Source organism: Rhizobium mongolense subsp. loessense (genome assembly GCF_900099775.1).
Lineage (GTDB): Bacteria > Pseudomonadota > Alphaproteobacteria > Rhizobiales > Rhizobiaceae > Rhizobium > Rhizobium loessense.
This window is the reverse complement of the sequence record NZ_FMTM01000008.1, coordinates 1-56,406: the sequence shown is the minus strand read 5'-3', so window position 1 is coordinate 56,406 and position 56,406 is coordinate 1. Positions and strand designations below refer to the sequence as shown.

Annotated in this window: 52 protein-coding genes and 2 pseudogenes (1 of these 54 only partly in view); 30 read left to right on the top strand and 24 right to left on the bottom strand. The window is 60.3% G+C overall.

Translation table 11 applies throughout. The features are described from left to right. The 3 genes in view from BLP23_RS23055 to BLP23_RS23045 are tightly spaced (at most 11 nt apart) and all read left to right on the top strand, a layout consistent with a single transcriptional unit that may run on beyond the window. Window positions 1–200, top strand: the end of a protein-coding gene (locus BLP23_RS23055) for an efflux RND transporter periplasmic adaptor subunit (protein WP_092587109.1). 1,096 nt of this gene lie to the left of the window's left edge; only the last 200 of its 1,296 coding nucleotides appear in the window; its start codon lies beyond the left edge, outside the window; it ends in the stop codon at window positions 198–200. A gap of 11 nt (window positions 201–211) precedes the next feature. Further along, window positions 212–928, top strand: coding sequence for an ABC transporter ATP-binding protein (locus BLP23_RS23050; protein WP_092587108.1), 717 nt, complete (start codon window positions 212–214; stop codon window positions 926–928). After that, on the top strand, window positions 918–2,126 hold the full coding sequence (locus tag BLP23_RS23045; protein ID WP_092587107.1) for an ABC transporter permease: 1,209 nt from the start codon (window positions 918–920) through the stop codon (window positions 2,124–2,126). The genes BLP23_RS23050 and BLP23_RS23045 overlap by 11 nt, the downstream gene beginning before the upstream one ends. A 46-nt stretch (window positions 2,127–2,172) precedes the next feature. On the opposite strand, the pseudogene BLP23_RS23040 reads toward BLP23_RS23045, so the two are convergent. Continuing rightward, a pseudogene (locus tag BLP23_RS23040) lies at window positions 2,173–2,393 on the bottom strand (dihydrodipicolinate synthase family protein); the annotation flags it as partial. Window positions 2,394–2,537: 144 nt separating this feature from the next. Here BLP23_RS23040 and BLP23_RS23035 point away from each other — a divergent pair. After that, entirely contained in the window at window positions 2,538–3,152 is a 615-nt protein-coding gene (locus BLP23_RS23035) for a GntR family transcriptional regulator (protein ID WP_092587339.1), read from the top strand. 46 nt (window positions 3,153–3,198) lie between these two features. Here the strand turns inward: BLP23_RS23035 and BLP23_RS23030 are convergent, their stop codons facing one another. Beyond that, window positions 3,199–4,011, bottom strand: coding sequence for a ferredoxin--NADP reductase (locus tag BLP23_RS23030; protein ID WP_092587106.1), 813 nt, complete (start codon window positions 4,009–4,011; stop codon window positions 3,199–3,201). Between the two features lie 244 nt (window positions 4,012–4,255). On the opposite strand from BLP23_RS23030, the gene pcsA reads away from it, so the two are divergent. The 14 genes from pcsA to BLP23_RS22960 all read left to right on the top strand — a co-directional run bounded on the left by pcsA (window position 4,256) and on the right by BLP23_RS22960 (window position 20,414). Further along, window positions 4,256–4,984, top strand: a complete 729-nt coding sequence (gene pcsA, locus BLP23_RS23025; RefSeq protein ID WP_092587105.1) for a phosphatidylcholine synthase — start codon at window positions 4,256–4,258, stop codon at window positions 4,982–4,984. Between the two features lie 9 nt (window positions 4,985–4,993). Then, window positions 4,994–5,974: a quinone oxidoreductase family protein gene (locus BLP23_RS23020; RefSeq protein ID WP_092587104.1), complete on the top strand. Its 981-nt coding sequence runs from the start codon at window positions 4,994–4,996 to the stop codon at window positions 5,972–5,974. Window positions 5,975–6,026: 52 nt separating this feature from the next. After that, window positions 6,027–7,592 carry an ABC transporter ATP-binding protein gene (locus tag BLP23_RS23015; protein ID WP_092587103.1) on the top strand — a complete coding sequence of 522 codons (1,566 nt, stop codon included), beginning with the start codon at window positions 6,027–6,029 and terminating at the stop codon, window positions 7,590–7,592. Next, on the top strand, window positions 7,582–8,679 hold the full coding sequence (locus BLP23_RS23010) for an ABC transporter permease (protein WP_092587102.1): 1,098 nt from the start codon (window positions 7,582–7,584) through the stop codon (window positions 8,677–8,679). Before BLP23_RS23015 ends, BLP23_RS23010 begins: the two co-directional genes overlap by 11 nt. Continuing rightward, window positions 8,676–9,593 (top strand): ABC transporter permease, encoded by a 918-nt coding sequence (locus BLP23_RS23005; RefSeq protein WP_092587101.1) that lies wholly within the window; start codon window positions 8,676–8,678, stop codon window positions 9,591–9,593. The genes BLP23_RS23010 and BLP23_RS23005 overlap by 4 nt, the downstream gene beginning before the upstream one ends. A 48-nt stretch (window positions 9,594–9,641) precedes the next feature. Beyond that, window positions 9,642–10,715 (top strand): BMP family ABC transporter substrate-binding protein, encoded by a 1,074-nt coding sequence (locus tag BLP23_RS23000; RefSeq protein ID WP_092587100.1) that lies wholly within the window; start codon window positions 9,642–9,644, stop codon window positions 10,713–10,715. 145 nt (window positions 10,716–10,860) lie between these two features. Next, window positions 10,861–11,823 (top strand): galactofuranose ABC transporter, galactofuranose-binding protein YtfQ, encoded by a 963-nt coding sequence (ytfQ, locus tag BLP23_RS22995; RefSeq protein WP_092587099.1) that lies wholly within the window; start codon window positions 10,861–10,863, stop codon window positions 11,821–11,823. A 114-nt stretch (window positions 11,824–11,937) separates the two neighbouring features. Then, the gene (ytfR, locus tag BLP23_RS22990) at window positions 11,938–13,461 is read left to right on the top strand and encodes a galactofuranose ABC transporter, ATP-binding protein YtfR (protein WP_092587098.1); all 1,524 of its coding nucleotides are present in this window, start codon (window positions 11,938–11,940) and stop codon (window positions 13,459–13,461) included. Then, window positions 13,458–14,474, top strand: a complete 1,017-nt coding sequence (locus BLP23_RS22985) for an ABC transporter permease (protein WP_092587097.1) — start codon at window positions 13,458–13,460, stop codon at window positions 14,472–14,474. Before ytfR ends, BLP23_RS22985 begins: the two co-directional genes overlap by 4 nt. Further along, window positions 14,471–15,439, top strand: a complete 969-nt coding sequence (gene yjfF / locus BLP23_RS22980; RefSeq protein ID WP_092587096.1) for a galactofuranose ABC transporter, permease protein YjfF — start codon at window positions 14,471–14,473, stop codon at window positions 15,437–15,439. The genes BLP23_RS22985 and yjfF overlap by 4 nt, the downstream gene beginning before the upstream one ends. Before the next feature lie 11 nt (window positions 15,440–15,450). Then, window positions 15,451–16,203, top strand: a complete 753-nt coding sequence (locus BLP23_RS22975; protein WP_092587095.1) for a FadR/GntR family transcriptional regulator — start codon at window positions 15,451–15,453, stop codon at window positions 16,201–16,203. A 76-nt stretch (window positions 16,204–16,279) separates the two neighbouring features. Next, a complete protein-coding gene (gene glmU, locus BLP23_RS22970) occupies window positions 16,280–17,644 on the top strand; it encodes a bifunctional UDP-N-acetylglucosamine diphosphorylase/glucosamine-1-phosphate N-acetyltransferase GlmU (RefSeq protein ID WP_092587094.1) in 1,365 nt (454 codons plus the stop codon). 95 nt (window positions 17,645–17,739) lie between these two features. Then, the gene (gene glmS, locus BLP23_RS22965) at window positions 17,740–19,566 is read left to right on the top strand and encodes a glutamine--fructose-6-phosphate transaminase (isomerizing) (RefSeq protein WP_092587093.1); all 1,827 of its coding nucleotides are present in this window, start codon (window positions 17,740–17,742) and stop codon (window positions 19,564–19,566) included. 116 nt (window positions 19,567–19,682) lie between these two features. Beyond that, window positions 19,683–20,414, top strand: coding sequence for a DUF502 domain-containing protein (locus BLP23_RS22960; protein ID WP_092587092.1), 732 nt, complete (start codon window positions 19,683–19,685; stop codon window positions 20,412–20,414). Here BLP23_RS22960 and recG read toward each other — a convergent pair. Beyond that, window positions 20,370–22,475: an ATP-dependent DNA helicase RecG gene (gene recG / locus BLP23_RS22955; RefSeq protein WP_092587091.1), complete on the bottom strand. Its 2,106-nt coding sequence runs from the start codon at window positions 22,473–22,475 to the stop codon at window positions 20,370–20,372. The two genes, BLP23_RS22960 and recG, sit on opposite strands and share 45 nt — an antisense overlap. Window positions 22,476–22,566: 91 nt before the next feature. On the opposite strand from recG, the gene BLP23_RS22950 reads away from it, so the two are divergent. Both BLP23_RS22950 and mfd read left to right on the top strand, forming a co-directional pair. Then, window positions 22,567–22,884 carry an FAD assembly factor SdhE gene (locus tag BLP23_RS22950; RefSeq protein ID WP_092587338.1) on the top strand — a complete coding sequence of 106 codons (318 nt, stop codon included), beginning with the start codon at window positions 22,567–22,569 and terminating at the stop codon, window positions 22,882–22,884. Then, entirely contained in the window at window positions 22,881–26,387 is a 3,507-nt protein-coding gene (mfd, locus tag BLP23_RS22945; protein ID WP_092587090.1) for a transcription-repair coupling factor, read from the top strand. Before BLP23_RS22950 ends, mfd begins: the two co-directional genes overlap by 4 nt. 6 nt (window positions 26,388–26,393) lie before the next feature. Here the strand turns inward: mfd and BLP23_RS22940 are convergent, their stop codons facing one another. Beyond that, window positions 26,394–27,065: a DsbA family oxidoreductase gene (locus tag BLP23_RS22940; RefSeq protein ID WP_092587337.1), complete on the bottom strand. Its 672-nt coding sequence runs from the start codon at window positions 27,063–27,065 to the stop codon at window positions 26,394–26,396. 90 nt (window positions 27,066–27,155) lie between these two features. Then, entirely contained in the window at window positions 27,156–28,958 is a 1,803-nt protein-coding gene (locus tag BLP23_RS22935; protein WP_092587336.1) for an extracellular solute-binding protein, read from the bottom strand. A gap of 271 nt (window positions 28,959–29,229) precedes the next feature. Between BLP23_RS22935 and BLP23_RS22930 the strand changes: the two genes are divergently transcribed. Then, window positions 29,230–29,871, top strand: coding sequence for an invasion associated locus B family protein (locus tag BLP23_RS22930; RefSeq protein WP_039844866.1), 642 nt, complete (start codon window positions 29,230–29,232; stop codon window positions 29,869–29,871). A gap of 116 nt (window positions 29,872–29,987) precedes the next feature. Here the strand turns inward: BLP23_RS22930 and hspQ are convergent, their stop codons facing one another. The 3 genes from hspQ to BLP23_RS22915 form a co-directional block, all read right to left on the bottom strand. After that, window positions 29,988–30,317 (bottom strand): heat shock protein HspQ, encoded by a 330-nt coding sequence (gene hspQ / locus BLP23_RS22925; protein WP_022715579.1) that lies wholly within the window; start codon window positions 30,315–30,317, stop codon window positions 29,988–29,990. 150 nt (window positions 30,318–30,467) lie between these two features. Next, a complete protein-coding gene (gene glnA, locus BLP23_RS22920) occupies window positions 30,468–31,877 on the bottom strand; it encodes a type I glutamate--ammonia ligase (protein WP_022715580.1) in 1,410 nt (469 codons plus the stop codon). Between the two features lie 59 nt (window positions 31,878–31,936). Then, the gene (locus BLP23_RS22915) at window positions 31,937–32,275 is read right to left on the bottom strand and encodes a P-II family nitrogen regulator (RefSeq protein WP_003539626.1); all 339 of its coding nucleotides are present in this window, start codon (window positions 32,273–32,275) and stop codon (window positions 31,937–31,939) included. A gap of 345 nt (window positions 32,276–32,620) precedes the next feature. Between BLP23_RS22915 and BLP23_RS22910 the strand changes: the two genes are divergently transcribed. Next, complete coding sequence (locus BLP23_RS22910; protein WP_092587089.1) at window positions 32,621–34,096, top strand: NAD(P)H-hydrate dehydratase; 1,476 nt, start codon at window positions 32,621–32,623, stop codon at window positions 34,094–34,096. Window positions 34,097–34,104: 8 nt separating this feature from the next. Here the strand turns inward: BLP23_RS22910 and BLP23_RS22905 are convergent, their stop codons facing one another. Continuing rightward, window positions 34,105–34,911, bottom strand: a complete 807-nt coding sequence (locus tag BLP23_RS22905; protein WP_092587088.1) for a DUF72 domain-containing protein — start codon at window positions 34,909–34,911, stop codon at window positions 34,105–34,107. A 47-nt stretch (window positions 34,912–34,958) separates the two neighbouring features. After that, the gene (gene uvrA, locus BLP23_RS22900; RefSeq protein ID WP_092587087.1) at window positions 34,959–37,883 is read right to left on the bottom strand and encodes an excinuclease ABC subunit UvrA; all 2,925 of its coding nucleotides are present in this window, start codon (window positions 37,881–37,883) and stop codon (window positions 34,959–34,961) included. A 250-nt stretch (window positions 37,884–38,133) separates the two neighbouring features. Between uvrA and BLP23_RS22895 the strand changes: the two genes are divergently transcribed. Continuing rightward, entirely contained in the window at window positions 38,134–38,652 is a 519-nt protein-coding gene (locus tag BLP23_RS22895; RefSeq protein WP_092587086.1) for a single-stranded DNA-binding protein, read from the top strand. A 92-nt stretch (window positions 38,653–38,744) separates the two neighbouring features. Here the strand turns inward: BLP23_RS22895 and chrA are convergent, their stop codons facing one another. From chrA to BLP23_RS22880, 3 genes are all read right to left on the bottom strand, one after another. Beyond that, window positions 38,745–40,148, bottom strand: a complete 1,404-nt coding sequence (gene chrA / locus BLP23_RS22890) for a chromate efflux transporter (RefSeq protein ID WP_092587085.1) — start codon at window positions 40,146–40,148, stop codon at window positions 38,745–38,747. Between the two features lie 13 nt (window positions 40,149–40,161). Further along, window positions 40,162–40,977 (bottom strand): chromate resistance protein ChrB domain-containing protein, encoded by an 816-nt coding sequence (locus BLP23_RS22885; protein ID WP_092587084.1) that lies wholly within the window; start codon window positions 40,975–40,977, stop codon window positions 40,162–40,164. A 142-nt stretch (window positions 40,978–41,119) separates the two neighbouring features. Then, window positions 41,120–41,752: a MarC family protein gene (locus tag BLP23_RS22880; protein WP_092587083.1), complete on the bottom strand. Its 633-nt coding sequence runs from the start codon at window positions 41,750–41,752 to the stop codon at window positions 41,120–41,122. A 226-nt stretch (window positions 41,753–41,978) separates the two neighbouring features. On the opposite strand from BLP23_RS22880, the gene gyrA reads away from it, so the two are divergent. Continuing rightward, window positions 41,979–44,765: a DNA gyrase subunit A gene (gene gyrA / locus BLP23_RS22875; RefSeq protein WP_092587082.1), complete on the top strand. Its 2,787-nt coding sequence runs from the start codon at window positions 41,979–41,981 to the stop codon at window positions 44,763–44,765. A gap of 560 nt (window positions 44,766–45,325) precedes the next feature. On the opposite strand, the gene BLP23_RS33780 is transcribed toward gyrA, so the two are convergent. The 3 genes from BLP23_RS33780 to BLP23_RS34675 all read right to left on the bottom strand — a co-directional run bounded on the left by BLP23_RS33780 (window position 45,326) and on the right by BLP23_RS34675 (window position 45,960). Beyond that, window positions 45,326–45,463, bottom strand: coding sequence for a hypothetical protein (locus BLP23_RS33780; RefSeq protein WP_167363954.1), 138 nt, complete (start codon window positions 45,461–45,463; stop codon window positions 45,326–45,328). A 33-nt stretch (window positions 45,464–45,496) separates the two neighbouring features. Next, complete coding sequence (locus tag BLP23_RS33775; protein WP_167363953.1) at window positions 45,497–45,652, bottom strand: hypothetical protein; 156 nt, start codon at window positions 45,650–45,652, stop codon at window positions 45,497–45,499. Window positions 45,653–45,783: 131 nt separating this feature from the next. After that, complete coding sequence (locus BLP23_RS34675) at window positions 45,784–45,960, bottom strand: hypothetical protein (RefSeq protein ID WP_233426784.1); 177 nt, start codon at window positions 45,958–45,960, stop codon at window positions 45,784–45,786. A 182-nt stretch (window positions 45,961–46,142) separates the two neighbouring features. Here BLP23_RS34675 and coaD point away from each other — a divergent pair, with 182 nt between their 5' ends. From coaD to tgt, 5 genes are all read left to right on the top strand, one after another. Next, the gene (coaD, locus tag BLP23_RS22865) at window positions 46,143–46,637 is read left to right on the top strand and encodes a pantetheine-phosphate adenylyltransferase (RefSeq protein ID WP_022715593.1); all 495 of its coding nucleotides are present in this window, start codon (window positions 46,143–46,145) and stop codon (window positions 46,635–46,637) included. Between the two features lie 27 nt (window positions 46,638–46,664). After that, the gene (locus BLP23_RS22860) at window positions 46,665–47,231 is read left to right on the top strand and encodes a peptidylprolyl isomerase (RefSeq protein ID WP_092587081.1); all 567 of its coding nucleotides are present in this window, start codon (window positions 46,665–46,667) and stop codon (window positions 47,229–47,231) included. 24 nt (window positions 47,232–47,255) lie between these two features. Further along, window positions 47,256–47,765, top strand: a complete 510-nt coding sequence (locus BLP23_RS22855; RefSeq protein WP_022715595.1) for a peptidylprolyl isomerase — start codon at window positions 47,256–47,258, stop codon at window positions 47,763–47,765. Between the two features lie 71 nt (window positions 47,766–47,836). Beyond that, window positions 47,837–48,922 (top strand): tRNA preQ1(34) S-adenosylmethionine ribosyltransferase-isomerase QueA, encoded by a 1,086-nt coding sequence (gene queA, locus BLP23_RS22850; protein ID WP_092587080.1) that lies wholly within the window; start codon window positions 47,837–47,839, stop codon window positions 48,920–48,922. Further along, window positions 48,919–50,049 carry a tRNA guanosine(34) transglycosylase Tgt gene (gene tgt / locus BLP23_RS22845; RefSeq protein WP_092587079.1) on the top strand — a complete coding sequence of 377 codons (1,131 nt, stop codon included), beginning with the start codon at window positions 48,919–48,921 and terminating at the stop codon, window positions 50,047–50,049. The genes queA and tgt overlap by 4 nt, the downstream gene beginning before the upstream one ends. Window positions 50,050–50,260: 211 nt before the next feature. On the opposite strand, the gene BLP23_RS22840 is transcribed toward tgt, so the two are convergent. The 3 genes from BLP23_RS22840 to BLP23_RS22830 form a co-directional block, all read right to left on the bottom strand. Next, entirely contained in the window at window positions 50,261–50,689 is a 429-nt protein-coding gene (locus BLP23_RS22840) for a DUF4864 domain-containing protein (protein WP_092587078.1), read from the bottom strand. A gap of 331 nt (window positions 50,690–51,020) precedes the next feature. Further along, a complete protein-coding gene (locus BLP23_RS22835) occupies window positions 51,021–52,229 on the bottom strand; it encodes an MFS transporter (protein WP_092587077.1) in 1,209 nt (402 codons plus the stop codon). 13 nt (window positions 52,230–52,242) lie between these two features. After that, entirely contained in the window at window positions 52,243–52,458 is a 216-nt protein-coding gene (locus BLP23_RS22830) for a DUF1127 domain-containing protein (protein WP_092587335.1), read from the bottom strand. 136 nt (window positions 52,459–52,594) lie between these two features. Here BLP23_RS22830 and BLP23_RS22825 point away from each other — a divergent pair, with 136 nt between their 5' ends. Then, window positions 52,595–54,103, top strand: a complete 1,509-nt coding sequence (locus BLP23_RS22825; RefSeq protein WP_092587334.1) for a winged helix-turn-helix domain-containing tetratricopeptide repeat protein — start codon at window positions 52,595–52,597, stop codon at window positions 54,101–54,103. A 67-nt stretch (window positions 54,104–54,170) separates the two neighbouring features. Here the strand turns inward: BLP23_RS22825 and BLP23_RS22820 are convergent, their stop codons facing one another. The 5 genes and pseudogenes from BLP23_RS22820 to BLP23_RS22800 form a co-directional block, all read right to left on the bottom strand. Then, window positions 54,171–54,563, bottom strand: a complete 393-nt coding sequence (locus BLP23_RS22820) for a GFA family protein (RefSeq protein ID WP_092587076.1) — start codon at window positions 54,561–54,563, stop codon at window positions 54,171–54,173. A gap of 132 nt (window positions 54,564–54,695) precedes the next feature. Further along, window positions 54,696–55,112 carry a GFA family protein gene (locus BLP23_RS22815; protein WP_092587075.1) on the bottom strand — a complete coding sequence of 139 codons (417 nt, stop codon included), beginning with the start codon at window positions 55,110–55,112 and terminating at the stop codon, window positions 54,696–54,698. A 45-nt stretch (window positions 55,113–55,157) separates the two neighbouring features. Next, entirely contained in the window at window positions 55,158–55,622 is a 465-nt protein-coding gene (locus BLP23_RS22810; protein WP_092587074.1) for an SRPBCC family protein, read from the bottom strand. Between the two features lie 2 nt (window positions 55,623–55,624). Next, window positions 55,625–55,942 (bottom strand): ArsR/SmtB family transcription factor, encoded by a 318-nt coding sequence (locus BLP23_RS22805; RefSeq protein WP_092587073.1) that lies wholly within the window; start codon window positions 55,940–55,942, stop codon window positions 55,625–55,627. Window positions 55,943–56,214: 272 nt separating this feature from the next. After that, window positions 56,215–56,406: pseudogene (locus BLP23_RS22800) on the bottom strand (IS30 family transposase); the annotation flags it as partial.

Here is a 56,406-nt window from a genome sequence, read left to right as displayed (position 1 = left end):
GTATGGGGCCTCGCTCCGGCGGCAACGGGCGTGAAGCGCTCACGGGCGCCAAACGGCGCGTCTGGGTGTTGCGCGAGGGCCGCCAGGTGCCTCTCGTCATCCAGGTTGGTTCCTCGGACGGCCAGTTCACACAGGTCACGGCCGGTGAACTCAAGGTAGGCGATGCGCTTGTGACCGACGCGACGACACGGACGCGATAGGCGGGCGAACGATGACCAGTCCGCCGCTTCTCGAATTCAGGCAGGTATCGAAGACTTACGGTCACGGCGAGGCGGCGATCCGCGCGCTCGACCATGTCGATCTACGGATTGGCACCCATGAATTCGTCGCGATCATGGGGCCGTCGGGTTCGGGTAAGTCGACGGCAATGAATATCCTCGGCTGCCTCGATGTTCCGAGCGCCGGGGACTACGTCTTCCAGGGCATCTCCACGACCGGTTTCGATCGCAGTCAGCTGACGCTGCTGAGACGCCATATGCTAGGCTTCGTTTTCCAGGGGTTCAATCTTCTCGCGCGGACATCGGCGGTCGAGAATGTAGAGTTGCCGCTGATTTACCGCGGTGTTGCAGCGGGCGAGCGCCACCGGCGCGCCAAGGAAGCGCTTGGCTTGGTCGGACTGACGGGCCGAGAGCACCATAAGACGCAGGAGCTTTCCGGTGGCCAGCAGCAGCGCGTGGCAATCGCGCGCGCGATCGTCACCGAACCAGCTCTGCTGCTTGCCGACGAGCCGACCGGCAATCTCGACACGAAAACCAGCGCCGAGATCATGGATCTGATGACGCGGCTGAACCGGGAGCAGGGCATCACCGTCGTCATGGTCACGCATGAACCCGACATCGCGGCCTATGCAGGGCGCATCCTCCGTTTCGTCGATGGAAAGCTCGAAGCAGAGGTCGCGCATCAGGGCGAGGCGGATCATGTTTCTTGAAACGCTGAAACTCGCGCTGCGCGCCATTAGCCGCAACATCCTGCGTTCCTTCCTCACCGTGCTCGGCGTCGTTATCGGCGTTGCCGCCGTCATCGCCTTGGTGACGATCGGCAACGGCACCACCGAGCAAGTCTCCACGGAGCTCTCGCGGCTTGGAACCAACATGCTCTTCGTGCGTCCGGGCCAGTTTGGTCCGGGGCGCGCGAGCTCCGAGGCGAGACGGTTCACCGTTAAGGATGTGGATGCAATCCGCGATCAGCTAACTGGCCTACGCGCAGTCGCGCCGCTCAACCAGACGACGGCGACGGCAATCTACGGTGGCCAGAGTCATTCGACTACCGTCATGGGCACGACCAACGACTATTTTATCGCGCAGGACTGGGACATAGCCCTCGGCCGCACCTTCGAGGCGGCGGAAGAGCGGGGCCGTGCCCGCTGCATTCTCGGCGAGACGGTACGATCGCAGCTTTTCGGCGCGGCCAATCCAACAGGGCAGCAGGTTCGCGTGGGCAAGGTGTCCTGCGGCGTCATCGGCGTGCTGGCGAAGCGCGGGCAATCGGGCATGGGCACTGACCAGGACGATGTCGTGATCATGCCCGTGAAGATCTATCAGCGTCGGATCGGCGGCAGAGCCAACGCCAATGTCCAGATGATCGTCATTTCGGCCCGTGATGGCGTTTCGACCTCCAAGGTTCAGACGGAGACCGAGAACCTGCTGCGCGAGCGCCGCAAGATCATTCCGGGCCGCGAAGACGATTTCAACGTCAACGATATGACGCAGATCGCCGAGGCCATGACGGGCACGACGACATTGCTCACGGGATTGCTTGGCGCTGTCGCCGCAATCAGCCTTCTGGTCGGCGGGATCGGCATCATGAACATCATGCTAGTGTCGGTCACTGAACGCACGCGGGAGATCGGCATCCGGCTCGCGATCGGGGCATTGGAGACGCAGGTACTGTTGCAGTTCCTGGTCGAGGCGGTTGCGCTGTCGCTCTTCGGCGGCATAACGGGCATCGTATTCGGATTAGGCATCGGCTTTACAGCCGTGACGCTCTTGAAGGTTCCCTTCGTCGTCAGCCCGCTGATGATCGCCGTCGCCTTCGTCTTCTCGGCCGCAATCGGCATGATTTTCGGCTATTTCCCGGCGCGAAGGGCAGCGCAGCTGAATCCGATCGAAGCCTTACGGCACGAATGAACAAGGCCGGTGATGCCCGCCCTTTGAACACTCCGTTGCCGATTGCTCAGAACTTCGGCAGGTCCGGGCGGTTCGCCAGTGCCTTTTCAATTACGTCAATGACGCGCTGGCGCTGTTCGCCGGAAAGCGGCAGGCGAGGACGCGGACGCGGTCGTTCGACTGGATGGCTTAGACTTCCGCAAGCTTGATGTTCTGGACGAGGAAGGTCGACACATCGAGTTCGAGCAGCGGCCGGAACCAGGGGTAGATGGCGCGCGCTTCATCAAGATCTAGCTCGCCGTTCTCAGTGAAATTCGTCGTTACTGCAGGAAATACGCCGCGCCACATTGACTCTGATATATCACGCTAGCTTGCCATCTGATTTGCGCCGTGTCAGTATCTGATATATCAGAATAGAATATGGACTATCGAATGCAGAGTTCACAGAGCCATCTGGCCTATCTCGCACTTGAACACGCGATTGTGACGCTGGTGTTGAAGCCGGGCGCGCTGGTGACCGAAAAGCAGCTGATCGATATTGCCGGTCACGGCCGTACGCCGGTGCGCGAAGCGATCCAGAAGCTTGCCTGGCAGGGGCTCATCATCGTCAGGCCGCGGGTCGGGCTGCAGGTGGCGGAGATCAAACCGGACGATCATGCCAATGTCATGCAGGTGCGCAGGGAACTGGAGCCTATTGCTGCGTCGCTGGTCGCAAAGCATGCGACGGACGAGCAGCGGGCGGCGCTGATAGACTGCGCCCGCACAATGACCAATTGCGCGGTCGATGGCGATCTTGCCGCCTTCTTCGCTGCCGACAAGGCATTCGACGAGCTTCTCGAAGAGGCTTGCCCGAATACGTTCATCACCGCGGCGCTCGGGCCTGTACAGACACATTCACGCCGTCTTTGGTATTCTACTGCCACTCCGGATCGGATGGACCGCTCGATCGCGCTGCACGTCACGGTTATTCGCGCCATCCAGCAGGGCAAGGCCGACGAGTCGCGGCAGGCAATGGCGGCCTTGATCGATTATCTCAGCCACAAATAGAAACGGCCCCGTCTCCGGAGCCGTTCAATCAATAAATCAAAAACCGTCAGCCGACGAAGGCGCGTTCGATGACGAATTCGGCCGGCTTGCTGTTGGCGCCTTCTTCAAAGCCTGCCTTTTCGAGCAGTTCCTTAGTGTCCTTCAGCATGGCGGAAGAGCCGCAAATCATGCCGCGGTCGATTGCCGGGTCGAGCGGCGGAACGCCAAGATCGGTAAAGAGCTTACCGGAGGAGATCAGGTCGGTGATGCGACCGCGATATTCGAAATCCTCGCGGGTGACTGTCGCATAGTGACGCAGTTTGTCGCCGACGATCTCGCTTAGCAGTTCGTCGTTCCGGATCTCTTCTATCAGATCGAACCCGTATTTTAGTTCCGCGACCTCGCGCGTCGTATGGGTGAGGATCACTTCCTCGTACTTCTCGTAGGTATCCGGATCGCGGATAAGGCTTGCGAAGGGCGCGATGCCCGTTCCAGTCGAGAACATGTAAAGCCGCTTCCCTGGCGTCAACGCGTCGAGCACCAGCGTACCCGTCGGCTTCTTGCGCATCAGAACCTGATCGCCTGGCCTGATGCCCTGGAGATGCGACGTGAGCGGGCCGTCCGGCACCTTGATCGAGAAGAATTCGAGTTCTTCGGCCCAGGCTGGGCTTGCAATGGAGTAGGCACGAAAAATCGGCTTGCCATCGACCATGAGGCCGATCATCGCGAATTCACCGGAACGGAAACGGAATCCCTGCGGCCGGGTCATCGTGAAGCGGAAGAGCCGGTCCGTATAGTGCGTGACGCTCAGCACCGTTTCGGCATAGACATTTGCCGGAACGGCGGAGGCGAAATCTTCGGTCTTTGCTGGAGCGTTCATTCGGTATCGGATCCCGTATTCGTCGCATGATCGGTCTGATGCGAGGCAGATATTACAAATACGCTGGAATTTAAAGGCATTCCATTCTCTGCGACGCTATCAGTAGGAAATATGCATATCATTGTCAGGTATCAATGCCTGCGTGATCTCGTCGTTTTTGCGCTGGCGAAGCGGGGCAAAGGATGCATATTAGGCCAAAACGCTGCCGGCAGGTTTTAAGCGGTGGCAGGCGGTACGGGGAAACATGAAGATTTTCAACTACAAGCGCGTTCCTTATGCAGAGATACGCGCCTTTTCCGTCCATATTTTGACAGCGTCCGGCTCTTTCCTTGCATTTCTCGGCGTGGTCGCCGCAGCCGAGCACCGCTTCATCGATATGTTCTGGTGGTTGGGCCTTGCTTTGCTCGTCGACGGCATTGACGGTCCCATCGCCCGCAAGGTGCGGGTGAAGGAGGTGCTGCCCAACTGGTCGGGCGACACGCTCGACAATATTATCGATTATGTGACCTACGTGCTGTTGCCGGCTTTCGCACTTTACCAGAGCGGCATGATTGGTGAACCCTGGTCTTTTGCCGCGGCCGGCATGATCGTCGTGTCGAGCGCCATCTACTATGCCGATATGGGTATGAAGACCGAGGAGTATTTTTTCTCCGGTTTCCCTGTCGTCTGGAATATGATCGTCTTTACGCTCTTCGTCATCGACGCAAGCGCTGCGACCGCCCTGACGGTGGTGATCGTCTCGGTGATCCTCACATTCCTGCCAATCAATTTCCTGCATCCGGTGCGCGTCCAGCGTCTGCGGTTCATCAATCTCGGCGTTTTCTTCTTCTGGTCGGCGCTCGGCATGTATTCGCTGCTCATGCACTTCAGTATGCCGCAGTGGGCCGTCATTCTCTTCGTGATCAGCGGTGTCTATCTTTATTGCATCGGCGCAGTGCTGCAGTTCTTCCCGGCGCTGGGACGTAGCGAATAGGAGGCGGTTATGACAAAGACGCAGGCGATTGCTTTCAGCCGCAATGGTGGTCCTGAGGTTCTTGAGTATGTCGATGTCGATTTGCCGCCGCCATCCGCCGACCAGGTCCAGATCAGGCACGCTGCAATAGGCCTCAATTTCATCGACGTGTATTTCCGCGATGGAACTTATAAGGCGGCGCATCTACCCTTCATCGCCGGGAAGGAAGCGGCAGGCACGGTGACGGCGATCGGGCCTGGCGTCGACGATTTCGCAGTCGGTGACCGGGTTGCCTATGCCGGTGCCGACGGCGCCTACAGCGTCGAGCGGAATGTGGAGACCAAGCACCTCGTCAAGGTGCCCGACGCGATCAGCCTGGAAACAGCAGCCGCGATGATGCTGAAGGGCATGACCGCCGAATATCTGCTGAACCGAACATTCAAGGTCGGCCCTGAGACGGTTCTGCTTTTCCATGCCGCCGCGGGCGGCGTCGGCCTCATCGCAGGGCAATGGGCAAAGGCGCTGGGCGCAACCGTGATCGGTACCGTCGGCTCGGAAGACAAGGTGAAGCTCGCGCTCGAGCATGGCTACGATCACGTCATCAACTACAGGGCGGAAAACTTCCTTGACCGCGTTCGTGAGGTCACCGGCGGCAAGGGCGTGGACGTCGTCTATGACTCAATCGGCCGTGATACCTTCCCGCAATCGCTCGACTGTCTGAAGCCGCGCGGCATGTTTGTCTCCTTCGGTCAATCCTCTGGCGCTATTGAGAATTTCACGATGGCGATGCTGGCGCAGCGGGGGTCGCTTTATGCAACCAGGCCGACGCTATTCACCTACATCGCCGCGCGCGATGAACTGACCGCCTGTGCAAACGCTCTATTTGATATTGTGCTAAGCAGCAAAGTGCGTATCAATATCAACCAAACCTATCCGTTGCGTGAGGTGGGACGGGCTCACACGGATCTAGAAGCAAGAAGAACTACGGGAACTACTCTGCTGATCCCATAAACGATCCGAAACGGACAGGTCGGCAGAGGGAAATGAGGGGAACGTGTCGTCATTGAATGCGCTGCCGTCCGGTGCGTTATTGTCGGTCAAGAAACTGACGAAGCTCTTCGGTAGCTTTACCGCCTGCAACGAAATCGATCTCGATATCGCTCAGGGCGAAATACACGCGCTTCTCGGAGAGAACGGCGCAGGCAAGTCCACGCTGGTGAAGATGCTGTTTGGCGTTTTGGAGCCGACGGCCGGCGATATCCTTTGGGAGGGAAAGCCGGTTGCGGTTGGCGCGCCTGGAGAAGCCCGCAAGCTCGGCATCGGCATGGTCTTTCAGCATTTTTCGCTCTTCGAAGCCCTGACGGTCGCCGAAAATATCGCGCTCTCCCTCGATGACAAGATTCCGATCGGCCGTATCGCCGAAGAGGCGAGGGCATTGTCGCGCGCTTACGGACTGCCGCTCGATCCGCACGCCCATGTGGCCGATCTTTCCGTCGGGGAGCGTCAGCGCATCGAAATCGTCCGCGCTTTGCTCCAGAATCCGAAGCTGATCATCCTCGACGAGCCGACCTCAGTTCTAACGCCGCAGGAGGCCGACAAACTCTTCGAAACGCTCTTCAAGCTGAAGGCGGAGGGCCGCTCGGTGCTCTATATCAGCCATCGCCTAGAGGAGGTGCAACGCATTTGCGATCGCGCAACCGTGCTTCGCCACGGCAGGGTTACCGGCGCTTGCGATCCAAAGCGGGAGACTCCCGGGTCCCTCGCCAGAATGATGGTCGGCTCCCACGTGCCGAGCGTGAGCCATCCCGATCGCGGCAATGTGGGGGACGTTCAACTTGCAGTAACGAGCCTTTCGGTCGCTCCGCGCACGCCCTTTGCCACACCGCTCAGGGATGTGTCGCTTGCGGTCCGCTCCGGCGAAATCTTGGCGATTGCCGGTGTTGCCGGAAACGGGCAGGGCGAGCTTTTCGACGCCTTGTCCGGCGAATATCCGGTGGCGCAGCCTGACGCGATCATGATCCGAAGGAAGCCTGTCGGCACGCAGGGCATCACCGCCCGCCGCCTGCTCGGTGCAGGCTTCGTCCCGGAAGAGCGACACGGCCACGCCGCAGTTTCGGCCCTGAAGCTTTCGGACAATGTGGTGCTTGCGCGCAGCCAGTCGGACCGCAAGGCGTTCCTTGGCGGCGGCTTTCTCAAGGTCATCCGGCGCGGAGCGGTGAGGAGTGCGGCAAAACGCATTTCGGAAAGCATGGACGTCCGCAAGAGCGGTGAGGATCCCGCCGCGGCGGCGTTGTCGGGCGGCAATCTCCAGAAGTTCATCGTCGGTCGGGAGCTCGACCGCCAGCCGGTGGTCCTCGTCGTCAATCAGCCGACCTGGGGCGTCGACGCGGGGGCTGCGAGCCACATTCGTCAGGCGCTCGTCGATCTTGCACGCGCCGGCTCTGCCGTCGTCGTCATCAGTCAGGACCTCGATGAGATATTCGAAGTCGCAACCGATATCGCCGTCATTTCGGAAGGGCGTCTTTCGCCGCCGTTCCCGGCCGGTGAACTGACCCGCGAGCAGATCGGCATCCTGATGGGCGGTCTACATGAAAGCGGGCCTGCCGCGGAGACCGCCGATGCGCATTGAACTCGAAAAACGGCCGCAGGTCTCGAAACTCTTCGGGTTTATTTCGCCGCTCCTGGCACTGGTGCTGACGCTGGTTGCAGGCAGTATCATGTTCGCTCTGCTCGGCAAGGATCCGGTCGGGGCGCTGAACGCCTTCTTCGTCGAACCCTTGCTTGAAGTATGGTCGCTGCACGAACTGGCGATCAAGGCGGCGCCGCTCATCCTGATCGCAGTCGGCCTTTCGGTTTGCTACCGCTCAAACAACTGGAATATTGGTGCCGAGGGCCAGTTCACCATCGGCGCGATCGCAGGCTCGATCCTGCCGATCGTCTTCTACGATTGGCATTCGCCGCTCGTTCTACCGCTGATGCTCCTCATGGGCGCCATCGGCGGCGCGCTCTTCGCCGCCATCCCGGCACTCTTGAAGGCGCACTTCAATACCAATGAAATCCTGACTTCGCTGATGCTGGTTTATATCGCCCAGCTTTTCCTCGATTGGTTGATCCGTGGTGCCTGGCGCGATCCGAAGGGCTTCAATTTTCCCGTGTCGCGCGACTTTGCTCCAGAGGCGGTCCTTCCGGCTATCTGGGAGGAGTCGGGACGCGCGCACTGGGCCTTCATCTTCGCGATCCTCGCAGCGGTCCTTGTCTGGTTTATGATGCGTTATACGCTGAAGGGCTTCGAGATCGTTGTGCTCGGCCAGTCCGAGCGGGCAGGGCGCTTTGCGGGCTTCTCCTCGAGGCGGATGATCTGGTTCAGCTTTCTGTTGTCCGGTGCGCTTGCCGGTCTCGCCGGCATTTCCGAAGTATCCGGTTCGATCGGCCACCTGCAGCCGGCCATTTCGCCGGGTTACGGCTTCACGGCGATCATCGTCGCCTTTCTCGGACGCCTCAATCCCCTCGGCATCACCGCTTCCGGCCTCGTGCTGGCGCTTACCTATCTCGGCGGCGAGGCGGCACAGCTCTCGATCGGGGTGTCCGACAAGGTGACGCGTGTCTTCCAGGGGCTTCTGCTCTTTTTCGTCCTCTCGTGCGACACCCTGATCTTCTACAGGATCAGGATCGTCTGGTCGCGGGTGCAGGTAGTCACCGGAAAGGTGGCACAATGATCTTCGAAGCCATCTTGCTGACCGTCATCACGGCTGCCACGCCTCTCGTGATCGCTGCATTCGGCGAACTTGTGACAGAGCGCGCTGGTGTCTTGAACCTTGGCGTTGAGGGTATGATGATCATGGGCGCTGTCGGCGCCTTTGCGGCTGCCCAGGCCACCGGATCGCCTTATGTCGGCCTGCTGGCCGGTATCGCGACCGGGGCAGCGTTTTCGCTTCTCTTCGGCTTCCTGACGCTGACGCTGGTAACCAATCAGGTCGCGACCGGTCTTGCGCTTACGATCCTCGGGCTTGGGGCCTCCGGGATGCTCGGCGAGAGCTATGTCGGCATCCCCGGCATCAAGGTTCCGCAGATCTACATTCCGTATCTTTCCGAAATTCCCTTCATCGGACCGGTGCTTTTTCATCAGGATCTGGTGTTCTACCTGTCGATTGCACTCGTCATCGGGATCAACTGGTTCCTCTTCAAAAGCCGCAGAGGCCTGAAGTTGCGGGCGATCGGCGACAATCACAGTTCGGCACACGCGCTCGGGATCGATGTCATTCGTACCCGCTACCTGGCGGTCATGTTCGGCGGCGCCTGTGCAGGGCTTGCCGGCGCGCAGCTATCGCTCGTCTATACGCCGCAATGGGTGGAGAACATGGCGGCGGGGCGCGGCTGGATCGCGCTTGCGCTCGTCGTCTTTGCGTCCTGGCGGCCGTGGCGGGTGCTTGCTGGAGGCTATCTATTCGGTGCGGTCTCGATCGGCCAGCTTCACGCGCAGGCCTTTGGGATCGGCATTCCGTCGCAGTTTCTTTCGATGCTGCCTTATGCCGCGACTATTGTCGTTCTCATTGTCATTTCTCATAATCGGCGCACGACGTTGATCAATACGCCGGCATCGCTTGGCAAGGCTTTCGTGCCTGACCGGTGACGCACAACAACAGACGGGTTTTCAAACTCCCAACCAACAGGGGCTAAAATGAAGAAACTAGCACTCGCACTTGCGGCAACAGCAGCGCTTTTAATCAGCGTCGGTTCGGCCGCACAAGCCGCAGACAAGACCAAGGTCTGCTTCATCTATGTCGGTACCCGCACGGACGGCGGCTGGACGCAAGCCCATGAAAACGGCCGCCTGCAAGTTGAAAAGGAATTCGGCGACAAGGTCGAAACACCTTACCTCGAAAGCGTTCCGGAGGGCCCGGATGCCGAGCGCGCGATCGAGCGCATGGCCCGCTCTGGCTGCTCGCTGATCTTCACCACCTCATTCGGATTCATGGATGCCACCGTCAAGGTCGCCCAGAAGTTCCCGAAGGTGAAGTTTGAGCACGCAACGGGCTTCAAGGCAGCGGAAAACGTCGCGACGTACAATTCGCGCTTTTATGAGGGCCGCTACATTCAGGGCCAGATCGCCGCCAAGATGTCGAAGAAGGGCCTCGCTGGCTACATTGCTTCCTTCCCGATCCCGGAAGTGGTGATGGGGATCAACGCATTCGAACTCGGCGCGAAGTCCGTCAATCCCGACTTCAAGCTGAAGGTCGTATGGGCCAACACCTGGTTCGACCCGGGCAAGGAAGCGGACGCCGCCAAGGCACTGATCGACCAGGGTGTCGACATCTTGACACAGCACACCGACACCACGGCGCCGATGCAGGTTGCTGCCGAACGCGGCATCATGGCCTTCGGTCAGGCATCGGACATGATCAAGGCCGGTCCGAAGACCCAGTTGACGGCAATCGTCGACACATGGGGCGCCTACTATACCAAGCGCACAAAGGCCCTGCTCGACGGCACCTGGAAGTCTGAACAGATCTGGGACGGCCTGAAGGACGGCATCCTGACCATGGCGCCCTACACGAACATGCCGGACGACGTGAAGAAAATGGCCGAAGAAACCGAGGCCAAGATCAAGTCCGGCGAACTGCATCCCTTCACCGGCCCGATCAACAAGCAGGACGGTACGCCCTGGCTGAAGGATGGCGAGAAAGCCGATGATGGCACGCTGCTCGGCATGAACTTCTACATCCAAGGCGTCGACGACAAACTGCCGCAATAATCGCTGGCTTTCGCAGTCGCAAAAGGCGCTCCCTCTCGGAGCGCCTTTTTTTTGCGAGCCATCCTAAAATAGTAATTTACAAAAGTAATACTATATGATTTTTTCTCTCCTGCGCCGCGAGGAGCGGCATTTGGGAGAGACAATCATGAAATTGAAAAATGCACTTTTGAGTGCCACGGTTCTGGCTGCCTGCATGTTCGGTTCCGCATCTGCAGGTGAGCTGGTCGTGGGCTTTTCACAGATCGGCTCGGAGTCCGGCTGGCGTGCCGCTGAGACGACGGTGACGAAGCAGGAAGCTGAGAAGCGCGGCGTTGATCTGAAATTTTCGGATGCCCAGCAGAAGCAGGAGAACCAGATCAAGGCGCTTCGCTCCTTCGTTGCACAAGGCGTCAACGCGATTTTCCTCGCTCCCGTCGTCGAAACCGGCTGGGACGATGTCCTCAAGGAAGCCAAGGAAGCCGAAATCCCGGTCATCCTGCTCGACCGTACCATCAAGGCTCCGGATGATCTCTATCTGACGGCTGTGACCTCCGACCAGGTCCATGAAGGCAAAGTTGCGGGCGAGTGGCTCGTCAAGAATGCCGGCGACAAGAAGTGCAATATCGTCGAATTGCAAGGCACCACCGGCTCCTCGCCGGCGATTGCCCGCAAGAAGGGCTTCGAGGAGGCACTCGCCGGCCACGACAACTTCAAGATCGTGCGCAGCCAGACCGGCGACTTCACCCGCGCCAAGGGCAAGGAAGTCATGGAAAGCTTCCTGAAGGCTGAAAACGGCGGTAAGGACATTTGCGCGCTTTATGCCCACAACGACGATATGGCCGTCGGCGGCATTCAGGCGATCAAGGAAGCCGGCCTAAAGCCCGGCAAGGATATCCTCGTCGTCTCGATTGACGCCGTTCCGGACATCTTCCAGGCGATGGCGGCAGGCGAAGCCAACGCGACGGTCGAGCTTACGCCGAACATGGCCGGCCCGGCATTCGATGTGCTTGACGCTTACCTGAAGGACAAGAAGGAGCCGCCGAAGTGGATCCAGACGGAATCGAAGCTCTACACGCCGGCTGATGATCCTATGAAGGTCTACGAAGCCAAAAAGGGCCTCGGTTACTAATTGACACTGTGGCCGCACCGGTCCCCCAGGGACGGTGCGGCGCTGCCCGTGCGAGCGGGACTCGTGCCGGCAAGTGCAGGGGCGTGAGCGGTCATATCTGGAAAATATCGAGCCATGATTCACGATTTCGAGAACGTTCTCATCGCGTCCGGAATATCGAAATTCTTCCCCGGCGCTGTGGCGTTGGACAAGGTCGATTTCAAGCTTCGCAAGGGCGAAGTCCATGCGCTGCTCGGCGAAAACGGAGCCGGCAAATCCACACTCATCAAATGCCTGACCGGCGCCTATCGCCGCGATGAGGGAAGGCTTGCGCTCGAGGGCAGCGAGATCGACCCCTCCGATACGCTGGCGGCACAGAGGCTCGGCATCGGCACCGTCTATCAGGAGGTGAACCTCCTGCCGAATCTCAGCGTCGCCGAGAACCTTTTCCTTGGCCGTCAGCCGCGGCGTTTCGGCATGGTCGATACGCGTGCAATGAACCGGATGGCGCGCGAGCTGCTGGCGCAATATGGCTTGGAAATCGATGTCACGGCACAGCTCGAGCGCTTTTCCGTCGCCGTCCAGCAGGTGATCGCCATTGCCCGTGCAGTCGATCTTTCCGGCAAGGTTCTGATCCTCGACGAGCCGACCGCGAGCCTCGATACGCACGAAGTCGCAATGCTCTTCAATGTCATCAATGACTTGAAGAAGCGTGGATTAGGTATTGTCTTTATTACGCATTTTCTTGAACAGGTATACGAAATCAGCGACCGTATCACGGTGCTTCGCAATGGCAGACTTGTCGGCACCCGGGAAGTGGCGGAACTGCCGCGGCAGGCGTTGATCCCGATGATGCTCGGCCGCGAACTGGCGCAGACGGAAGAGGCCGCAAAGGAACGCACGGCCGCTGCGGGCAGCGTCAAATATCGCTTCGAGGGCTATGGCAAACGTGGCAAGGTAAAGCCTTTCGATCTCGACATTCGCGTGGGCGAAGTCGTTGGCATAGCCGGCCTGCTCGGTTCTGGACGTACAGAGACGGCAGAACTTTTCTTCGGTATAGAGCATGCCGACAGCGGCAGGGCGATGATCGATGGAAAGATTGTGGCGTTGTCGAGCCCGCGCGCTGCGATAAGGCACGGCTTCGGTTTCTGCCCGGAGGACCGCAAGACCGACGGGATTATCGGCGATCTGTCGATCCGCGAGAATATCGCGCTGGCGCTTCAAGCCCGCCGTGGCTGGGCAAGACCGCTGTCGCGCGGCGAACAGAACGCTCTTGCGGACCAATATATCAAGGCGCTCGATATCCGCACGACCGACCGCGAGAAACCGATCCGGCTACTTTCGGGCGGCAACCAGCAGAAAGCCATCCTCGCGCGCTGGCTTGCCACCAATCCTGATTTCCTGATCCTCGACGAGCCGACGCGCGGCATCGATGTCGGTGCCCATGCGGAGATCATCCGGCTGATCGAGGAGCTTTGTGCAAAGGGCATGTCACTGATCGTGATTTCATCTGAATTGGAAGAGCTTGTCGCCTATAGTTCACGCGTCGTCGTCCTTCGCGACCGCGAGCATATCGCCGAGCTTGCTGGAGACCGCTTGACGGCATCCCACATCATCGACGCGATCGTCGCGGCCGAACAGAAAATGGAGGATGCATGAGTTCCTCGCTGAAGGCGCTTGCCATACGTCTGGCGCCGCAATTGATTGCGCTGGCCGTCATTCTTTTGTTGAATTTCATTATGTTTCCGCAGTTTTTTAATGTCGTCGTTCAGAATGACCGCCTCTATGGCAGTCTGATCGACGTCCTGAACCGCGGCGCCCCCGTTGCCTTGCTCGCCATCGGCATGACCCTGGTGATCGCGACGAAGGGCATCGATCTTTCCGTCGGCGCCGTCATAGCGATCTGCGGGGCGGTTGCCGCATCGTCGATCGTCTCCGGCAATTCGCTGGCCTACACACTGATCATGACGCTTTGCGTCGGGCTGCTTTGCGGCGTTTGGAACGGCTTCTTGGTGGCGATCCTGAATATCCAGCCGATTATCGCCACGCTTGTGCTGATGGTCGCCGGACGCGGCATCGCCCAACTGATCACCGAAGGCGTGATCATGACGTTCAATGATCCGGGTCTGATATTCTTCGGTAGCGGCTCCTTCGCCTTTTTGCCGATGCCCGTCGTGATCTGGCTGATCGCCGGCGCGTTGGTGATCCTGCTCGTCAGACGGACCGCACTCGGCATGCTGATCGAATCGGTCGGCATAAATCGCCGTGCCAGCACGCTTTCCGGGGTTCGCACGCCCGTTCTTTTGATGGCGGTCTATATGCTGAGCGCGCTCTGTGCGGCGGTCGCGGGCGTCATCGTGGCCGCCGACATCAAGGGTGCTGATGCCAACAATGCCGGTCTCTGGCTGGAGCTCGATGCGATCCTGGCGGTCGTCGTGGGCGGTAATTCTCTCCTCGGCGGGCGCTTCAGCATTCTCGGCTCGCTGATCGGGGCGATGATCATCCAGGCAGTCAATACCGGCATCCTGCTGTCCGGTTTCCCCCCGGAATTCAACCTGATCATCAAGGCCGTGATCGTTCTGATCATTCTCATCATCCAGTCGCCTGCGCTGCAATCCGCCGCAGTCTTCTTCAGCCGCAAGCCAGAAGTCAGAGCGGAGCTGTTGAAATGAACTCGAAATACCTGCCGCTCCTGGCAACCATCGTCATCTTCGTCCTTTCCTATGCGGCCTGCGCGCTGCAGTACCCGAACATGCTCTCGACCCGCGTCGCCGGCAATCTGCTGACCGACAACGCTTTCCTGGGAATTGCCGCGGTCGGCATGACGTTCGTCATCATCTCGGGTGGTATCGACCTTTCGATCGGCTCGGTCATCGCCTTTACCGGCGTGTTCCTTGCCGTCGTGCTGCGGGACACCTCGATTCATCCGCTGGCAGCCTTTGCGTTGGTTCTCGCCATCACCACTGCCTTCGGTGGACTGATGGGCGCGGTGATCCACTATCTGAAGATGCCGGCCTTCATCGTGACGCTTGCCGGCATGTTCCTGGCGCGCGGCATGTCCTACGTGCTTTCGATCGACAGTATTCCCATCGATCACGATTACTATTCGACGCTGACCGGCATCTACTATCGCCTGCCGGGCGGCGGACGCTTGACGTTGGTCGGTGGGGTCATGCTGCTGGTTTTCATCGCCGGCATCTTCATTGCGCATCGCACCCGCTTTGGAGCAAATGTCTACGCGCTCGGCGGTGGCGTCCAGACGGCGGAGTTGATGGGTGTGCCGGTCGGCCCAACGACCATCCGGATCTACGCGCTCTCCGGCTTTTTGGCGGGCCTATCCGGAATCGTTTTTTCGCTCTATACGTCTGCCGGATATTCCCTGGCGGCGGTCGGTGTCGAACTTGACGCCATCGCGGCGGTGGTCATTGGGGGGACTCTTCTGACCGGGGGAGCAGGATTCGTAGCGGGAACCTTCATCGGTCTCCTGATACAGGGGCTTATTCAGACATACATCACCTTCGACGGGACGCTCTCGAGCTGGTGGACGAAAATCCTGATCGGCCTTTTGCTCTTTGCGTTTATCCTGATGCAAAAGGCCATCCTGTTCTTGTCCAGTTTGAACAAGAGGTACGCCTGACGGAGGACTTGTTGCGCAACCGTTTGCTTGAGACACGAAGGACCGGCCGGAAATCCCGCACGAGCCACGCGCAGGTCGTGGACGAGCTGGGCAAGGCCATCGTCGCCGGAACCTATCCAGTCGGCTCGATTTTGCCCGGTGACGTCGAGCTCGCCCAGCGCTTCAAGGTCTCCCGCACCGTCCTTCGCGAAACGATGAAGACGCTTGCAGCCAAGGGCATGGTTGTTGCCAAGGCTCGCGTGGGCACGCGTGTGACGGAGAAGAACCTCTGGAACATGTTCGACAGCGAGATCATCGCCTGGCACTTCGATCACGGCGTCACCGAAGAATTCCTCCTGCAACTCTACGACATCCGTCTTGCTGTGGAACCTTTCGCCGCGGGCCTTGTGGCAGAACGCGCAAACGAAGATGACATCGCGACGCTGCGTGCATTGGCGCTCGATATGGCTGCGCCCGGCCACACGACGGAGAGCCTTGCGCTCGCCGACCTGAGATTCCATCTCGCCGTTGCGGATGCTTCCCACAACCCATTCATGCGCACGCTCGGAAGTTTGATCGAGGCGGCCCTCGTCGGCATGTTCCGCCTGAGTACGCCGCCATCGCAGAACGGTTTTGCCAACATCGCCGACACGCATATGCGCATAGTCGATGCGATCGTCGCCGGCGACGTTGCCGGCGCCCGCAAGGCGATGGAGGATGTTATCGTTGAAGGCCGCAAACATGTGCGTGACGCCTATGCGGCGTTCTCCGAGGTTCCCGCCTGATCCAAATTCATCTTTGTCGCCGGTTCGCCTTGCTGCTATGAGGCAGAGCTGAACAAAGGATTCCCGGAGCCTGCCCATGGAACGCACCTGCCTTGCCGTCATTCTTGCCGCCGGCGACAGCACACGCATGAAATCCTCGAAATCGAAGGTGCTGCATCCGGTCGCCAACCGGCCGATGATCGCACATGTCGTGGACGCCGTGGCGAAGGCCGGCATTTCGTCGGTCGCTCTCGTCGTCGGGCGTGATGCCGACGAAGTCTCGAGGGCCGCCAGAACCGGCGGCGTCGCGGTCGAAGCACACTTGCAGAAGGAGCGCCTCGGAACCGGACATGCAGTTCTTGCGGCACGCGAAGCGATCGCTCGCGGCTACGACGATATCCTGGTGACGTATGGCGATGTCCCGTTACAGACCGAAGGGCCGCTGAAGGCGGCGCGCCAGGGACTGGCTGAGGGCAGCGACATCGTCGTCATCGGCTTCCATACGAGCAAGCCCACAGGTTACGGCCGGTTACTCGTCAAGGACGGCGAATTGATTGCGATCCGCGAGGAGAAGGACGCGACCGATGCGGAGCGCGCCGTCAAATGGTGCAATAGTGGCCTGATGGCGATCAACGGCCGCAAGGCGCTCGATCTCCTTGCGCGCATTGAAAACAGCAACGCCAAAGGCGAATACTATCTCACGGACCTCGTCGAGATTGCCCGCTCGCTCGGCGGTCGGGTAACGGCCGTCGACGCGCCGGAAGTGGAAATGACCGGCTGCAACAACAGGGCAGAACTCGCGGCGATCGAGCGTTTCTGGCAGGAGCGTCGCCGCCACGAATTGATGATCTCCGGCGTGACGATGATCGCCCCCGAAACGGTTTTCCTGTCGCACGACACCGTCATCGGCCAGGATGCGCTGATCGAGCCGAACGTCGTCTTCGGTCCGGGCGCGGTGATCGACGGCGGCGCGGTGATCCATGCTTTCTCCCATATCGAAGGCGCGCATGTGAGCGTCGGTGCGACGGTCGGTCCCTTTGCACGCCTGCGGCCGGGCGCCGATCTCGGCGAGAGATCTAAGGTCGGCAACTTTTGCGAGGTAAAGAACGGGCAGATCGGTGAGGGCGCCAAGGTCAACCACCTGACCTATATCGGCGATGCGGTCATCGGCGCCGGGGCCAATATCGGCGCGGGCACGATCACCTGCAATTATGACGGCGTGAACAAGCACGAGACTCGCATCGGCGCCAACGCCTTCATCGGCTCTAACAGTGCGCTGGTTGCTCCGGTCAGCATTGGCGACGGCGCCTATATTGCGTCGGGGAGCGTCATCACCCACAATGTCCCTGCCGAGGCGCTCGCTTTCGGCCGTGCGCGCCAGGAAATGAAACCGGAGCGCGCCAAGGCGATCCGCGAGCGCGCACAGGCAATCAAAGCCGCAAAGCAAGCCAAGACTGAGTAACGGCCGGAAATCGAAAGTGACCGGCTGACCGATTGAGAAATAACAGATAATCGGTAGGACTGGCTCGTTATTATCGAAGCGTTGGGGACATTTTCATGTGCGGTATTGTGGGGATCGTCGGCAGTCAGCCGGTCGCGGAACGTTTGGTTGATGCGCTGAAGCGGCTCGAATATCGAGGTTACGATTCGGCGGGCGTCGCGACGATCCACGAGGGCGTGATGAGCCGCCGCCGCGCCGAGGGCAAACTCTTCAATCTCGAGAAGTGCCTCGAGGTCGAGCCGCTGCCCGGTACGACCGGCATCGCCCATACGCGCTGGGCAACGCACGGCGTTCCGAACGAGACCAATGCGCACCCGCATTTCGTCGAGGGCGTGGCGGTCGTCCACAACGGCATCATCGAAAACTTCTCGGACCTGCGTGACGAGCTCAACGCAGAAGGTGCCGTCTTCGAAAGCCAGACCGACACCGAAGTCATCGCCCACTTGATGGCGAAATACCTACGCGAAGGGCTTGAGCCCCGCGCTGCCATGCTGAGGATGCTGAACCGCGTGACGGGCGCTTACGCGCTCGTCGTCATGCTTCAGAGCGATCCGGGTACGTTGCTGGCTGCGCGTTCCGGCCCGCCGCTTGCTATCGGCTTCGGCAAGGGCGAAATGTTCTTGGGCTCGGATGCAATTGCTCTTTCGCCCTTCACCAACGAAATCACCTATCTCGTTGACGGCGACTGCGCGGTCATCACCCGCGACGGTGCGACCATCGTCGATTTCTCCGGCAACCCGCTAAACCGCCCGCGGCAGATATCGCAGGCGACGGCGTATGTCGTCGACAAGGGCAATCATCGTCACTTCATGGAGAAGGAAATCTATGAGCAGCCGGAGGTCATCTCCCACGCGCTCAGCCACTACATGAATTTTGCCGAGAACATGATTGGTGCCAATGCGTCGCAGATTGATTTCAAGACAGTCAGCGGCCTCGCAATCTCGGCCTGCGGCACCGCCTATCTCGCCGGTCTGATCGGCAAATACTGGTTCGAGCGTTATGCCCGTCTGCCGGTCGAGATCGATGTCGCCTCGGAATTCCGTTATCGCGAAATGCCGCTGCAGCCGTCCCAGGCGGCACTCCTCATCTCGCAATCTGGCGAAACCGCAGACACGCTAGCCTCGCTCCGTTACTGCAAGGACAACGGCCTGAAGATCGGCGCCGTGGTCAATGTGCAGGAGTCGACGATCGCGCGCGAATCCGATGCCGTCTACCCGATCATGGCCGGTCCTGAGATCGGAGTTGCTTCGACGAAGGCCTTCACCTGCCAGCTGGCCGTCCTCGCGTCGCTGGCGATCGGTGCCGGCAAGGCGCGAGGCACCGTCAGCGCCGATGAGGAAAAGGGGCTCGTCCGGCAGCTCGCCGAAATGCCGCGAATCATGAGCCGTGTGCTTAACCTCGTCCAGCCGCAGATGGAAAGCCTCTCACGCGAACTCTCCAAGTGCCGCGACGTGCTTTATCTCGGCCGCGGCACCAGCTTCCCGCTGGCGATGGAAGGTGCGCTGAAGCTCAAGGAGATCTCCTATATCCATGCGGAAGGGTATGCGGCGGGCGAGTTGAAGCACGGGCCGATCGCGCTGATCGACGAGAACATGCCGGTCATCGTAATCGCGCCTTACGACCGGTTCTTCGAAAAGACCGTTTCGAACATGCAGGAAGTCGCAGCCCGCGGCGGCCGGATCATCTTCATCACCGACGAAGCAGGTGCTGCTGCCTCCAAGCTGCCGACAATGGCGACGATCGCGCTTCCGAACGTCCCTGAGATCATCGCGCCAATGATCTTCTCGCTGCCGATCCAACTGCTCGCCTACCACACCGCCGTCTTCATGGGCACGGATGTCGACCAGCCACGAAACCTTGCAAAATCGGTCACGGTGGAGTGAATCGGAAAGCCGCCGGAAGGCTTGTGAAAGGAGCCGAATTCTGGCAGCTTCGTTTGAGGTGCGGGGGAGCGCCTGATCACGACAGCCGGTAGATTCAAGGGAGTTCATCGCGAGCGATGACGCACAAACTACCCCGATTGCCGATAGCGACCCGCATGAGAAACAACTTCCTTGCGGGCCTTATCATCTGTGCTCCGATTGCGATCACGCTGTGGCTGACATGGTCCGTCGTCCGGTGGGCTGACAGCTGGGTGAAGCCCTACATTCCGGCGCGTTACGATCCGGACAGCTACCTGAATTTCGCCGTACCCGGCTCCGGCCTGGTGATCGCGATGATCTTCATCACCATCATCGGTTTTCTCGGCAAGAACCTCATCGGCCAGACCATCGTGCAGTTCGGCGAGTCGGTGGTGCGCCGCGTGCCGCTGGTGCGCAGCATCTACAGGAGCGTAAAGCAGATATTCGAGACGGTGCTGGAGGAACGGAGCAATTCCTTCAAGAAAGTAGGCCTCATCGAGTATCCGAGCCCCGGGCTCTGGGCGCTGGTGTTCATCGCAACCGATGCAAAGGGCGAGATCGCTTCGAAGTTCAATGCTATGGGCCAGGATATGGTGAGCGTGTTCCTGCCGCCGACGCCAATACCGACCGCGGGCTTTCTGATCTTCGTGCCGCGCGAAAAGATCGTCGTGCTCGACATGAGCGCAGAAGACGGGGCCAAGCTGCTCGTCTCCGGCGGCCTCGTGGCGCCAGACTTTCCGGCCAAGCCGTCCAAGGAGCCGGCGGTTCCGGGAAAACCGAGACTGCTAGCCCGCGCGAAGAAAGCGGATCGCTTCGTCGCGCCGGAATAGATAGAGCAGGGTACGGAACGCAGCACCGCGTTCGCTCGTAAGTTCAGGGTCGCGCTCGATCAGATAGGCGGCATCCCTTCGTGCGATCTCCAGAAGGTCGGCATGCGCTTCGAGGCTCGCGATCCGGAAGCCGGGCGTGCCGGATTGGCGGGTGCCGAGCAGTTCGCCTTCGCCGCGCAACTTCAAGTCTTCTTCGGCAATCCGGAAGCCGTCCTCCGTCTCCCGCATGATCGAAAGTCGCGCATGGCCGGTTTCGCCAAGCGGGCCTTTGTAGAGCAGAATGCAGGTCGAAGCTTCGTCGCCGCGGCCGACGCGACCGCGAAGCTGATGGAGCTGCGCGAGACCGAAGCGTTCGGCATGCTCGATCACCATTATCGTCGCATCCGGCACGTCGACGCCCACTTCGACGACGGTCGTCGCCACCAGCAGTCTGAGGTCGCTGTTCTTGAACGCCATCATCACGGCATCTTTCTCCGGTCCGCTCATGCGGCCGTGGATGAGGCCGATGCCCGGTCCGAGCGTTGAGACCAGTGTCGCATGCCGCTCTTCGGCGGACATGAGGTCGAGTTCTTCGGATTCTTCGACCAGCGGGCAGATCCAATAGGCCTTCTTGCCTTCGGCAAGCACGCTCTGCAGCCGCTCTACGATTTCCCCGGTCCGTTCACTCGGTATGGTGATCGTCTGGATCGGCTTGCGGCCGGCGGGTTTCTCGGTGAGCTTCGAGACATCCATGTCGCCGAAGGCGGCAAGCACCAGCGTGCGTGGAATGGGTGTTGCCGTCATCACCAGCATGTGCGGCGAGATGCCCTTCGCCGTCAGCCGCAGCCGCTGGTGCACGCCGAAGCGATGCTGCTCGTCGACGACTGCCAGCATTAGGTTCTTGTAATTGACGCTCTCCTGGAAGAGCGCATGCGTGCCGATGATAACTTGGGCCTCGCCGGAAGCGATGCGTCCCAGGACATCGTCGCGCTCGCGTCCCTTGGTGCGGCCCGTCAGGACCTCGATACCGAGACCGGCAGAAGCGGCGAATTTGGACATCGTCGCGTAGTGCTGACGCGCGAGAATTTCGGTTGGAGCCATCAGAACGGCCTGTCCGCCGCACTCGATCACCGCGGCCATTGCCATCAGCGCCACCAGCGTCTTGCCGGAGCCGACATCGCCCTGCAGCAGCCGCAGCATGCGATCTTCGCCAGCCATGTCCTTCAGGACGTCGGCGATTGCTTCCGTTTGGCTGCGTGTGGGCGAGAAGGGCAGCGCCTGCAGGATCTTGCCGCTGATTCTGCCGGTGGGATGGACCGGCTGCCCGGGAACCTTGCGAAGCCGCTGGCGTACCAGCGCGAGCGATAACTGTCCGGCAAGGAACTCGTCATAGGCGAGCCTTCGCCGCGCAGGGGCTTGCGGATCGACGTCCTCTGCATCGCGGGGTTCATGCAGCATATGGAAGCTGTCGGCGATCGAAGGTAGCCCCTGTGCCCGAGCCAGCGAAAGATCGATCCACTCCGGCAGTTCCGGCATACGCAACACCGCCGCCTCGATGATTTTGTGCAGCGTTTTTGGTGAGAGCCCGGCGGTGAGGGGGTAGACCGGTTCGACGAGCGGCAGGCTCTCCGTATCGCCTGCCTTTACGATGTAGTCCGGATGCACCATTGTCGCCCGGCCGTTGAACCAGTCGATCTTGCCGCTGACGGTGACCTCCTCGTCGATCGGAAGCTGCTTGTCCAGCCATGCCGCCTGTCCGCGGAAGAAGACGAGGCTGAGTTCGCCCGTCTCGTCGTGCAGGAAGACGCGGTAGGGGATATTGCTCTTGCCCCTTGGCGGGGGCTGGTGTCGGTCAACCCGCGCCGTGATCGTCACAATCGCACCTTGCGGCGCGCGCGCAATTCCCGGCTGGTTGCGCCGATCGATCAGCGAATGCGGCGCATGAAAGAGCAGGTCGATGATCCGCGTGTCGTCCGGTGTCTCGCGTCCAAGCAGCTTCACCAGCAGCTCGGCAATCTTCGGACCGACGCCCGAAAGAGCCGAAACGGGGGAAAACAACGGATCGAGGATGGTGGGACGCATGCTGCAAAATGCGATGAAGAATAGGGCATTGGCAAGGCTGACAAGCCGCTTTCGAGGGGCTATAGAGGCGCATCAACAGGAAGGTGATGCCATGACAGGTGTGACACTCTCGAGTGCCGGTCTCGACCCGCGCCGCCGACGCATATTGTTCCGCTGTTGGCATCGCGGGCTGCGCGAGATGGATCTGGTGTTCGGCCAGTTCGCCGAAGCCGAGGTGGCGACGCTGTCCGAAGCAGAGCTCGACGAGCTCGAAACCATCATGGGCGAGGAAGATAACGACCTTCTGCGCTGGGTTATGGGCACATGGCCCGTGCCGGAGCGCTTTCAAACCCCGATGTTCCAACGCCTCTCAGCCTTCAAGCCGAATTTCGAATACCCGACCGACGCCGCATCCAGGAAGCCGGAATGATCCCAGGATTTGATGCAAGCAAGCTCGCAGCCGCCGCCGAGGCGCTGACGATCGGCAATGTGCCGTCCGGCCTGGAACCGCTCCTGCTTGCCGAATTGGCACGCGCTGGCGGGCCGGTCGCCTATGTGCTTTCCGACGGGCAGCGCATGGCCGACCTGGAGCAAATGCTCGGCTTTGTCGCGCCCGACATTCCGGTCCTTACGCTGCCCGCCTGGGACTGCCTGCCCTACGACCGCGTTTCTCCCAGCGCCGATACCTCGGCCCGCCGCCTGACGGCACTGAGTGGCCTGATCGCCCATCGCAAGAAGCCACATGCGGCAATCGTGCTCGTTACCGTCAACGCAATGCTGCAGAAGGTGGCGCCGCAAGATGTGATCGAGAGCCTGGCATTCTCGGCGCGCCCCGGCAACCAGGTGCGCATGGACGACCTCGCCGGCCGTCTGGAGCGCAACGGCTTCGACCGGGTCGCGACGGTTCGCGAGGTCGGCGAATATGCGGTGCGCGGCGGCATCCTCGATGTGTTCGTTCCGGGCTCCGAAGAGCCGGTCCGCCTCGATTTCTTTGGAGATACGCTGGAGAGTATCCGCAGCTTCGATCCGGCAAGCCAGCGCACGACCGGGCAGGGGCGTTCTCTCGATCTCAACCCGATGAGCGAAGTGACGCTGACGCCAGATACAATCAGCCGCTTCCGCAAGAATTATCTCTCGGCCTTTGGCGCCGCGACCCGCGACGACGCGCTTTATCTCGCCGTTTCCGAAGGGCGCCGCTATCCCGGCATGGAGCACTGGCTGCCGCTTTTCTACGAGAAGCTGGAGACTGTCTTCGATTACCTGAAGGGTTTTCGGATGGTCACGGATCATACCGTGCGTGAGGCCGCCGACGAGCGCTCGAAGCTCGTCCTCGACTACTTCGATGCCCGCCTCAACTCAGGCCAGCAGGTCAAGGGCCAGATGGCGCAGGGAACACCCTATAAGCCTGTGACGCCCGGTCAGCTTTATCTCGACAGTGAAATCTTTGCGAAGACTCTGGATGCGTTCAATACCATACGTATTTCGCCCTTCAATGAGCACGAGGGCGAGGCAAGGCGCGTCGTCAATATTGGTGCGCGCCAAGGCGAGCGCTGGGCGCGGGCGAATGCCGAAGGCGGCGGCAATGCCGAGCGAGTCAACATCTTCGATGTTGTCGTCAAGCATATCGCCGAAAGACGGGCAGGCGGCGCTAAGGTTCTCATTACCGCCTGGACGGAAGGTTCGCTTGAACGCCTGCTGCAGGTGCTGAACGAACATGGCCTGGAACGCGTCAAGCCGGTCGAAGCGTTGAAGGCCGTCTATTCGCTGGACAGGGGCGAGGCAGCGGCAGCCGTGCTCAGCCTCGAGTCGGGCTTCGAGATGGGTGACCTCATCGTCATCGGCGAGCAGGACATTCTCGGCGACCGCATGGTTCGCCGCACGAAGCGCCGTAAGCGCGCTGCCGATTTCATTTCGGAAGTTGCGGGTCTAGACGAAGGTTCGATCGTCGTTCACGCCGAACACGGCATCGGCCGTTTCGTCGGCCTGAAGACAATCGAGGCGGCCGGCGCGCCGCATGCCTGTCTGGAGCTGCAATATGCCGATGACGCCAAGCTCTTCCTGCCGGTCGAAAACATCGATCTGCTGTCACGTTATGGCGGTGAGGGAACCGAAGCCCAGCTGGACAGGCTCGGCGGCGGCGCATGGCAGATGCGCAAGGCGAAACTCAAGAAGCGCCTGCTCGACATGGCGGACGCGTTGATCCGGATTGCCGCCGAGCGTTTGACCCGCCACGCGCCGGTGCTGGCGACACAGGAAGGGCTTTACGACGAGTTTGCGGCCCGCTTCCCCTACGATGAGACGGAAGATCAGGACAATGCCATCGAGGCGGTGCGCGGCGACCTTGCCGCCGGACGCCCGATGGATCGCCTCGTCTGCGGCGACGTCGGGTTCGGCAAGACGGAAGTTGCCCTGCGCGCCGCCTTCATCGCGGCGATGAACGGAATTCAGGTCGCCGTCGTCGTGCCGACAACGCTACTCGCGCGGCAGCATTTCAAGACCTTTATCGAGCGCTTCCGTGGCCTGCCGGTGCGTATCCAGCAGGCCTCGCGCCTTGTCGGTTCGAAGGAACTCGCGCTTACGAAGAAGGAGGTGGCCGATGGAAAGACCGATATCGTCGTCGGAACGCACGCGCTGCTCGGCGCCGGCATCAAATTCGCCAATCTCGGCCTCCTCATCATCGACGAGGAGCAGCATTTCGGTGTGAAGCACAAGGAACGATTGAAGGAGCTGAAGAGCGACGTCCACGTGCTGACACTTTCGGCAACGCCGATTCCGCGCACGCTGCAGCTGGCGATGACCGGCGTTCGCGAGCTGTCGCTGATCACAACACCGCCGGTCGACCGCATGGCGGTGCGTACCTTCATTTCGCCCTTCGACAGCCTCGTCATCCGCGAGACGCTGATGCGCGAGCATTATCGCGGCGGCCAGAGCTTCTACGTCTGTCCGCGCTTGGCGGATCTCGAGGACGTGCATGCCTTCCTGCGGTCGGATGTTCCCGAGCTGAAGGTTGCCGTCGCCCATGGTCAGATGCCGGCGGGCGAACTCGAAGACGTCATGAATGCCTTCTACGAGGGCCGCTACGACGTGCTGCTTTCGACGACCATCGTCGAATCCGGCCTCGATGTCCCGACAGCCAACACGCTAATCGTCCACCGCGCCGACATGTTCGGTCTGGCGCAACTCTATCAGCTCCGCGGCCGCGTCGGCCGCTCGAAGGTCCGCGCCTTCGCGCTCTTCACGCTGCCGGTCAACAAGGTGCTGACGGCAACCGCCGAGCGTCGCCTCAAGGTGCTGCAGTCGCTGGATACGCTCGGCGCCGGCTTCCAGCTCGCCAGCCACGACCTCGATATCCGCGGGGCGGGCAACCTTCTGGGCGAGGAGCAGTCGGGCCATATCAAGGAAGTCGGCTTCGAGCTTTACCAGCAGATGCTGGAAGAGGCGGTCGCTGAGGTGAAGGGCGTGGACGAGATTCAGGATACCGGCTGGTCGCCGCAGATTTCGGTCGGGACGCCGGTGATGATCCCGGACGGCTACGTGCCGGACCTGCATCTACGCATGGCGCTCTATCGTCGCCTCGGCGAGATCACTGAGCTCAAGGAGATCGATGCCTTCGGCGCCGAAATGATCGACCGCTTCGGTCCGATGCCGATCGAAGTGCAGCATCTTTTGAAGATCGTCTACATCAAATCGCTTTGCCGCATCGCCAATGTCGAAAAGCTGGACGCCGGCCCGAAGGGTGTGGTCGTCCAATTTCGCAACAAGGAATTCCCGAACCCGGCAAACCTGGTCGGGTATATCGCCAAGCAGGGCACGATGGCGAAGATCCGTCCGGACCACAGCGTGTTTTTGACCCGCGACCTGCCGACGCCGGAAAAGCGGCTGCAGGGCGCGGCCGTCGTCATGGCGCAGCTGGCCGAAATGGCAAAGCCGTAGGGCCGATCAGTTCAGCCCGGCGCGCGTTTCCGCCTTCGCCTTGGCGATGTCGCGAAGCGCGCCTGCCAGCACGTCCGGCGTCTGAGCGCCGCTGACAGCGTATTGCTGGTCGAAGATGAAAAAGGGGACGCCGTTGACACCCATCTTCTGGGCCGCCTCGATCTCGGCAATCACCAGGTCACGGTCGGCATCCGAAGCAAGCAGGGAGGCGATGACTGCACGGTCGAGCCCGGCTTGCTCGGCGATGTCGAGCAATACGCCGTGATCTCCGACATTGCTGCCTTCCTCGAAGTTCGCCTTGAAGAGTGCGTTGACGACGCGGTCCTGCTTCTCGCGGTCCTCGACCATCGCCCAATGGATCAGGCGGTGCGCATCGAGTGTATTCGGCCCGATCTTGATCGCTTCGAAGTCGAAGTTGATGCCGACCTCGCGGCCGAAGTCGGTCAGCATCTTGTGGGCCTGCGCGACGCGCCCGGCGCCGCCGAGCTTTTGCTCCAGCGCTTCCTTCTGATCGACGCCTTCGGGCGGATAGTCGGGATTGAGGCGGTAGGGCCTCCAGTTGATGTCGACGCCCACTTCGCCCTGCACTTCTGCGATAGCAAGCTCAAGCCGCGCCTTGCCGAGGTAGCACCAGGGGCAGACGACATCCGATACGACGTCGATGGTTATACGTTCCATGGTGGTTCCTTTCATCGGTCCGAGGCTTCCCACGCCATCTATGCCCTGACGCGTCCGACTTCAACCAGGCAGGAAAAAGGAACCAGCTCCCTATTGCACGCTCTGATCCCACCAGGCCGGAAGCTGGTATCCATAAAGCGGCACAATGTCGGGACGGCCGAGCCGCTTGTTGCGTGCGACCCATTGCTGGTCGATATGGTAGAGAGGCAGTACATAATGGCCGGAACGAAGCAATCGGTCATACGACCTGACGGCGGCAGTGAAATCCTCGTCGGAGCGCGCGGTAAGAATATGCTTGATCGACGTATCGACATTCGGGTCGGCAACGCCTGCGAAACTTGAACTGCCCTCGCGGTCGCGCGCAGCCGAGGACCAATAGGAAAGCTGCTCGTTGCCGGGCGAGAGCGACGACACATAAGATTTTAGGATAACATCATAGTCGAAGCTATTGGTCCGGCTCTGATATTGCGAATCGTCCACTGTGCGGACCGAAGCGGCAATGCCCAAGGTTTGGAGCGAACGCTGGAAGGCGATCGCAAGTTTCTCCTGATCTGCATTCTGCGTCATGATCTCGAAGACAAGCGGCTTGCCGTTTGCGTCCGCCATCTTGCCGCTCTGGATCGAATAGCCGCCTTCCTTCAGCACCTGCACTGCCTTTTTCAGCACAGTGCGGTCGCGTCCGGAAGCATCGGTCACAGGCAGTTTGTAGGTGCCGTCGAGGATGGCAGGGTCGATCTTGTCTTTGATCGGGCCCAGCATGTCGAGTTCGCGGGCGTCGGCCGGAACGCCGAAGCTCGAGAGCTTCGAATTTTGCCAGAAGCTCTGCGTACGCTTGTAGGCACCGGAATAGAGCGTCTTGTTCGCCCATTCGAAATCGAAGATCAGCGAGAGTCCCTCTCGGACCTTGATGTTTGCGAATAGCGGCCGTCGCGTGTTGAAGACAAACCCGAACATGCCGCTCGGCAGCTTCGACTGGAACGTATCCTTGATCACGGCACCAGAAGAAACCGCCGGAAAATTATAGGCCGTCGCCCAGTGGCCGGGGCTGCCGTCGGGATAGACGTCGATATCGCCCTTCTTGAAGGCCTCGAAGAGCGTCGTGTCCTGAAGAAAATACTGAACGGTGATCTGGTCGTAATTGTCCATGCCGACCTTGGAGGGGATATCCTTGCCCCAATAGTTCGGGTCGCGTTCATAGGTGACACTCTCGCCGGGCTTCACCGTCTTGATCTTGTAAGGGCCGGAGCCGAGCGGCGGCACGAGAGACGTCCGGTCGAAGGTTTCGGGATCGATGGCATGCTTAGGCAGGACTGGAAAAAGCCCAAAGATCATCGGCGTTTCGCGGTCTGCCTTGTCATTGAAGGTGAAGCGCACGCTGCGCTCTCCGACCTTCTCCATCTTGGAGACAAGATTGAGACGATTCGCGAAGGGCACGCGTCCTTTGTCGCGCAGCAACTCGAAGGAGAACATGACGTCCTCGGCCGTCACCGGCTGGCCGTCGGACCACTTGGCTTTCGGATTGAGATTGAACTGGATGAACGTGCGACCCTCGTCCCATTCGACCGTTTCCGCAAGCAACCCATAAAGAGTGAAAGGTTCGTCCCGGGAGCGCAGCAGCAACGATTCGTAGACGAGGTTGCCATAGTCCGGATCCCACATGCCGCGCGCTGTTGTCCGCATGCTTTTCAGGATGAAGGGGTTGAGATTATCGAAGGTGCCGACGACGCCGTAGGTGATCTTGCCGCCTTTTTTCACGTCCGGGTTGACGTAGGAAAAATGCTTGTAATCCGGGGGTAGGGCAGGTTCTCCGTGCATAGCGATACCATGCAGCGGGCTGGCAGCAACGGCGCCGCAGAACAGCGTAAAGGCAAGAGGGAAAACAACCCGGAGCATGCTCAAATCCTTTCCGGCAAAAGGCACGATTCGGCCAAAGACTATCATGCACGGCAGGAAATCGAACATTCACATGCCGAAATCTTTCGGCGCATCCAGAAATTGCCAAAGAAATACTGGATATCTGGATCACCTCAATGTAACAGGTGGTCCCGGGTTTTGGGGGACATGCATTTGCCTTAATGTTTTTAGAGGTGGAATGCCGAATGACCCCGGTTGGAGAGGACGGCAGATCGCGGTCCCAAATGGGTATCAGGAGACAGAATCCGTTATGATGTTCAAGTCTGATAAGAAATTGCGGGCAGCTCTGTCCGTTCTGGCAGTAGCTTTCGGCGCCGCTTCGGCCCCGGTATCTTCCTTCGCGCAGGATGCACCCGCACAGGCCGCCGGCGCGCCGCGCCTTGGCTGGTACAAGACCTGCAGCAAGCAGGAAGACAACGATATCTGCGTCGTTCAGAACCTGATCCTCGCCAACGGCGGCCAGCTCGTCACGGCTGTCGGCCTTATCAGTATCTCCGGCAAGGTCAACCGCAAGATTCTGCAGGTATCCGTACCGACCGCTCGCCTGATTCCGCCGGGCATCATGATGCAGGTCGATAACAACAAGGGCCAGAAGCTCGATTATGCCGTCTGCCTGCCGGACAAGTGCACCGCCGAAATCCCGTTGACAGATGCGATGATCGCCGGCTTGAAGAAGGGCAGCGACGTGATCTTCACGTCGATCAATTTCCGCCGCGCGCCGAATCCGATCAAGATTTCGCTCGAAGGCTTTACCGGCGCCTATGATGGCGAAGCCGTTTCGCCGAACAAGCTCGCCGAAAGCCAGAAGAGCCTGCAGGACAGCATGCAGAAGAAGGCTGAAGAAGCCCGCAAGAAGCTCGAAGACGCGCAGAACGCCGCTAAGGCGCAGTAATACTGCCAGCTCGCAAGAGAATGAACAAGGACCCGGCCGTTGCGCCGGGTTTTTGTTGTTACGGGAAACAAAAACCCCGCCGGAGCGGGGTTTGAAATCATAATCGATTGCGCGCCTTAGTGGGCGAAGCTCATCTTGGGTTTGAGCTGGCCAGACGGCGCTTGATCGAAAATCTGGTAAACCTGCTGATTGCGAAGCGGAATGCCGCTTTCGTCATTCACCAGGTTCTGCTCGGAGACGTAAGCGACATATTCGTTTTCGTCATTTTCCGCGAGCAGGTGGTAGAAGGGCTGGTCCTTGTCAGGGCGGACGTCGGGAGGGATCGAGTTCCACCATTCTTCCGTATTCGCGAACTCCGGATCGACATCGAAGATGACGCCGCGAAATGGAAAAACCTTGTGCCGGACCACTTCACCGATACTGAATTTTGCTACTCTTTCTTTCATGGTACGACTTCCTTTCATCACCTGATCTGGTGATTGGGCCCGCTCAAATCAAGATTTTTGCGGGTCTTCGTCACATGAGTGTCATGTCGCCATCAGCCTCAGTGACAAGGAAGGAAGGCTCGGGCGGAACCGGAGCCTTCCGCTGAGCGATCAAGCCGAATAGTACATATCGTATTCGACCGGATGCGGGGTCATCTCGAAGCGCATCACCTCTGCCATCTTCAGCTCGATGAAGGCGTCGATCTGGTCGTCGTCGAAGACACCGCCGGCCGTCAGGAACTTGCGGTCCTTGTCCAGGCTTTCGAGGGCCTCACGCAACGAACCGCAAACCGTCGGGATCTTCTTCAATTCCTTCGGCGGTAGATCGTACAGATCCTTGTCCATGGCCTTGCCGGGATGGATCTTGTTTTTGATGCCGTCGAGACCGGCCATCAGCATGGCGGCGAAAGCGAGATACGGGTTGGCGGTCGGATCGGGGAAGCGGACCTCGACGCGCTTAGCCTTCGGGTTGGAGCCGAACGGAATGCGGCAGGAGGCCGAGCGGTTGCGGGCCGAATAGGCAAGCAGCACCGGTGCTTCGTAGCCCGGAACGAGACGCTTGTAGGAATTGGTCGACGGATTGGTGAAGGCGTTGATCGCCTTGGCATGCTTGATGATGCCACCGATGTAATAGAGGCAGGTCTCGGAAAGGCCGGCATATTCGTCACCGGCAAAGGTCGGCTTTCCGCCCTTCCAGATCGACTGGTGCACGTGCATGCCCGAGCCGTTGTCGCCGAAGATCGGCTTCGGCATGAAGGTTGCGGTCTTGCCGTAGGCGTTGGCAACCTGGTGCACGACGTACTTGTAGATCTGCATCTTGTCGGCGTTGCGGACGAGCGTGTCGAACTTGATGCCCAGTTCATGCTGGGCAGCGGCCACTTCATGGTGGTGCTTCTCGACGACGACGCCCATTTCGGCAAGCACCGTCAGCATTTCCGAGCGCATGTCCTGCGCGCTGTCGACCGGCGGGACCGGGAAGTAACCGCCCTTGACGCGCGGACGGTGGCCGAGGTTGCCGGTCTCGTAGTCGGTGTCGTCGTTCGACGGCAATTCGCTGCTGTCGAGCTTGAAGCCGGTATTGTAGGGATCGGCCTTGTATTTCACATCGTCGAAGACAAAGAATTCCGCTTCCGGACCAACGAAGATCGTGTCGCCGATCCCGGATGCCTTGAGGTAGGCCTCAGCCTTCTTTGCCGTGCCGCGCGGATCGCGATTATAGGCTTCGCCCGAAACCGGGTCGAGAATATCGCAGACAATGACCATGGTGGACTGGGCGAAGAACGGGTCCATGTGAACCGTTTCCGTGTCCGGCATCAGGACCATGTCGGACTCGTTGATGGCCTTCCAGCCGCCGATCGAGGAACCGTCGAACATGACACCGTCTGCGAACATATCCTCATCGACGCAGGAAACGTCCATCGTGACATGCTGCAGTTTGCCCTTGGGGTCGGTAAAGCGCAGATCGACGAACTTGACGTCGTTTTCTTTGATCTGCTTCAGAATTTCGTTCGCGGTCGCCATGAAATCTCCCTTTCATTTGCAATGACGATGAATAAATTCGCCGCGTCCGGCGAGCCGCCTTATATAGCGTCGATGCCGGTCTCGCCGGTACGGATTCGAATAACTTCTTCGACGTTGGATACGAAGATCTTCCCGTCTCCGATTCGGCCGGTCTGCGCGGCCTTGCGGATCGCGTCGATGACGGCTTCCGCATTCTCGTCGGCGAGCACGACCTCGACCTTCACCTTGGGCAGAAAGTCGACGACATATTCAGCGCCGCGGTAAAGTTCCGTATGGCCTTTCTGGCGACCGAAGCCCTTTGCTTCCGTGACAGTGATACCCTGCAGACCGACTTCCTGAAGGGCTTCCTTCACCTCGTCCAGCTTGAAAGGCTTAATGATCGCTTCGATCTTTTTCATGAGAAAATGACTCTCCGCTTCTCCCGTTAAAGCGGGCAAATTGCCGCTCGCGAGACATGATGCAGGTATCGTGCCAGTTCGCAACGCCGGAGAGCGAAAAAATATGTCAATTCCCCCCGAATTCGCGGCTTCTCGGCGCTTCTTGAGGCATTTTTTCCAGTAAAACCGGTTGGGATTGCTATCGGAAATTCAAAAATCGCGCAAAATCAGCAAAAATGTCGAGTGGCTCTCAATGCAACTATCGCACCTGAGATGCCCTTAAAACAGGCAAATGACTTAATTTTAAGCTGCACAACAGATCGGAAATCAGGTTGTTTTTTAGGCGCTTTTTGAATTGAATGGCGCATGGCAGAAAAACTGGGTGACCTACTCCTTACGCCTGCAGAAATGGCTGTCGTCGATGCCGCCACGGCCGAATCGGGCATTGCCTCTTTCGGGCTGATGTGGAGCGCGGGGGCGGCCGTCGCGGGTGCCGCGCTTCGGGTGTATCCCGGCGCACTGCGCTTCGCCGTTCTCTGCGGCCCCGGCAACAATGGCGGCGACGGATATGTCGCGGCCCGTCGCCTTGCGGAAAGCGGTGCCGGGGTTGCCGTCTTCCATCTCGGCGACCCGGCCAGGCTTCATGGCGATGCCGCGCGGGCAAAGGCCGAATGCGGGCTCGCCACGCAGCCGCTCGATGTCTATATTCCGAGGCCGGGCGATGTTGTTGTCGATGCGATCTTCGGGGCGGGCCTCGGACGGGATGTGCCGCCGCGGGTGCGTTCCGTCATCGAGCAGGTGACCGTCGCTACGGTTCCCGTCATTTCCGTCGACTTGCCATCCGGGCTCGACGGCCGCAGCGGCGAGGTGCTGGGTGCGGCATTCAAGGCGGCCCACACGATCACGTTCATGACCCGCAAACCCGGCCACTTGCTGATGCCCGGCAGGGAGCTTTGCGGCAGCGTCGAGGTTGCCGACATCGGCATTCCGGCGCGCATCATCAAGGCCAATTCGTCCGGCATGATTGCCGAAAACACTCCGGCCAAATGGGCGCACCTGCTGTCGTCTGCCAAACTGGAGACGCATAAATACAAGCGCGGACACCTTGCTGTTTTCTCAGGCGGCGCGGGTAAAACAGGGGCGGCGCGGATGTCTGCGATGGCCGGGCTGAAAGCCGGGGCCGGTCTCGTAACCATCGCCGCGCCAAGGGACGCGATGGCCGAAAACAGCGCCCATTTGACGGCTGTCATGCTGCATGTTGTCGGTGACGGGGTGGCCTTGCGCGACTGGCTGGCCGACGAGCGCCTGCAGACTTTCGTCCTCGGACCGGGCTTCGGAATCGGTGCAAAAACCAGAGACTTCACCGCCGCACTCAGCGGCCGCCATCTCGTGCTCGACGCAGACGGCATTACGTCGTTCAAGGACGACCCGCGAGAGCTTTTCAACCTCTTTGCGGAAGGAGAACCGCATCTCGTGCTGACGCCGCATGAAGGCGAGTTCGCACGCCTCTTTCCGGATATCGCGGCAGACAAGGGGCTCAGCAAAGTCGACAAGGCGCAGGCGGCTGCACAGCGCGCCAATGCTGCGATCGTCTACAAGGGCGCCGATACCGTTATCGCATCGCCGGATGGTCGGGCTCTGATCAACACGAACGCACCGGTCTGGCTTGCGACGGCTGGCTCAGGCGATGTCCTTTCCGGGGTGATCGGGGGGCTTCTGGCGCAGGGTTTGCCCGCATTCGAGGCTGCTGCATGTGGCGTCTACCTCCATGGCGAAGCCGGGCAGCGCGCCGGCAAGGGCCTGACGGCGGAAGATCTCGTGGCCCATGTGCAGCCGTTCTAGGCCGGCTGCTATCTCCCGACCTCTTCCTGAAGCGCGATCGCGCCGAACGGTGCATTGACCTTGCCTTCGTGGATCATGAAGGCAAAAACGTCGCGGGGCTCGCCCTTGACCTTCCGCTCCTTGTCGATCAGCGGCAGATCATCCGGCACCTTGCCCTCAGCCCAAGTCTCTAGGCGCTTGGCCCAGGCCCTCAGGTCCTTGGGAGCGTAGCAGGTCTTGATGTCGTCCGAACCCTTCTGCAGCCGGGCATAGACGAAATCCGCCGTGACGTCGGCGATCATCGGATAGTCGAAGTGCTCGGCGCAGACCGGCGCCACGCCGTATTTCGCCAGCAGCGCGATGAATTCCGGCACCTTGAAGGAATCATGGCGCACCTCAACCACATGCCGCAAAGGCAGGCCGTCCTGCTTGTCCGGCAAGAGTTTCAGGAAGGCTTCAAAATCCTCGGCATCGAACTTCTTGGTCGGCGCGAGCTGCCAGAGGATCGGACCGAGCTTGCCGCCAAGCTCGGTCAGGCCCTGCGTCAGGAAACGCTCCATGGATTCGCCCGCCTCGCCGAGCACGCGCCGGTTCGTGACGAAGCGGCTGGCCTTTAGCGAAAAGATGAAACCTTCCGGCACGTCGGATGCCCATTTAGCGAAGGTCTCTGGCTTCTGCGAACTGTAATAGGTGCCGTTAACCTCGATAACCTTCAACTGCCGGCTGGCATAATGCAGCTCATCCTTCTGCTTGAGATCGGATGGGTAGAAGTGGTCGCGCCAGGGCTCGAAAGTCCAGCCGCCGACGCCGACGCGGATGCTGCCGGATTTGCTCATGTGTTCCTCCCGTTGTTCCGCTGTCGCCAGAGCCCTTCGCGACACGCCTATTCCGCCGCCACAAAAGTCTTCTTCACCGGCCGGCGCTGCAGCAGTTCCTTCAGGAACTGGCCGGTATAGGACCGCGGCTCCTTGACGATCGCTTCCGGCGTGCCCGCCGCAACGATCTCGCCGCCGCCGTCGCCACCTTCCGGGCCGAAATCGAGCACCCAGTCGGCCGTCTTGATGACTTCCAGATTGTGCTCGATCACCACGACGGAATTGCCCTGGTTCACCAGCTCGTGCAGCATTTCGAGCAGCTTGGCGACGTCATGGAAGTGCAGGCCGGTCGTCGGTTCGTCGAGGATGTAGAGAGTCCGCCCCGTCGAGCGCTTCGACAGTTCCTTGGCTAGCTTGACGCGCTGGGCCTCGCCACCCGAAAGCGTGTTTGCCTGCTGACCGACCTTGATGTAGCCGAGGCCGACATCAAATAGCGACTGCAGCTTGTCGCGTACCCCCGGCACGGCACTGAAGAACTCCACACCTTCCTCGACAGTCATGTCGAGCACGTCCGAAATCGACTTGCCCTTGAAGGTCACGTCCAGCGTCTCGCGATTGTAGCGCTTTCCATGGCAGACATCGCAGGTGACATATACGTCTGGGAGGAAGTGCATTTCAATCTTGATGACGCCGTCCCCCTGGCAGGCTTCGCAGCGCCCGCCTTTGACGTTGAAGGAGAACCGGCCCGGCTGGTAGCCGCGCGCTTTCGCCTCCGGCAGGCCGGCGAACCAGTCGCGGATTGGCGTAAATGCGCCGGTGTAAGTTGCCGGGTTCGAACGCGGCGTTCGGCCGATCGGCGATTGATCGATATCGATTACCTTGTCGATGTGCTCGAAGCCGTCGATGCGATCATGATCGGCCGGAATTTCGCGCGCGCCCATCACGCGACGTGCGGCCGATTTGTAGAGCGTCTCTACCAGGAAGGTGGATTTGCCGCCCCCCGAAACGCCCGTCACGGCCGTGAAGACACCGAGCGGGATGGAGGCGGTGATGTTCTTCAGATTATTGCCGCGCGCGCCGACCACTTTGATCTCGCGGCCTTTTTTCGGCTTGCGCCGTTCCTCGGGCACCGGCACGCCGAGTTCGCCGGAGAGATATTTGCCGGTCAGCGATCTTGGGTTCGCCATGATGTCCTGCGGCGTGCCGTGTGCCACGATCTGGCCGCCATGCACGCCGGCTGCCGGACCGATGTCGACCACGTCGTCGGCCGTCAGGATCGCATCCTCGTCATGCTCGACGACGATCACCGTATTGCCGATATCGCGCAGGTGTTTCAGCGTGTCGAGCAACCGCGCATTGTCGCGTTGGTGCAGGCCGATCGACGGCTCGTCGAGAACGTAGAGCACGCCCGTCAGGCCCGAGCCGATCTGCGAGGCAAGACGGATGCGCTGGCTTTCGCCGCCCGACAATGTGCCGGAATTCCGCGACAGGCTGAGATATTCGAGGCCGACGTCGTTCAGGAAGCGCAGGCGGTCGCGGATTTCCTTCAGGATGCGGACTGCGATCTCATTCTGCTTGGCGGAGAAAGTTGCCGGAAGCGCCTCGAACCAGTCGCGTGCCACACGGATCGACATATCGGTGACCTGGCCGATATGCAGCTTGTTGATCTTCACTGCCAGCGTTTCCGGCTTCAGACGAAAGCCGTTGCAGGCCGGGCAGGGGGCTGCAGACATGAAGCGTTCGATTTCTTCGCGCGCCCAGGCGGAATCGGTTTCCTTCCAGCGGCGTTCAAGATTGGTGATGATGCCTTCGAAGCTCTTATGCGTGGTGTAGGAGCGTGCGCCGTCGGCATAGTGGAACTCGATCTTCTCGTCCGTGCCGTTCAGGATGACATCCTGTGCTTTTTCGGGCAGATCGTTCCAGCGGTTTCCGAGCTTGAAGCCGTAGTGTTTGCCGAGCGCTTCCAGCGTCTGATTATAGTAAGGGGAACTCGACTTTGCCCACGGCGCGATGGCGCCGTCGCGCAGCGTTCGCTCCGGTTCGGGGATGATCAGCGCCGCGTCGATCTTCTGCTGCGCGCCAAGGCCGTCACAGGTCGGGCAGGCACCGGCCGGATTGTTGAACGAAAAGAGGCGCGGCTCGATTTCCGGAATTGTGAAGCCGGAAACGGGGCAGGCGAATTTTTCCGAGAACAGCACGCGCTCATGTGTCTCGTTGAGCGATTTGTTGGCGGACCCACCCGCAGACGTTTCTTCCGGGGGCAGCGGCTTGTCGGCAAATTCTGCGATGGCGAGCCCTTCTGCGAGCTTCAGGGAGGTCTCGAAGCTGTCGGCAAGCCTAGACGCCATGTCGGGACGCACGACGATGCGGTCCACGACGACGTCGATGTCGTGCTTGTATTTCTTGTCGAGCGCCGGAACATCGGCGATCTCATAGAACTGGCCGTCGACCTTGACGCGCTGGAAGCCCTTTTTCATGAGCTCAGCCAGTTCCTTCTTGTATTCGCCCTTACGGCCGCGGACGATCGGCGCCAGAATATAAAGACGCGTGCCTTCCTCGAATTCGAGCACACGGTCGACCATTTGGCTGACGGTCTGGCTCTCGATCGGCAGACCGGTTGCCGGCGAATAGGGAACGCCGACACGCGCAAAGAGCAGGCGCATGTAGTCATAGATTTCGGTGACCGTGCCGACCGTCGAGCGAGGATTGCGCGAGGTCGTCTTCTGCTCGATCGAGATGGCCGGCGACAGGCCGTCGATCTGGTCGACATCCGGCTTCTGCATCATTTCCAGGAACTGGCGGGCATAGGCCGAAAGGCTTTCGACATAGCGGCGCTGGCCTTCGGCATAGATCGTGTCGAAGGCGAGCGACGACTTGCCGGACCCGGAAAGGCCGGTCATGACGATGAGTTTGTTGCGCGGCAGGTCGAGGTCGATGCCCTTGAGGTTGTGCTCGCGCGCACCGCGGATGGAAATCGTCTTAAGTTCACTCATCGTAATTTTGCTTCTGTGCTGGAGTAAGCCCCTTATTTAGTGATGCCGCCGGGCGAGTCGAGGCTGAATATCCATCTGTTGCGAGGTTTTCGATTCTGTTGACAGGATCATAACCATAAACTAGAACAAATAAAGAACAAAATTCCTTGTGGATGAACCGGCGATGGACGCGCATGGCCGGGGCTCTATAGTTTAAGGTACAGCGATTGTTTCAAGCGCCGCCGGGCAGGGTGGCAGTAAGGTGAGAAGTATGGCTGGCAGCGTGAACAAGGTAATTCTGATCGGAAACGTGGGCGCAGACCCCGAAATCCGCAGGACGCAGGATGGCCGCCCGATTGCCAATCTTCGCATCGCGACGTCCGAGACGTGGCGTGACCGCAATTCCGGCGAACGCCGCGAAAAGACGGAGTGGCACACCGTCGTCGTTTTCAACGAAGGTCTCTGCAAGGTTGTCGAGCAATATGTGAAGAAGGGCGCCAAGCTCTATATCGAAGGCCAACTCCAGACCCGCAAATGGCAGGACCAGAACGGCAACGACCGCTATTCGACGGAAGTCGTGCTACAGGGGTTCAATTCGACGCTGACGATGCTCGACGGCCGCGGCGAAGGCGGCGGCGCGAGTGCTGGCGGCGGACGCGGCAGCGGCAACGATTTCGGTGGCGGCGGCAATTACGGAGACGATTATGGCGCCCCGGCGCAGCCGTCCGGTCGCAGCAGCGGCGGCGGCGGGAATTTCTCGCGCGATCTCGATGACGACATTCCGTTCTGAGAAGAAGCACCTCTTTAAGAACCGCTGCTTGTCAGCGGTTTTTTATTGGTGTTTCCCAGCAGAAGCATTCTGCGCGAACGATGTTCCGGCAGTTACGTCGCCACTGCGCCGGAACCTGTCAGAATGGTCCACGTGACGCCGATTGCAGCACAAATCGCCAATGTCGTAATCACCGAAAGCTTCAGGCGAAAGATCGCCAAGGCGGCAAGCACCGTTAGTGCCAGCGATGGCCAGATGAGCGAGGCCGGTACCGGGACATCGATTGAAACCGGTCCCCATGAGGCAGTGCGCACGTCGGAAAAAAGCACATGGACGGCGAACCAAATCGCAAGGTTCAAGATTACGCCAACGACGGCTGCCGTGATGGCTGACATCGCTCCGGTCAGCGCAGGGTCGCCGCGCAGCCTTTCGATGAACGGCGCTCCGAGGAAGATCCAGAGGAAGCTCGGAATGAAGGTCACCCATGTCGTCAGGACGGCGGCGAGTGTGGCAGCGAGCATTGGATCGAGCGGCCCGGGGTTCCTATAGGCGGCCATGAAGCCGACGAACTGGACGACGCTGATCAACGGTCCGGGGGTTGTCTCGGCCATGCCGAGGCCATCCAGCATTTCGCCCGGTTTTAGCCATCCGAAATGCTGGACCGCTTCCTGAGCGACATAGGCAAGGACCGCGTAAGCGCCGCCGAATGTCACGACAGCCATTTGGCTGAAGAACAGCCCGACCTGCGAGAAGACACTGCCGGATCCCACCGTCACCAGTAACAACGCGACTGGGAGAAGCCAGGCAGCCGCAAGGCTGCCGGACACCCGCAGCGACCAGGCGAGGTTCGGCCGGGCGTGGCGCGGTGTATCTTCGCCGAGGAGGGAATCCCGATCTTCGAGGATATCGCCCGAACCGCCTTTGTGTCCGCCGCCCACCTCGAACAAGGCCGATCCCGTGCGGCCGCCGAGGAAGCCAACGATGCCAGCTGTGATGATGATCAGCGGGAACGGGACGTGGAGGAAGAAGATTGCGATAAAGGCGGCGGAAGCGATGCCTATCATCACGTTGTTTTTAAGCGCTCTGCTTCCGATCCGGAACACCGCCTGCAGCACGACCGCCAGCACCGCCGCTTTCAGGCCGAAGAACAGACCGGCGATAAAGCTTACGTTTCCATAGGCCGCATAGACGTAGCTCAGCCCAAGGATTGAGATGAAGCCCGGAAGCACGAACAGAGCTCCGGCGATCAGGCCGCCAATCGTCCTGTTGAGCAGCCAGCCGATATAGATCGCCAACTGATGAGCCTCTGGCCCCGGAAGCAGCATGCAGTAGTTGAGCGCATGCAGGAAGCGATGTTCGCCAATCCATCGTTTTTCGTCGACGACGATGCGGTGCATGACGGCGATCTGTCCCGCCGGTCCACCAAAACTCAGCGCCGCAACCCTTGCCCACACTTTCGCCGCCTCACCAAGAGGGACAATATTGCGGCTTGCCGGGGCGTCCCGTTCCATATCCATTATTTCGGTCACATCACTGCGCCCGCTTCGGGTTGGGCCAATTATGGGTCTCGTCGGTAGCGTCGCGGCACCAGCGGTAAAACGCGTCATAGAGCGTCAATCCGGCGTCGAGTTGCTGCAGGTCATCTGTGAACATCCGCGAAAGCCCGAGCGAAGCGGCGAGCAGACCGGCGGCTTCCGGCGCAAGATCGAGCCTGGCAGTATCAGCGCCGCGAATGATGGTGGCGAGATGCAGCAATGGTTTGGAAGTGAGATTGAGTTCCTCGATCATCACGTCGAAGGTGCAGCGCTCGCCGCGATGGCTCCAGAAAACGTCTTCAATATCGAAAGGCGCCGCGGCGAAACGGTCGGCGACGGCCGGTACTTCAGATGCCGGAACGAACAGGAAGACGGCATTGGGATCGACGAAACGCTTAATCAGCCAGGGGCAGGCGATCCGGTCGATCTTGGGACGGGCGCGCGTCACCCAGACCGTACGGCCCTTCGGGTCGCGTGCCGGCAGCTTGACATAGGGCACCGCCTGGCCACCGGCCTGCAGCCACGCCTCGAATCCTCCTTCGAGAACTTCCGCGTCCGTTCCGAAATGGCGAAGATAAGCGGCCACGCCATGACTGAGCTTTTGCCCCCTCTGGCACACGATGATAGCCGTGCCGGCAAGCTCGTGGCTCCATTCGCTGACATCGGTGTGGCTGCGCCGGATCGACCCCGGGACGAGCCGTGGGTCGGCGGCAAAATCTTCGGCCGTGCGGACGTCGATAATGACGGGCACATTCGGCGTTCCGATGATGCGGTTGAGCTTGTCGGATGAAATTTCTAAAAATGACGGCATGACGCGTCCTCCGTTGTGCGGGTTATCGGACGCGATACTTCAGCTGTCGCCTCGTGGGGTGATCGCGACCCCAGACCCAATCATGTGCTGCAGGCCCGCGCGAAGTCAAGCGCTGTTGGTGTGCCTTGCAGCGGCGCACTTTTCAACTGACAGCCATCGCCGCCTTCACGCCGTCCACGACGAACTGTGCGGCAAGTGCCGCCAGGATGACGCCGAGCAGACGGGTGAGGATCGCCCGGCCGGTCACGCCGAGGAAGCGGTCGAGGCGGTCGGCGATCAGCAACGCCGCCAGCATCAAGAGAAGATTGGCGGCAATGACGATGAGAAGCTGCGCCCGCTCGACGGAGGTCGGCAGCGAGCCCGCAAGCAGGATTGTCGCCGAGATCGCGCCGGGACCGGCAATGAGAGGAAGGGCGAGCGGAAAGACCGCGATATTCTGGATGTGATCCTTGGTGATCGCCGCTTCGCTGGTCTTTTCCTTGCGGTCCTGCCGTCTCTCGAACACCATTTCGAAGGCGATCCAGAAGAGCAGTAGCCCGCCGGCGATGCGGAAGGCGCCGATGGAAATACCGAGCACCCCGAGCACGCTTGCGCCGAACAGCGCAAAGATGGCGAGTATGATGAAAGCGATGACGGAGCTGCGCAGCGCCACCTGCTTGCGCTGGCTGCGGCTCATGCCGGTTGTCAGTCCCAGAAAGATCGGCACAAGTCCGGGAGGATCGATTGTGACGAGCAGCGTCGTGAAAGCGTTGATCAATTGGTCGGCGCTTGCCATCGTCTCTCCGGAACGCCATATGAAGGCTCGATTTATTCGCGATTGTGGAGCGAGGTTTTCCATTTGGCAAATGATGGGCGGTGGGCCGGCGCTAAAAGCCGTCGAAATCGCTTGATTGCCGCCCTTCCGCCGCAAAGTCTGTTCAAAACCCCGGCTCAAATTGGCGCCGGGCAAGGCTTTCCGCTATAAATCTTTCAGTGATTCTACAAAGAGATCGTGATCTGTTTTGACTGAACAAACACCCCCAGGTGGCGGGAAGCTCCCGCCAGGCATCGAGCCCATCTCCATCATGGAGGAAATGCAGCGGTCCTATCTCGATTACGCGATGAGCGTCATCGTCAGCCGCGCGCTTCCTGACGTGCGCGACGGCCTCAAGCCTGTGCACCGGCGCATCCTATATGGGATGTCCGAGCTCGGCATCGACTGGAACAAGAAATACGTCAAATGCGCCCGCGTCACTGGTGACGTGATGGGTAAATACCATCCGCACGGCAATGCTGCGATTTACGACGCGCTCGCCCGTATGGCGCAGGATTGGTCGCTCCGCCTGCCGCTGATCGACGGCCAGGGCAACTTCGGCTCCGTCGACGGCGACCCGCCGGCGGCCGAACGTTACACGGAATGCCGTCTGCAAAGGGCGGCTCATTCTCTGCTCGACGACCTCGACAAGGAAACGGTCGACTTCCGCGACAACTACGACGGCACGCTGTCCGAACCCGTCGTGGTGCCCGCGAAATTCCCGAACCTACTGGTCAACGGGGCAGGCGGCATTGCCGTCGGGATGGCGACCAATATCCCGCCGCACAACCTCACCGAAGTCATCAACGGCTGCATCGCGCTGATCGATGATCCGGCGATCGAACTGCCGGAGCTCATGCAGATCATTCCCGGTCCGGATTTTCCGACTGGGGCGAAAATCCTTGGGCGCGCTGGCATCCGCTCGGCTTATGAAACCGGCCGTGGTTCTGTGATCATGCGTGGCGTTGCCGCCATCGAGCCGATGCGAGGCGACCGCGAGCAGATCATCATCACTGAGATACCGTATCAGGTGAACAAGGCGACGATGATCGAAAAGATGGCCGAGCTGGTGCGCGAAAAGCGCATCGAGGGCATCTCCGATCTCCGCGACGAATCCGACCGCCAGGGCTATCGCGTCGTCATCGAGCTGAAACGCGATGCCAATGCCGAAGTCATCCTGAACCAGCTTTATCGCTACACGCCGCTGCAGACCTCCTTCGGCTGCAACATGGTGGCGCTGAACGGCGGCAAGCCGGAACAGATGAACCTGCTCGACATGCTCCGCGCTTTCGTCTTTTTTCGCGAAGAGGTCGTTAGTCGGCGAACGAAATTCCTTCTTCGAAAAGCGCGCGAACGTGCGCATGTCTTGGTGGGTCTCGCGATCGCGGTCGCCAATATTGATGAAGTGATCCGCGTCATCCGCCAGGCGCCCGATCCGCAGTCTGCGCGCGAAGAGCTGATGACGCGCCGCTGGCCCGCGGAAGATGTTGAGAGCCTGATCCGCCTCATCGACGATCCGCGCCATCGTATCAACGAGGATATGACCTATAACCTCTCGGAAGAGCAGGCGCGGGCAATCCTCGAGCTCCGTCTTGCCCGCCTGACAGCGCTCGGCCGCGATGAAATCGGCGACGAACTCAACAAGATCGGCGACGAGATCAAGGATTATCTCGATATCCTGTCGTCACGCGTGCGTATCCAGACGATTGTCAAGGACGAGCTGACATCGGTTCGCGACGAATTCGGCACGCCGCGCCGCACCGAGATCGTCGACGGCGGCCTCGAAATGGACGACGAGGATCTTATTGCCCGCGAGGACATGGTCGTTACCGTTTCGCACCTAGGCTATATCAAGCGTGTGCCGCTGACGACCTATCGCGCCCAGCGCCGCGGCGGCAAAGGCCGCTCCGGCATGACGACGCGTGACGAGGACTTTGTTAGCCGGCTATTTGTGGTCAATACCCACACGCCGGTCCTCTTCTTCTCCTCGCGTGGCATCGTCTACAAGGAAAAGGTCTGGCGGCTGCCGATCGGCACCCCGACCTCTCGGGGCAAGGCGCTGATCAACATGCTGCCGCTGGCACCTGGAGAACGCATCACCACGATCCTGCCTTTGCCCGAGGACGAGGAGAGCTGGGAAAGCCTCGACGTCATGTTCTCGACGACACGCGGCACGGTTCGCCGCAACAAGCTGTCAGATTTTGTTCAGGTGAACCGTAACGGCAAGATCGCCATGAAGCTCGAGGAGGAGGGCGATGAAATCCTCTCCGTCGAGACCTGCACCGAACATGACGACGTTCTGTTGACGACGGCGCTCGGCCAGTGCATCCGCTTCCAGGTCGATGATGTTCGTGTCTTTGCGGGCCGCAATTCGATAGGCGTGCGCGGCATCAACCTCGGCAACGGCGACCGCATCATCTCGATGACCATCGTCGGCCATGTCGATGCCGAACCTTGGGAGCGTGCTGCCTACCTCAAGCGTTCCGCTGTCGAACGCCGCGCCACGGGCGTAGACGAGGAGGATATCGCCCTAGTCGGCGAGGAAGTCACCGAAGAGGGACTGCTGACAGAAGAGCGCTACGAGGAACTGAAGGCACGCGAACAATTCGTGCTGACAGTATCGCAGAAGGGCTTCGGCAAGCGGTCGTCTTCCTACGACTTCCGCATCTCCGGCCGCGGCGGGAAGGGCATTCGCGCCACCGATACCTCCAAGACGAGCGAGATCGGCGAACTCGTCGCCGCATTCCCGGTCGACGAGGGCGACCAGATCATGCTGGTCTCGGATGGCGGGCAGCTGATCCGCGTCCCGGTCGGCGGCATCCGTATCGCCAGCCGCGCCACTAAGGGCGTGACGATCTTCTCGACCGCCAAGGATGAAAAGGTCGTCTCCGTCGAGCGCATCAGCGAGCCGGAAGATGACGGCGAGGAGGTTGGCGAGATCGTCAACGAAACGCCGATCGAAAGCGGCGAGGGGCCACCTGCGACGGAAGAGTAATTTAAGCCTTTTGTTGAGAACCGGGCGGCCCCTGCCGCCCGGTTTTTTATGCGCTGATCCGATGTCCGCATCGTTTCGGAACGCTTCGCGGTATCCTCCTCGAAACGCCGTGCTACGATCGTTTCGCCCACTTTTCGGATGTCGCCAAAGCAGGAGGCACGATCCGCAAAATTGCCGGTAATGACGACGACATCGTGGCGTCACGGTGCAGCACGACGATCAGAGGCTACCGCCCGGCGATCTGATCGCGCGTTTCCCGCATACTGGGTTTGAAAGCGACCGGGTGCTCGGGTGAGAGGCGGGTCGCGCTGGCCGGAGAGCGTGAAGACCCTGTGCTGGGCACCGCATTCGTCGTCGTGACCGGCGAAAGTCCTGATTATGTGCGCAGGCGCTACGCTTGCGATGCTTTGGTGGTGCTGCGTTTCCGAAAAAGCAGCTGCCCGGCCTACCGGCCGGCCTGAAACCATCCAAAGAAAAAGCCGGACGCGGGGACGGCGTCCGGCTTTTTGAATGGCCCCGAGCGCTGGAGGGGAAGGCGCTCAAGGGCAGGGGAACTCAATTCAAAAAGTGCTGTGCTTCTTCTCGTCGAACGCCTTCACTTGTTCACTTTCGCGGCGAAGCGCGGAAACGGTTGACGCCACAGACACGATGAACATGACGCTGATGAGAGCGGTAAGAACAGTCAAGATCGTGAACATGGGCAATCCTTTCCGAAGTTGCGTTCACGTTCCTCAGTACTGGGTTATGATGGCTGTGCGGGCCGAAGCATAAGGACCATATACCTTGGACGTATCTGTCTTCTGATCATAGAGTGCGACAGTTGCGGTAAGCATTCCCGTGATCATTGCCATCCAGAATACATTGATGATGGTAATCTTGTCGGGCATCTTGTTTTCCCTTCGTGCAGCGTATCGCATCTACGCTTCGGTTAATTGAACGTATCCGTCTAAAAATGGTTCCGGCGGATGTTGGTGTGTCGTTTAGCAAGCCCGGTCTGAAGCGACCTTGAATGCCTTGTTCATCTGGCGTTCAGATTCGGGGGGCAACGCGCCCTTCCGAGCTGCCGCATGATGGCGTGATGCTCGCTGACTTCGGCGCGCACCCAGCGCATCTGATAGCGGTCCTGCAGGTAGCCATATGCCAGCTCCGCGAGTAGGGAGAGAACGACGGCAAGGGCGAGAAGCAGGATCAGCATGTCGATATCTTTCGGAAGTGTCCGATGCTGGTGGCATCGGCTGCGTTGATGTTTCCGATTATGCCCATCGCATCTGAAACCGCGTTGAACGCGGCATTCATCCACCGTTCAGCAGGGCGGCAAATGACTTGCGGGATGCGGGTATCCATGACAAAAGGCATCGAACAAAACGGCCGGGTCCTATGACGACTGCTTTTTATCCGGGGTCCTTCGACCCGCTCACCAACGGACACCTGGACGTGCTCGTCCAGGCGCTGAACATCGCTGAAAGAGTGATCGTTGCGATCGGTATCCACCCCGGCAAGGCGCCGCTGTTTTCCTTCGAGGAGAGGGCGGAGCTGATCCGAAACGCGCTTGCCGAAGCCATGCCGCAGAAAAGCGGCAGCATCTCCGTCGTCTCCTTCGACAATTTGGTCGTTGATGCTGCGCGCATGCATGGCGCGGCGCTGCTCATCCGCGGCCTTCGTGATGGCACCGACCTCGACTACGAAATGCAGATGGCGGGCATGAATCGGCAGATGGCACCGGATGTGCAGACAATCTTTCTTCCGGCAGGGACGGCCTCGCGGCCCATTACCGCCACATTGGTCCGTCAAATCGCGGCCATGGGCGGCGACGTCAGCGCCTTTGTGCCGGCGGCCGTTTTGAAGGCCCTTCGATCCAAGCGCAAATCTTGAGGCGTTTTCCGCCGCAACGGAGCTCACATGAAACTTTTCTATATTGCATTTGCCGGCGTGCTTTACCTCGCCTCCTTCGCTGGCGACGTGTTTGCCCAGGCCAATCACACGCTGACGATCCAGCTCAAGGATGGTCCCGTCGTGGTCCAGCTGATGCCGGATGTGGCTCCTAAGCACGTTGCGCAGATCGAGGCGCTGGCGAAGAAGGGGGCCTATGATAACGTGGCCTTCCACCGCGTCATTGACGGCTTCATGGCGCAGACCGGCGACGTGCAGTATGGCAATATGTCGAAGGGCTACGATGCTAGCCTTGCGGGCACCGGCGGCTCCGATCTGCCGAACATTCCGGCCGAATTCTCCAAGAACCCGTTCGTGCGCGGCACGGTGGGCATGGCGCGGGCCCAGGATCCGAATTCGGCAAACTCGCAGTTCTTCATCATGTTCGCGGACGGCTCCTTCCTGAACGGCCAGTACACGGTGGTCGGCAAGGTCGTCTCCGGCATGGAGAACGTCGACAAGATCAAGCGCGGCGCCGGCCAGAACGGCGAGGTGAGCGATCCCGACCGCATGGTCAAAGTCACCGCCGGCAAGTAATTTCGTGAAACGAGGAGAATGAAAATGGCCGAGATCAAGGATCCGGAAAACACCGTTATCCTGGAAACCACCAAGGGCAAGGTTGTCATCCAGCTGCTGCCGCAGGTGGCCCCCGAGCATGTCGCCCGGATTAAGGAGCTTTCTCGCGAGAAGGCCTATGACGGTGTCGTCTTCCACCGCGTTATCCCCGACTTCATGGCGCAGACCGGTGACGTCCAGTTCGGCAAGAAGGGCGGCGAGAGCTTCAACCCGGGCCGCGCCGGCATGGGCGGCTCGTCGAAGCCGGACCTTAAGGCCGAATTCTCAGCGACGCCGCATGTTCGCGGCACCTGCTCGATGGCGCGCTCGCAAAATCCGAACTCGGCAAACAGCCAGTTCTTCATCTGCTTCACCGATGCGCCATGGCTGAACAAGCAATACTCGGTCTGGGGCCAGGTCATCGAAGGCATGGATGTGGTCGACACGATCAAGAAGGGCGAACCGGTCAGCGATCCGGACTCCATCGTCTCGATGCGGGTTGCCGCCGACGCCTGATTGTGATTTCTGCTGAAACCCGCCCTTGCGCGAAGGCGCCGGGCGGGTTTCGCTTTGCCTGAAAGTGTCCGATGCGCGTAGATCTTTTCGATTTCGACCTTCCGGATGAACGGATCGCCTTGCGGCCCGCCGAGCCGCGCGATAGTGCGCGCCTGCTCGTCATCGATCCGCATGCCCAACCGGTTCTCGGCGACCATGCCGTCAGCGACCTACCGTCTTTCCTGCGGGCAGGTGATGCGCTTGTCTTCAACGACACCAAGGTCATTCCCGCGCAGCTCGAGGGCGTCCGCCATCGTGAAGGGGCAGGCGCCCAGCAGGTCTCCGCGACATTGCATATGCGCGTTGGCGCCAGCCGCTGGAAGGCTTTTTCCAAGCCCGGCAAACGCATTAAGATCGGCGATCGTATCGCCTTCGGTCACGACGGTGAAAGCTGCTTCCTCGGTCAGCTCGATTGCACCGTCGAGGAGAAAGGCGAGGGCGGTGAAGTTACCCTTGCCTTCGATCTTTCCGGCCCGGCGCTGGATGAGGCAATCGCCTCCGTCGGCCATATCCCGCTGCCGCCCTATATCGCCGCCAAGCGTCCGGACGACGTGCGCGACCGCACCGATTACCAGACGATCTATGCCCGCGAGGAAGGCGCCGTCGCAGCGCCCACCGCCGGCCTGCATTTCACGCCACGACTTTTTGAGGCCATCGACAAGGCTGGCGTCGAGCGCCATTTCGTGACGCTGCATGTCGGCGCCGGTACCTTCCTGCCGGTCAAAGCCGATGATACCAACGATCACAAGATGCATCTCGAAAGCGGCTATGTCAGCGCCGAGACGGCGGCAAAGCTGAATGCCGTCAAGGCGAGGGGCGGGCGCATCATTTGTGTCGGCACGACATCGCTACGGCTGATCGAAAGCGCGACCGCGGACGATGGACGCATCCGCGCCTGGGCGGGCGCCACCGGCATCTTCATCACGCCCGGCTACCGTTTCAAGACAGTCGATATCCTGATGACCAATTTCCACCTGCCGCGCTCGACACTCTTCATGCTGGTTTCGGCCTTTGCGGGGTTCGAAACCATGCAGGTGGCATACAAGCACGCCATTTCGACAGGTTACCGCTTCTATTCATACGGGGATGCGAGCCTTCTTTTCCGGAAAGACAGATGACCGAGAATTTCCAGTTCACGCTCAGAAGGACCGATGCAGGCGCCCGCCTCGGCGAGATCTCAATGCCGCGCGGCACCATCCGCACGCCGGCGTTCATGCCCGTGGGCACGGTCGGCACCGTCAAGGCCATGTATCTCGACCAGGTTCGCGAAACGGGCGCCGACATCATTCTTGGCAACACCTACCACCTGATGCTGCGCCCGACGGCAGAGCGCGTGGCGCGCCTCGGCGGCCTGCACAGCCTCATCCGCTGGGAACATCCGATCCTGACGGATTCCGGCGGCTTCCAGGTCATGTCACTTTCAGGTCTTCGCAAGCTCGACGAGCAGGGCGTCACCTTCAAGTCGCATGTCGACGGCAGCCTGCATCACATGTCGCCGGAGCGCTCGATCGAAATCCAGGGGCTGCTCGGCTCCGATATCCAGATGCAGCTTGACGAATGCGTGGCGCTTCCGGCCGAACCGCGCGAGATTGAACGCGCAATGGAGCTTTCGCTGCGCTGGGCTGAACGCTGCAAGATCGCCTTCGGCAACCAGCTGGGCAAGGCGATGTTCGGCATCGTGCAGGGTGGCGACATTCCCGCACTCCGCATTCGCTCGGCCGAAGAGCTGGCACAGCTTGATCTTAAGGGCTATGCGGTCGGCGGTCTTGCCGTTGGCGAACCGCAGGATGTCATGCTGAAGATGCTCGAGGAAACTTTGCCGGTGCTGCCCGGCGAAAAGCCGCGCTACCTCATGGGCGTCGGCACGCCCGATGATATCCTGAAATCGGTTGCTCGCGGCATCGACATGTTCGACTGCGTGATGCCAACCCGCTCCGGCCGCCATGGCCTGGCGTTTACCCGCCGCGGGAAGGTCAATATCCGCAACGCTCGCCACGCGGAGGATGTGCGTCCGCTCGACGAGGAGTCGAATTGCCCGGCCTCGCGCGATTATTCGCGCGCCTATCTGCACCATCTCGTCCGCGCCAACGAGGCGCTCGGCGGCATGCTGCTCTCGTGGCACAATCTCAGCTACTATCAGGAACTGATGCAAGGCATCCGCACGGCGATTGCCGAGGATCGCTTCGCCGATTTCATGGCGGAAACCCAGGAGGAATGGGCAAAGGGCGATCTCGAGCGCGCTTGAGGCCGATGGTATGCCGGTGGAAGGCGCGAGCCAGGGCGCGCCGCGCCTGACGATCTTCAGGCCAGGTCCAGCTCACCGTCGGAATGCTGCGTCTGTTGTCGGTGCTGTGCGGATTTCTCCTGCATCTGGCAGCTTTGCATTCGCCCGCCTTCTCGACGCCGCGCTCGCATGTTTTCCCGCATGCCTTGGAACAGGATCGGCTGAACCGCCGTCAAATGCCTTTGCTGTCGGTGTTGGGCACGATCTGCACGCCGTTGATCTTGTAGTCGCCGTCGGGCTGCCGCATCATCTGGTAGATCGCCGTCCAGTCCTTGCCGTCGCGACCGGATATCAGGACCTCGTGATAGATCATTGCGCCGTTATCGATGGAGCGGCTGCGGCCGAATGCATAGTTCCCAGGATGATAGACGGGTTCGTAGCTCTTCTTCACCATCGCAAAGAAGACGCCCTTGTCCGGATACATCGCCTTAATGCCGGGCGCTGCAAAGGAATAGGCCGTCTCCGCATCATCCTTCAGGAAGGCCGTAATTTGATCCTCGATGATATGCCGCGTCGTCTCGACCGGATCTTCTGCCCGCGCCGGTATAGATACAAAGATCAAAGCAGCACACAGCGCAGACACAGAGTATAAAGCGCGCATGGATTTCTCTCCGGCGATATAAAGCGGAGTGTAGAGTACTTTGCAGATTTGGAAAGTGGGGCAGTTGCTGCGTTCATGCAGACTGTCAGCCCGCACGGCGTCCTCCTCCGTGGCGGAAATCCTTGCGCTTTCACCTTGCACCTGTGTCGAGGAGCGAAAGCGTCATTCGTCCTCTGTCCGCAGCAGCGAGTTGGTGTGCCGCCAGCAACGGCGGTCTCGATGGAAGCAAACGCGGCCGCACGCCCTTTGAATTGGGAGATCTTCGGCAGTCATGCTGGCTCCTTGGTGAGATCCGGCATACCATCGACGCGGCGCAAGGCAATCGGCTTGATCAGCCTCGCCGTCTCTCCGCCATCAGAAACACCGCCAGTACAAAACACATGAGGCCAAGGGACGATGGCAGCCCTTGATGTCCGATCAGTTGCATCGCTAGTCCTGTCGCAGGCGAGCCCACAATGCCGCCGATACCCCACACGAACGCGAAGGCCGCGTTTCCGGCGATCAAGGCTTGACCGATGAAACGCTCGCCGAGATGGATCAGCGACATGGTGTAAATCCCGAACGAGACCCCGCCCCAGGCGAAAACGAGCGGCCAGATGAGCCATGCGTTGAAGAGCAACGGCAGCAGCAGGCAGCCGGCCAGCGAAGCCAGGGCACAGAACAACATGGTCCGCGTCGAGCCGAACCGTTCGGCCGCGCGTCCGAGCAAAATCTGCATCACGGCATTGCCTGCGGTGAAACAGGCGATGAGCGAAGCGATGCGTGCATCGGCACTGCCAAGCGCGGCACCATAAACCGTGAACAAGGAAATCACGACCTGCTCGAAGGCCGCAGCAGTGAAAACCGCGAACAACAGAAGGGGTGCCTGTGCGAAGAACCCGGCGACCGATCTTGCCTCGCCTTCATGCGGCATCTTCGGAAGGCGCGGCACGACCGCAAGCACGATCAGGCCGCAAAGTGGGAAGGCCACAATGCCAATGATGAAGGGCGGCCAGCCCTGTGTGCCGACAAGACCGAGCGACAGCGGGCCGATGGCGAAGCCCCCCGAAACGATTGATGAATAGAGGCCCATGATGCGGCCCCGGCGTGGCGCGGGCGTGATCGCGATCAGCCAGGTTTCGCTGATCACGTAAAGCGGATTGGCGAAGAAGCCGAGTAGGAAGCGCAGAGGCATCCAGGCCCAGACCTCCTGGGTCCAGGCAATCGCGATCAGGATGAGCGCGGCGAGGGTGGAACAAAGGATCGCAAGCCGCGCCGCGCCCACGCGCCGCGCCAGCGTTGGAATGAAGGGCGCGGATACAATGAAACCCAGTGGCGTCATCGCCGCCGACAAGCCGATCAGGCCGGCCGTCGTCTCCTGCCGCTCCAGGATGAAGCTGAGCAGCGGATAGGTCAGCCCCTGTGCCACGGCGAACACCGTGACGGTCGCGATGATGCCCGCCATCGCGGCCCATGAGATCCGATCCTCTCGCGGGGATGTCGTGCTGTGCAAGTGCCGAAAAACCGTTGCGGCACTCGGAAACTCGCGATCCGGTGTCATTGCAGTCTTCGCCTTATCGTTGCCAGAAGGGCTTGGCGATCTCTGCCTCGACCTGCCGTCTCGTCAGACCGATATCGTCGATCAAGTGGGGATCGTCCTTCGACTTTTGCTCAAGTTGCCAGCGAAAGCATATCCGCTCGTCCCAGGCCGCGATAACGCTTCGCAGGGCTGCCAGGCTGTAGGCCCGGCGCCACCCTTCCGCCAGCCCCACGTAGGGAATATCGTTCATAGCAACCTCCATATGTTTTGACGGCCACGGTCCCTCGACCTGAAGGAGGATGAAATTCTGTAGGATACGAACAGCGCCGTAATTAAGCTCTCCCAAATAGTTCCAAAAACTTCCAAACGGGCTATAGATGCGCCTTATGCAGGGAACGCGCTTTGCCTTTGGTCCGTTCGTGCTTGATCCGGGTGCGGGAACGCTCCTTCGGAATGATGATCCTGTTGCTCTCGGCTACCGCGGACTAAAGCTGCTTGCGGCGCTCGTCGGACGGCCCGGCGAAATCCTTGGCAAGGCCGAGTTGATGGACGCGGCGTGGCCGGGCACGGCCGTCGAGGAAGGCAACCTCACCGTCCAGATCGCGCAGCTCAGGAAGCTGCTTGGTCCGACCGCCAATGGTGGGGATTGGATCGCCACGGTTCCGCGAGTCGGCTACCGCTTCACGGGGGCCATCGAACACCTCGGTGGTGCGAACCGAAAACCTTTGCCGCTGCCCGACAAGCCATCGATAGCCGTGCTGCCCTTCGGGAATGTCAGCAACGATCCCGAGCAGGAATTCTTCGCGGATGGGTTGACCGAAGACCTGATTACCGACCTGTCCAGGATCTCCGGCCTGTTCGTCATCGCACGCAACTCTGCCTTTGCTTACAAGGGAAAGGCCATCGATATACGCGGGATCGCTGAGGACCTCGGCGTGCGTTACCTCCTGGAGGGGAGCGCAAGACGTGCTGCGGGGCGCGTACGCATCAACGCTCAGCTGGTCGACGCGGTGAGTGGAGATCATCTATGGGCGGAACGCTTCGATCGCAGCCTGGACGATATCTTTACCGTTCAGGACGAGGTCACTGGCAAGATCGTTGAGGCGCTGCTCGGCCGGCTGCGCGCACCGCCGCCGCGCAATCGACCCAAAAATCTCGAGGCCTACGATCTCTGCGTGCGGGCGCGCAAGCTGATGGATGACTCGCCGCAGGCGGCGCGGGAAGCGCATCTGATGCTGACGCGCGCGGTTTCCCTCGATCCCGAATATGCCGAGGCCTATCGCTGGCTTGCCGTGAATCACTGGATGGGATGGGTACATAGCGGCGGACCAACGGAAGCCGCCCGCAGCGACGCTTTGGAGCTGGCGCGCAAAGCTGTAGCACTCGATCCCAACGATGCTGGCTGTCGCTGGATCCTTGCTTACTTGCTTGCCTATGAGCGCAGCTTCGCCGAGGCAGACGCGGAATTCGTCAAGGCGATCGAGCTCGACCCGAATGAAGCCGACACCTGGGCCGCGTTATCCGACATTACGGTCCTGGCCGGGCGGGTTGAGGAAGGCCTTGAGCACATCCGCAAGGCGTTCCGGCTGAACCCACTTCCGGCAAGCTGGTACTATTTGACGCTCGGCCAGGCGCAATATGCGGCCGGTGAATACGAAGCCGCTGTCGACACACTGCGTCGGGAAGAGACTTATCATACAAGCTCACGCCGTTTCCTGGCGGCAAGCCTTGCCCAACTGGGCCGGCTCGACGAGGCGCGCGCAGAGGCCGAACTGTTCCTCGTTGGCAACCCGCATTTCACGACCCGCCACTGGGCCACGACGGAGCCATTCCGCGACGCTGCGACGCTCGAGCATTTCGTTGATGGCTACCGCAAGGCCGGTCTTCCGGAGTGACCCTCCCAAACGGCCAGTCGATCCGAGGGCTGCTGTAACGGCGCGCCTGCGCACCCGTTCGTGCGACCTATTCCTCAAAGCGGCTCGTGGCGTCACGATCGCGATCGTATCGTCTCGTGATCGGAAATGGCGGCAACCAGGACTCGCGACGGACGATCCAGCTTTCGTAGGTTGGCACCAGCTGGTCAGCGGCATCCAGGGATCCCAGATTCACTTCGATTTCGTCTGCGGTGCGTGCGAAAACGGGCGAGCCGCAGCGGGGACAGAAAAACCGCCCGGCGTAGTCGCGTGCTTCGCCATCGATCGTCACCGCATCCTGAGGGAAGATCGCGGAAGCGTGAAAAAGAGCCCCATGATGCTTGCGACAGTCGAGACAATGACAAAGGCCGACCCGGTATGGGAGTCCCGACGCCACAATTCGGACGTTGCCGCAGAGGCAACCGCCAGTGAATCTGTCCATGCTGCGTCTCCTCTAAGCCAAACGGTCGGAGCAGCCTCGATCTGACCGGCTGGTCCGGGTTGCAAGGCAGCTCGGGGAGGGTGCTAGCGGCCACTAACATTGCCGGCCGTTTCGTATTGCTCTCAACCGAATTTATCCGGGTGGCATTCGCTCGAATTTCTGCAAGGAGGAATCAATCGTGTCCCACCCATGGCCGCGGATGGTGTATGTGACCACCTGCGGGTTAAATTGGCCAGGGTCGTCAAGGCTGGTCGCGGGGACCGCAATCAGTTCCGGCATTGCGACGAATGTCAGATGGACCGGCGTTCCACAGGTCGGGCAGAAGGCATGGACCTTTTCGTTCCCGCTGTCGGCCGCTACCCGCCAGGTGTTCGCGTCGCCCGTAATCGTCACATCGGCTCGCTGGGGGAAGGTCAGGTATGAGCCGTGCCCCGTGCCACTTCGCCTCTGGCAATCGCGACATTGGCAGTGGTTCTCGAAGATAGGTTCGCTGCTCGTTTCATAGCGGATCGCGCCGCACGCGCATCCGCCGGTATAGGTCTTGGTCACTGTCATTCTCCCGCTGGCAGAATTGTTGATGGGCACCGCAAGGGATCAGGCCGATTTTGGCTTGGCGAAAAGGTCAATGCCGCGGCCAGTTTCCAGGAAGGATTTCAGGCTGGACAGGACGGCCGGCCAACCTTGTTTGATGCCTTTCGCCATCCCGCTGCCGGCTTCGAGCTCGTCATGGGTGACGGTCAGCCGGACCATGGTGTCGTATTCCTCGATCGCGAACGTCACCCGGCTGTAGCTTGCCGGGTCGGAGGCCTGCGAAGCATTCGCCCAGGTGATGACGAGACGGGTCGGCGGCGAGACCTCAATGACCTTGCCGACGAGTTCGACAGTCCGTTCATCGTTGGCACGGATATGTTCCCATTTCGATCCCGGCTTCCAGTCGGAGACGTTCTCGTGGCCCCAGTATCGCCGTGCGACGTCCGGTTTCGTTATGGCCTCGAACACCTTTTCCGGGGTCGAGAGAATATAGGTCACGTATACAAAGCTGGTCGTCTCTCTGGTCATTGTTACCTTCCTTCGAGTTCATTCTTGAGATCATGCAGCAGGCTGAGCCGCTGATGTTCGAATTTCCGCACCCATCGTTCGTAGACCTCGTGGAGCGGCACCGGGTTGATGAAATGCAGCTTCTCCCGACCGCGCCTAACCGTGCTCACTAGATTGGCCGCTTCCAATAGCCCGAGGTGCTGCGTGACGGATTGCCGGGCCATGTCCAGGTTGTCGCATAGCTGGCCGAGCGTCTGCCCGTTCTTCTCACAAAGAAGGTCAAGCAGCTTTCTGCGTGTCGGGTCGCCCAGCGCTTTGAAAACCTTGTCAGCGTCGTCCATCGATCTCACTTAAATGTGAAAACCATAATAGGCAGGTGTTTACCTGCTTGTCAAGCGCAGGTATTTACCTGCATCTCAAGTGGCAACGATCGAAGGTGATCGAACATCGAGCGGCATGGGGCAGGGATTGCGCTCGCTCATCGCAATCAGTCCCATCCGCAATCTCCCAGGTCATCAAAACCCGGGGAGAGTGACATTCTTACTTTGCAGGATCAGGACACTTCAACTTTGCGGTGTGAGTTCAAGCCGAATTGCGACCTGCACGTGTGACGCTAACCGACACGTCGCATTTGCGCGAGCAGTTTCTTGCGGAAGACTTCCGCGGGCGTTCGGTAGCCCAGGCACTTCCGCGGCGTCGAGTTGAGCCGGTCGCAGATGTCTCTCAGCTCGCCGTCGCTGATCGACAGGGGATCCACCTCTCGCGAAAGCCATTTGCGAACCCGGCCATTGGTGTTCTCGACCGT

What these genes read in the sequence shown, in the direction of transcription:
- BLP23_RS23050 (WP_092587108.1), top strand. Translation starts at nt 212, where the DNA reads ATGACCAGTCCGCCGCTTCTCGAATTCAGGCAGGTATCGAAGACTTAC.
- BLP23_RS23045 (WP_092587107.1), top strand. Translation starts at nt 918, where the DNA reads ATGTTTCTTGAAACGCTGAAACTCGCGCTGCGCGCCATTAGCCGCAAC.
- BLP23_RS23035 (WP_092587339.1), top strand. Translation starts at nt 2,538, where the DNA reads ATGCAGAGTTCACAGAGCCATCTGGCCTATCTCGCACTTGAACACGCG.
- BLP23_RS23030 (WP_092587106.1), bottom strand. Translation starts at nt 4,011, where the DNA reads ATGAACGCTCCAGCAAAGACCGAAGATTTCGCCTCCGCCGTTCCGGCA.
- pcsA (WP_092587105.1), top strand. Translation starts at nt 4,256, where the DNA reads ATGAAGATTTTCAACTACAAGCGCGTTCCTTATGCAGAGATACGCGCC.
- BLP23_RS23020 (WP_092587104.1), top strand. Translation starts at nt 4,994, where the DNA reads ATGACAAAGACGCAGGCGATTGCTTTCAGCCGCAATGGTGGTCCTGAG.
- BLP23_RS23010 (WP_092587102.1), top strand. Translation starts at nt 7,582, where the DNA reads ATGCGCATTGAACTCGAAAAACGGCCGCAGGTCTCGAAACTCTTCGGG.
- BLP23_RS23005 (WP_092587101.1), top strand. Translation starts at nt 8,676, where the DNA reads ATGATCTTCGAAGCCATCTTGCTGACCGTCATCACGGCTGCCACGCCT.
- BLP23_RS23000 (WP_092587100.1), top strand. Translation starts at nt 9,642, where the DNA reads ATGAAGAAACTAGCACTCGCACTTGCGGCAACAGCAGCGCTTTTAATC.
- ytfQ (WP_092587099.1), top strand. Translation starts at nt 10,861, where the DNA reads ATGAAATTGAAAAATGCACTTTTGAGTGCCACGGTTCTGGCTGCCTGC.
- ytfR (WP_092587098.1), top strand. Translation starts at nt 11,938, where the DNA reads ATGATTCACGATTTCGAGAACGTTCTCATCGCGTCCGGAATATCGAAA.
- BLP23_RS22985 (WP_092587097.1), top strand. Translation starts at nt 13,458, where the DNA reads ATGAGTTCCTCGCTGAAGGCGCTTGCCATACGTCTGGCGCCGCAATTG.
- yjfF (WP_092587096.1), top strand. Translation starts at nt 14,471, where the DNA reads ATGAACTCGAAATACCTGCCGCTCCTGGCAACCATCGTCATCTTCGTC.
- glmU (WP_092587094.1), top strand. Translation starts at nt 16,280, where the DNA reads ATGGAACGCACCTGCCTTGCCGTCATTCTTGCCGCCGGCGACAGCACA.
- glmS (WP_092587093.1), top strand. Translation starts at nt 17,740, where the DNA reads ATGTGCGGTATTGTGGGGATCGTCGGCAGTCAGCCGGTCGCGGAACGT.
- BLP23_RS22960 (WP_092587092.1), top strand. Translation starts at nt 19,683, where the DNA reads ATGACGCACAAACTACCCCGATTGCCGATAGCGACCCGCATGAGAAAC.
- recG (WP_092587091.1), bottom strand. Translation starts at nt 22,475, where the DNA reads ATGCGTCCCACCATCCTCGATCCGTTGTTTTCCCCCGTTTCGGCTCTT.
- BLP23_RS22950 (WP_092587338.1), top strand. Translation starts at nt 22,567, where the DNA reads ATGACAGGTGTGACACTCTCGAGTGCCGGTCTCGACCCGCGCCGCCGA.
- mfd (WP_092587090.1), top strand. Translation starts at nt 22,881, where the DNA reads ATGATCCCAGGATTTGATGCAAGCAAGCTCGCAGCCGCCGCCGAGGCG.
- BLP23_RS22940 (WP_092587337.1), bottom strand. Translation starts at nt 27,065, where the DNA reads ATGGAACGTATAACCATCGACGTCGTATCGGATGTCGTCTGCCCCTGG.
- BLP23_RS22935 (WP_092587336.1), bottom strand. Translation starts at nt 28,958, where the DNA reads ATGCTCCGGGTTGTTTTCCCTCTTGCCTTTACGCTGTTCTGCGGCGCC.
- BLP23_RS22930 (WP_039844866.1), top strand. Translation starts at nt 29,230, where the DNA reads ATGATGTTCAAGTCTGATAAGAAATTGCGGGCAGCTCTGTCCGTTCTG.
- hspQ (WP_022715579.1), bottom strand. Translation starts at nt 30,317, where the DNA reads ATGAAAGAAAGAGTAGCAAAATTCAGTATCGGTGAAGTGGTCCGGCAC.
- glnA (WP_022715580.1), bottom strand. Translation starts at nt 31,877, where the DNA reads ATGGCGACCGCGAACGAAATTCTGAAGCAGATCAAAGAAAACGACGTC.
- BLP23_RS22915 (WP_003539626.1), bottom strand. Translation starts at nt 32,275, where the DNA reads ATGAAAAAGATCGAAGCGATCATTAAGCCTTTCAAGCTGGACGAGGTG.
- BLP23_RS22910 (WP_092587089.1), top strand. Translation starts at nt 32,621, where the DNA reads ATGGCAGAAAAACTGGGTGACCTACTCCTTACGCCTGCAGAAATGGCT.
- BLP23_RS22905 (WP_092587088.1), bottom strand. Translation starts at nt 34,911, where the DNA reads ATGAGCAAATCCGGCAGCATCCGCGTCGGCGTCGGCGGCTGGACTTTC.
- uvrA (WP_092587087.1), bottom strand. Translation starts at nt 37,883, where the DNA reads ATGAGTGAACTTAAGACGATTTCCATCCGCGGTGCGCGCGAGCACAAC.
- BLP23_RS22895 (WP_092587086.1), top strand. Translation starts at nt 38,134, where the DNA reads ATGGCTGGCAGCGTGAACAAGGTAATTCTGATCGGAAACGTGGGCGCA.
- chrA (WP_092587085.1), bottom strand. Translation starts at nt 40,148, where the DNA reads ATGGATATGGAACGGGACGCCCCGGCAAGCCGCAATATTGTCCCTCTT.
- BLP23_RS22885 (WP_092587084.1), bottom strand. Translation starts at nt 40,977, where the DNA reads ATGCCGTCATTTTTAGAAATTTCATCCGACAAGCTCAACCGCATCATC.
- BLP23_RS22880 (WP_092587083.1), bottom strand. Translation starts at nt 41,752, where the DNA reads ATGGCAAGCGCCGACCAATTGATCAACGCTTTCACGACGCTGCTCGTC.
- BLP23_RS33780 (WP_167363954.1), bottom strand. Translation starts at nt 45,463, where the DNA reads ATGTTCACGATCTTGACTGTTCTTACCGCTCTCATCAGCGTCATGTTC.
- BLP23_RS33775 (WP_167363953.1), bottom strand. Translation starts at nt 45,652, where the DNA reads ATGCCCGACAAGATTACCATCATCAATGTATTCTGGATGGCAATGATC.
- BLP23_RS34675 (WP_233426784.1), bottom strand. Translation starts at nt 45,960, where the DNA reads ATGCTGATCCTGCTTCTCGCCCTTGCCGTCGTTCTCTCCCTACTCGCG.
- coaD (WP_022715593.1), top strand. Translation starts at nt 46,143, where the DNA reads ATGACGACTGCTTTTTATCCGGGGTCCTTCGACCCGCTCACCAACGGA.
- BLP23_RS22860 (WP_092587081.1), top strand. Translation starts at nt 46,665, where the DNA reads ATGAAACTTTTCTATATTGCATTTGCCGGCGTGCTTTACCTCGCCTCC.
- BLP23_RS22855 (WP_022715595.1), top strand. Translation starts at nt 47,256, where the DNA reads ATGGCCGAGATCAAGGATCCGGAAAACACCGTTATCCTGGAAACCACC.
- queA (WP_092587080.1), top strand. Translation starts at nt 47,837, where the DNA reads ATGCGCGTAGATCTTTTCGATTTCGACCTTCCGGATGAACGGATCGCC.
- tgt (WP_092587079.1), top strand. Translation starts at nt 48,919, where the DNA reads ATGACCGAGAATTTCCAGTTCACGCTCAGAAGGACCGATGCAGGCGCC.
- BLP23_RS22840 (WP_092587078.1), bottom strand. Translation starts at nt 50,689, where the DNA reads ATGCGCGCTTTATACTCTGTGTCTGCGCTGTGTGCTGCTTTGATCTTT.
- BLP23_RS22835 (WP_092587077.1), bottom strand. Translation starts at nt 52,229, where the DNA reads ATGACACCGGATCGCGAGTTTCCGAGTGCCGCAACGGTTTTTCGGCAC.
- BLP23_RS22830 (WP_092587335.1), bottom strand. Translation starts at nt 52,458, where the DNA reads ATGAACGATATTCCCTACGTGGGGCTGGCGGAAGGGTGGCGCCGGGCC.
- BLP23_RS22825 (WP_092587334.1), top strand. Translation starts at nt 52,595, where the DNA reads ATGCAGGGAACGCGCTTTGCCTTTGGTCCGTTCGTGCTTGATCCGGGT.
- BLP23_RS22820 (WP_092587076.1), bottom strand. Translation starts at nt 54,563, where the DNA reads ATGGACAGATTCACTGGCGGTTGCCTCTGCGGCAACGTCCGAATTGTG.
- BLP23_RS22810 (WP_092587074.1), bottom strand. Translation starts at nt 55,622, where the DNA reads ATGACCAGAGAGACGACCAGCTTTGTATACGTGACCTATATTCTCTCG.
- BLP23_RS22805 (WP_092587073.1), bottom strand. Translation starts at nt 55,942, where the DNA reads ATGGACGACGCTGACAAGGTTTTCAAAGCGCTGGGCGACCCGACACGC.